General features: G+C 37.8%; 64 protein-coding genes, 1 tRNA gene and 2 pseudogenes (1 of these 67 running past the window's edge). 48 read left to right on the top strand and 19 right to left on the bottom strand.

Annotated features, from left to right (window positions below):
• Nucleotides 1-495, bottom strand: the 5' portion of a protein-coding gene (locus A5N88_RS10400) for a CYTH domain-containing protein (RefSeq protein WP_066265547.1). It extends 93 nt beyond the left edge of the window; only the first 495 of its 588 coding nucleotides appear in the window; it begins with the start codon at nt 493-495; its stop codon lies off the left edge, out of view.
• Nucleotides 496-1,150: 655 nt separating this feature from the next.
• Here A5N88_RS10400 and A5N88_RS10395 point away from each other — a divergent pair.
• From A5N88_RS10395 to A5N88_RS10380, 4 genes are all read left to right on the top strand, one after another.
• Nucleotides 1,151-1,528 (top strand): UPF0738 family protein, encoded by a 378-nt coding sequence (locus A5N88_RS10395; protein WP_066265546.1) that lies wholly within the window; start codon nt 1,151-1,153, stop codon nt 1,526-1,528.
• Between the two features lie 22 nt (nt 1,529-1,550).
• Nucleotides 1,551-2,189, top strand: a complete 639-nt coding sequence (gene yjbM / locus A5N88_RS10390) for a GTP diphosphokinase (RefSeq protein WP_066265544.1) — start codon at nt 1,551-1,553, stop codon at nt 2,187-2,189.
• An 89-nt stretch (nt 2,190-2,278) separates the two neighbouring features.
• Nucleotides 2,279-3,073 carry an NAD kinase gene (locus A5N88_RS10385; protein ID WP_066265536.1) on the top strand — a complete coding sequence of 265 codons (795 nt, stop codon included), beginning with the start codon at nt 2,279-2,281 and terminating at the stop codon, nt 3,071-3,073.
• Between the two features lie 176 nt (nt 3,074-3,249).
• On the top strand, nt 3,250-4,146 hold the full coding sequence (locus tag A5N88_RS10380; RefSeq protein ID WP_066270431.1) for an RluA family pseudouridine synthase: 897 nt from the start codon (nt 3,250-3,252) through the stop codon (nt 4,144-4,146).
• 107 nt (nt 4,147-4,253) lie between these two features.
• Here A5N88_RS10380 and prpE read toward each other — a convergent pair whose 3' ends face one another.
• Complete coding sequence (prpE, locus tag A5N88_RS10375) at nt 4,254-4,991, bottom strand: bis(5'-nucleosyl)-tetraphosphatase PrpE (protein ID WP_066265534.1); 738 nt, start codon at nt 4,989-4,991, stop codon at nt 4,254-4,256.
• Nucleotides 4,992-5,390: 399 nt separating this feature from the next.
• Between prpE and A5N88_RS10370 the strand changes: the two genes are divergently transcribed.
• Complete coding sequence (locus A5N88_RS10370) at nt 5,391-7,235, top strand: monovalent cation:proton antiporter family protein (RefSeq protein ID WP_066265531.1); 1,845 nt, start codon at nt 5,391-5,393, stop codon at nt 7,233-7,235.
• Between the two features lie 246 nt (nt 7,236-7,481).
• On the opposite strand, the gene fabI is transcribed toward A5N88_RS10370, so the two are convergent.
• Complete coding sequence (fabI, locus tag A5N88_RS10365) at nt 7,482-8,261, bottom strand: enoyl-ACP reductase FabI (RefSeq protein WP_066265528.1); 780 nt, start codon at nt 8,259-8,261, stop codon at nt 7,482-7,484.
• A 270-nt stretch (nt 8,262-8,531) separates the two neighbouring features.
• On the opposite strand from fabI, the gene A5N88_RS10360 reads away from it, so the two are divergent.
• The gene (locus A5N88_RS10360) at nt 8,532-9,104 is read left to right on the top strand and encodes a CotO family spore coat protein (protein WP_157090650.1); all 573 of its coding nucleotides are present in this window, start codon (nt 8,532-8,534) and stop codon (nt 9,102-9,104) included.
• 128 nt (nt 9,105-9,232) lie between these two features.
• On the opposite strand, the gene A5N88_RS10355 is transcribed toward A5N88_RS10360, so the two are convergent.
• Nucleotides 9,233-9,724 carry a CotY/CotZ family spore coat protein gene (locus A5N88_RS10355; protein WP_066265520.1) on the bottom strand — a complete coding sequence of 164 codons (492 nt, stop codon included), beginning with the start codon at nt 9,722-9,724 and terminating at the stop codon, nt 9,233-9,235.
• 405 nt (nt 9,725-10,129) lie between these two features.
• Between A5N88_RS10355 and A5N88_RS10350 the strand changes: the two genes are divergently transcribed.
• The 9 genes from A5N88_RS10350 to A5N88_RS10315 all read left to right on the top strand — a co-directional run bounded on the left by A5N88_RS10350 (nt 10,130) and on the right by A5N88_RS10315 (nt 14,402).
• Nucleotides 10,130-10,483, top strand: a complete 354-nt coding sequence (locus A5N88_RS10350; RefSeq protein WP_066265519.1) for a DUF1360 domain-containing protein — start codon at nt 10,130-10,132, stop codon at nt 10,481-10,483.
• 64 nt (nt 10,484-10,547) lie between these two features.
• Complete coding sequence (locus A5N88_RS24870; protein WP_157090649.1) at nt 10,548-10,685, top strand: hypothetical protein; 138 nt, start codon at nt 10,548-10,550, stop codon at nt 10,683-10,685.
• A gap of 205 nt (nt 10,686-10,890) precedes the next feature.
• Complete coding sequence (locus A5N88_RS10345; RefSeq protein WP_232317562.1) at nt 10,891-11,364, top strand: sporulation protein; 474 nt, start codon at nt 10,891-10,893, stop codon at nt 11,362-11,364.
• Nucleotides 11,365-11,382: 18 nt separating this feature from the next.
• Entirely contained in the window at nt 11,383-11,859 is a 477-nt protein-coding gene (spoVAC, locus tag A5N88_RS10340) for a stage V sporulation protein AC (protein WP_066265517.1), read from the top strand.
• Nucleotides 11,859-12,875: a stage V sporulation protein AD gene (gene spoVAD, locus A5N88_RS10335; RefSeq protein ID WP_066265514.1), complete on the top strand. Its 1,017-nt coding sequence runs from the start codon at nt 11,859-11,861 to the stop codon at nt 12,873-12,875. Before spoVAC ends, spoVAD begins: the two co-directional genes overlap by 1 nt.
• A 21-nt stretch (nt 12,876-12,896) precedes the next feature.
• The gene (gene spoVAE / locus A5N88_RS10330) at nt 12,897-13,253 is read left to right on the top strand and encodes a stage V sporulation protein AE (protein WP_066265511.1); all 357 of its coding nucleotides are present in this window, start codon (nt 12,897-12,899) and stop codon (nt 13,251-13,253) included.
• A gap of 92 nt (nt 13,254-13,345) precedes the next feature.
• Nucleotides 13,346-13,510, top strand: coding sequence for a YjcZ family sporulation protein (locus A5N88_RS10325; protein WP_066265507.1), 165 nt, complete (start codon nt 13,346-13,348; stop codon nt 13,508-13,510).
• 158 nt (nt 13,511-13,668) lie between these two features.
• The gene (gene spoVIF, locus A5N88_RS10320) at nt 13,669-13,938 is read left to right on the top strand and encodes a sporulation-specific transcription regulator SpoVIF (protein WP_066265504.1); all 270 of its coding nucleotides are present in this window, start codon (nt 13,669-13,671) and stop codon (nt 13,936-13,938) included.
• Nucleotides 13,939-14,123: 185 nt separating this feature from the next.
• Nucleotides 14,124-14,402, top strand: a complete 279-nt coding sequence (locus A5N88_RS10315; RefSeq protein ID WP_066265500.1) for a hypothetical protein — start codon at nt 14,124-14,126, stop codon at nt 14,400-14,402.
• A gap of 58 nt (nt 14,403-14,460) precedes the next feature.
• Here the strand turns inward: A5N88_RS10315 and A5N88_RS10310 are convergent, their stop codons facing one another.
• The 3 genes from A5N88_RS10310 to A5N88_RS10300 form a co-directional block, all read right to left on the bottom strand.
• Entirely contained in the window at nt 14,461-14,883 is a 423-nt protein-coding gene (locus tag A5N88_RS10310; protein WP_066265498.1) for a GNAT family N-acetyltransferase, read from the bottom strand.
• A 6-nt stretch (nt 14,884-14,889) separates the two neighbouring features.
• Complete coding sequence (locus tag A5N88_RS10305) at nt 14,890-15,402, bottom strand: YjcG family protein (RefSeq protein ID WP_066265496.1); 513 nt, start codon at nt 15,400-15,402, stop codon at nt 14,890-14,892.
• A gap of 112 nt (nt 15,403-15,514) precedes the next feature.
• Nucleotides 15,515-16,237, bottom strand: a complete 723-nt coding sequence (locus A5N88_RS10300; protein WP_066265492.1) for an alpha/beta hydrolase — start codon at nt 16,235-16,237, stop codon at nt 15,515-15,517.
• A gap of 194 nt (nt 16,238-16,431) precedes the next feature.
• Here A5N88_RS10300 and A5N88_RS10295 point away from each other — a divergent pair.
• The 4 genes and pseudogenes from A5N88_RS10295 (at nt 16,432) to A5N88_RS10285 (ending at nt 18,535) form a co-directional block, all read left to right on the top strand.
• Nucleotides 16,432-16,504, top strand: a tRNA-Val gene (locus A5N88_RS10295).
• Nucleotides 16,505-16,659: 155 nt separating this feature from the next.
• Nucleotides 16,660-17,697: a tyrosine-type recombinase/integrase gene (locus tag A5N88_RS10290; RefSeq protein ID WP_066265490.1), complete on the top strand. Its 1,038-nt coding sequence runs from the start codon at nt 16,660-16,662 to the stop codon at nt 17,695-17,697.
• Between the two features lie 154 nt (nt 17,698-17,851).
• Nucleotides 17,852-18,061: pseudogene (locus tag A5N88_RS26565) on the top strand (helix-turn-helix domain-containing protein); the annotation flags it as partial.
• Nucleotides 18,062-18,088: 27 nt separating this feature from the next.
• Nucleotides 18,089-18,535 carry a hypothetical protein gene (locus A5N88_RS10285; RefSeq protein WP_157090648.1) on the top strand — a complete coding sequence of 149 codons (447 nt, stop codon included), beginning with the start codon at nt 18,089-18,091 and terminating at the stop codon, nt 18,533-18,535.
• A 3-nt stretch (nt 18,536-18,538) separates the two neighbouring features.
• Here A5N88_RS10285 and A5N88_RS10280 read toward each other — a convergent pair whose 3' ends face one another.
• From A5N88_RS10280 to A5N88_RS10270, 3 genes are all read right to left on the bottom strand, one after another.
• Nucleotides 18,539-18,949, bottom strand: coding sequence for an endonuclease domain-containing protein (locus A5N88_RS10280; protein ID WP_066265481.1), 411 nt, complete (start codon nt 18,947-18,949; stop codon nt 18,539-18,541).
• Entirely contained in the window at nt 18,940-19,524 is a 585-nt protein-coding gene (locus tag A5N88_RS10275) for a restriction endonuclease (protein WP_083953109.1), read from the bottom strand. The genes A5N88_RS10280 and A5N88_RS10275 overlap by 10 nt, the downstream gene beginning before the upstream one ends.
• A gap of 101 nt (nt 19,525-19,625) precedes the next feature.
• Complete coding sequence (locus tag A5N88_RS10270) at nt 19,626-19,856, bottom strand: helix-turn-helix transcriptional regulator (protein ID WP_066265480.1); 231 nt, start codon at nt 19,854-19,856, stop codon at nt 19,626-19,628.
• A gap of 287 nt (nt 19,857-20,143) precedes the next feature.
• On the opposite strand from A5N88_RS10270, the gene A5N88_RS10265 reads away from it, so the two are divergent.
• The 4 genes from A5N88_RS10265 to A5N88_RS10250 all read left to right on the top strand — a co-directional run bounded on the left by A5N88_RS10265 (nt 20,144) and on the right by A5N88_RS10250 (nt 22,573).
• Nucleotides 20,144-20,533 (top strand): hypothetical protein, encoded by a 390-nt coding sequence (locus A5N88_RS10265; RefSeq protein ID WP_066265477.1) that lies wholly within the window; start codon nt 20,144-20,146, stop codon nt 20,531-20,533.
• A gap of 90 nt (nt 20,534-20,623) precedes the next feature.
• Nucleotides 20,624-20,812, top strand: a complete 189-nt coding sequence (locus tag A5N88_RS10260; RefSeq protein WP_066265474.1) for a hypothetical protein — start codon at nt 20,624-20,626, stop codon at nt 20,810-20,812.
• On the top strand, nt 20,809-21,945 hold the full coding sequence (locus tag A5N88_RS10255) for an FtsK/SpoIIIE domain-containing protein (protein ID WP_066265469.1): 1,137 nt from the start codon (nt 20,809-20,811) through the stop codon (nt 21,943-21,945). The genes A5N88_RS10260 and A5N88_RS10255 overlap by 4 nt, the downstream gene beginning before the upstream one ends.
• Nucleotides 21,935-22,573 carry a replication-relaxation family protein gene (locus A5N88_RS10250; protein WP_066265466.1) on the top strand — a complete coding sequence of 213 codons (639 nt, stop codon included), beginning with the start codon at nt 21,935-21,937 and terminating at the stop codon, nt 22,571-22,573. The genes A5N88_RS10255 and A5N88_RS10250 overlap by 11 nt, the downstream gene beginning before the upstream one ends.
• A 121-nt stretch (nt 22,574-22,694) precedes the next feature.
• Here A5N88_RS10250 and A5N88_RS10245 read toward each other — a convergent pair whose 3' ends face one another.
• A complete protein-coding gene (locus A5N88_RS10245) occupies nt 22,695-22,946 on the bottom strand; it encodes a helix-turn-helix domain-containing protein (protein WP_066265463.1) in 252 nt (83 codons plus the stop codon).
• Between the two features lie 263 nt (nt 22,947-23,209).
• On the opposite strand from A5N88_RS10245, the gene A5N88_RS24865 reads away from it, so the two are divergent.
• The 14 genes from A5N88_RS24865 to A5N88_RS10175 all read left to right on the top strand — a co-directional run bounded on the left by A5N88_RS24865 (nt 23,210) and on the right by A5N88_RS10175 (nt 35,542).
• Entirely contained in the window at nt 23,210-23,413 is a 204-nt protein-coding gene (locus tag A5N88_RS24865) for a hypothetical protein (RefSeq protein ID WP_157090647.1), read from the top strand.
• A 91-nt stretch (nt 23,414-23,504) separates the two neighbouring features.
• Nucleotides 23,505-23,768, top strand: a complete 264-nt coding sequence (locus A5N88_RS10235; protein ID WP_066265459.1) for a hypothetical protein — start codon at nt 23,505-23,507, stop codon at nt 23,766-23,768.
• A gap of 394 nt (nt 23,769-24,162) precedes the next feature.
• A complete protein-coding gene (locus A5N88_RS10230) occupies nt 24,163-24,606 on the top strand; it encodes a helix-turn-helix domain-containing protein (protein WP_066265457.1) in 444 nt (147 codons plus the stop codon).
• A 965-nt stretch (nt 24,607-25,571) separates the two neighbouring features.
• Nucleotides 25,572-26,129: a recombinase family protein gene (locus A5N88_RS10225; RefSeq protein WP_066265454.1), complete on the top strand. Its 558-nt coding sequence runs from the start codon at nt 25,572-25,574 to the stop codon at nt 26,127-26,129.
• Between the two features lie 696 nt (nt 26,130-26,825).
• A complete protein-coding gene (locus A5N88_RS10220; RefSeq protein ID WP_066265453.1) occupies nt 26,826-27,485 on the top strand; it encodes a hypothetical protein in 660 nt (219 codons plus the stop codon).
• A gap of 268 nt (nt 27,486-27,753) precedes the next feature.
• A complete protein-coding gene (locus tag A5N88_RS10215; protein ID WP_066265452.1) occupies nt 27,754-28,062 on the top strand; it encodes a hypothetical protein in 309 nt (102 codons plus the stop codon).
• Between the two features lie 206 nt (nt 28,063-28,268).
• On the top strand, nt 28,269-31,496 hold the full coding sequence (locus tag A5N88_RS10210; protein WP_066265451.1) for a phage tail tape measure protein: 3,228 nt from the start codon (nt 28,269-28,271) through the stop codon (nt 31,494-31,496).
• Between the two features lie 63 nt (nt 31,497-31,559).
• Nucleotides 31,560-31,757, top strand: a complete 198-nt coding sequence (locus tag A5N88_RS10205; protein WP_066265449.1) for a DUF4177 domain-containing protein — start codon at nt 31,560-31,562, stop codon at nt 31,755-31,757.
• Nucleotides 31,758-31,812: 55 nt separating this feature from the next.
• On the top strand, nt 31,813-32,043 hold the full coding sequence (locus A5N88_RS10200; RefSeq protein ID WP_066265444.1) for a helix-turn-helix domain-containing protein: 231 nt from the start codon (nt 31,813-31,815) through the stop codon (nt 32,041-32,043).
• A 3-nt stretch (nt 32,044-32,046) separates the two neighbouring features.
• The gene (locus tag A5N88_RS10195; protein WP_066265443.1) at nt 32,047-32,979 is read left to right on the top strand and encodes a hypothetical protein; all 933 of its coding nucleotides are present in this window, start codon (nt 32,047-32,049) and stop codon (nt 32,977-32,979) included.
• 442 nt (nt 32,980-33,421) lie between these two features.
• Complete coding sequence (locus tag A5N88_RS10190) at nt 33,422-34,156, top strand: hypothetical protein (RefSeq protein ID WP_066265442.1); 735 nt, start codon at nt 33,422-33,424, stop codon at nt 34,154-34,156.
• Nucleotides 34,153-34,467 (top strand): hypothetical protein, encoded by a 315-nt coding sequence (locus A5N88_RS10185; RefSeq protein ID WP_066265438.1) that lies wholly within the window; start codon nt 34,153-34,155, stop codon nt 34,465-34,467. Before A5N88_RS10190 ends, A5N88_RS10185 begins: the two co-directional genes overlap by 4 nt.
• Complete coding sequence (locus A5N88_RS10180; protein WP_066265436.1) at nt 34,464-35,045, top strand: hypothetical protein; 582 nt, start codon at nt 34,464-34,466, stop codon at nt 35,043-35,045. The genes A5N88_RS10185 and A5N88_RS10180 overlap by 4 nt, the downstream gene beginning before the upstream one ends.
• Nucleotides 35,046-35,203: 158 nt before the next feature.
• Nucleotides 35,204-35,542 (top strand): YolD-like family protein, encoded by a 339-nt coding sequence (locus A5N88_RS10175; RefSeq protein ID WP_157090646.1) that lies wholly within the window; start codon nt 35,204-35,206, stop codon nt 35,540-35,542.
• A gap of 310 nt (nt 35,543-35,852) precedes the next feature.
• Here the strand turns inward: A5N88_RS10175 and A5N88_RS10170 are convergent, their stop codons facing one another.
• The 5 genes from A5N88_RS10170 to A5N88_RS10155 form a co-directional block, all read right to left on the bottom strand.
• Nucleotides 35,853-36,668 carry a tyrosine-type recombinase/integrase gene (locus tag A5N88_RS10170; RefSeq protein ID WP_232317561.1) on the bottom strand — a complete coding sequence of 272 codons (816 nt, stop codon included), beginning with the start codon at nt 36,666-36,668 and terminating at the stop codon, nt 35,853-35,855.
• Complete coding sequence (locus tag A5N88_RS25830) at nt 36,643-36,990, bottom strand: tyrosine-type recombinase/integrase (protein ID WP_232317560.1); 348 nt, start codon at nt 36,988-36,990, stop codon at nt 36,643-36,645. Before A5N88_RS25830 ends, A5N88_RS10170 begins: the two co-directional genes overlap by 26 nt.
• 172 nt (nt 36,991-37,162) lie before the next feature.
• Nucleotides 37,163-38,368: a site-specific integrase gene (locus A5N88_RS10165; protein ID WP_066265430.1), complete on the bottom strand. Its 1,206-nt coding sequence runs from the start codon at nt 38,366-38,368 to the stop codon at nt 37,163-37,165.
• Between the two features lie 16 nt (nt 38,369-38,384).
• On the bottom strand, nt 38,385-38,591 hold the full coding sequence (locus A5N88_RS10160) for a helix-turn-helix transcriptional regulator (protein ID WP_066265428.1): 207 nt from the start codon (nt 38,589-38,591) through the stop codon (nt 38,385-38,387).
• 495 nt (nt 38,592-39,086) lie between these two features.
• The gene (locus A5N88_RS10155; RefSeq protein WP_066265426.1) at nt 39,087-39,314 is read right to left on the bottom strand and encodes a hypothetical protein; all 228 of its coding nucleotides are present in this window, start codon (nt 39,312-39,314) and stop codon (nt 39,087-39,089) included.
• A gap of 2,349 nt (nt 39,315-41,663) precedes the next feature.
• Here A5N88_RS10155 and A5N88_RS10150 point away from each other — a divergent pair.
• The 4 genes from A5N88_RS10150 (at nt 41,664) to A5N88_RS10135 (ending at nt 43,660) form a co-directional block, all read left to right on the top strand.
• Entirely contained in the window at nt 41,664-41,861 is a 198-nt protein-coding gene (locus tag A5N88_RS10150; RefSeq protein WP_066265424.1) for a hypothetical protein, read from the top strand.
• Between the two features lie 223 nt (nt 41,862-42,084).
• Entirely contained in the window at nt 42,085-42,264 is a 180-nt protein-coding gene (locus A5N88_RS10145; protein WP_066265421.1) for a hypothetical protein, read from the top strand.
• Between the two features lie 295 nt (nt 42,265-42,559).
• Nucleotides 42,560-42,829, top strand: coding sequence for a restriction endonuclease (locus A5N88_RS10140; RefSeq protein WP_066265418.1), 270 nt, complete (start codon nt 42,560-42,562; stop codon nt 42,827-42,829).
• Nucleotides 42,830-43,105: 276 nt separating this feature from the next.
• Nucleotides 43,106-43,660 (top strand): hypothetical protein, encoded by a 555-nt coding sequence (locus A5N88_RS10135; RefSeq protein WP_066265414.1) that lies wholly within the window; start codon nt 43,106-43,108, stop codon nt 43,658-43,660.
• Nucleotides 43,661-43,887: 227 nt separating this feature from the next.
• On the opposite strand, the gene A5N88_RS10130 is transcribed toward A5N88_RS10135, so the two are convergent.
• The gene (locus A5N88_RS10130; protein ID WP_066265411.1) at nt 43,888-44,280 is read right to left on the bottom strand and encodes a helix-turn-helix domain-containing protein; all 393 of its coding nucleotides are present in this window, start codon (nt 44,278-44,280) and stop codon (nt 43,888-43,890) included.
• Nucleotides 44,281-44,442: 162 nt separating this feature from the next.
• On the opposite strand from A5N88_RS10130, the gene A5N88_RS10125 reads away from it, so the two are divergent.
• From A5N88_RS10125 to A5N88_RS10105, 4 genes are all read left to right on the top strand, one after another.
• Nucleotides 44,443-45,669: an MFS transporter gene (locus A5N88_RS10125; protein ID WP_066265408.1), complete on the top strand. Its 1,227-nt coding sequence runs from the start codon at nt 44,443-44,445 to the stop codon at nt 45,667-45,669.
• A gap of 180 nt (nt 45,670-45,849) precedes the next feature.
• Nucleotides 45,850-47,520, top strand: a complete 1,671-nt coding sequence (locus A5N88_RS10120; protein WP_066265406.1) for a M3 family metallopeptidase — start codon at nt 45,850-45,852, stop codon at nt 47,518-47,520.
• Nucleotides 47,521-48,405: 885 nt separating this feature from the next.
• Entirely contained in the window at nt 48,406-48,957 is a 552-nt protein-coding gene (locus A5N88_RS10110) for an NADPH-dependent FMN reductase (RefSeq protein ID WP_066265401.1), read from the top strand.
• 242 nt (nt 48,958-49,199) lie between these two features.
• Nucleotides 49,200-49,880 carry a VOC family protein gene (locus tag A5N88_RS10105; RefSeq protein WP_066265400.1) on the top strand — a complete coding sequence of 227 codons (681 nt, stop codon included), beginning with the start codon at nt 49,200-49,202 and terminating at the stop codon, nt 49,878-49,880.
• 214 nt (nt 49,881-50,094) lie between these two features.
• Here the strand turns inward: A5N88_RS10105 and A5N88_RS10100 are convergent.
• Nucleotides 50,095-51,333, bottom strand: a pseudogene (locus A5N88_RS10100) (IS110 family RNA-guided transposase).
• A 435-nt stretch (nt 51,334-51,768) separates the two neighbouring features.
• On the opposite strand from A5N88_RS10100, the gene A5N88_RS10095 reads away from it, so the two are divergent.
• Together A5N88_RS10095 and A5N88_RS10090 are read left to right on the top strand one after the other, a co-directional pair.
• A complete protein-coding gene (locus A5N88_RS10095; protein ID WP_066265399.1) occupies nt 51,769-52,620 on the top strand; it encodes a CPBP family intramembrane glutamic endopeptidase in 852 nt (283 codons plus the stop codon).
• A 745-nt stretch (nt 52,621-53,365) separates the two neighbouring features.
• Complete coding sequence (locus tag A5N88_RS10090) at nt 53,366-54,772, top strand: hypothetical protein (protein WP_066265396.1); 1,407 nt, start codon at nt 53,366-53,368, stop codon at nt 54,770-54,772.
• Between the two features lie 953 nt (nt 54,773-55,725).
• Here A5N88_RS10090 and A5N88_RS26385 read toward each other — a convergent pair.
• The gene (locus tag A5N88_RS26385) at nt 55,726-55,923 is read right to left on the bottom strand and encodes a transposase (RefSeq protein WP_437177132.1); all 198 of its coding nucleotides are present in this window, start codon (nt 55,921-55,923) and stop codon (nt 55,726-55,728) included.
• 501 nt (nt 55,924-56,424) lie between these two features.
• Here A5N88_RS26385 and A5N88_RS10085 point away from each other — a divergent pair.
• A complete protein-coding gene (locus tag A5N88_RS10085) occupies nt 56,425-56,673 on the top strand; it encodes a hypothetical protein (RefSeq protein WP_066265393.1) in 249 nt (82 codons plus the stop codon).
• Nucleotides 56,674-57,529 lie beyond the last annotated feature (856 nt).

Genomic DNA, 57,529 nt, shown 5'->3' with positions numbered 1-57,529 from the left:
ATCAAATATTTTTTTGCCTTCTGCAAAATTTGTTACTTCATATTCTATCTCATAATCCTCTTTTTGGAAATAGGAACTATGATCAAAAACTAAAAGCCCATTTTGATAGATTATTTCTGCCCGTTTGGTTGAAAGGCTTCCAAAGCAAGCGAGATCTTTAAGAGAGATACCCATTTGTTCTATTGCCGTTTTTACTTCTCCTGCAGGCAATACTCCGCTTTCCAATAGATCAGCTGCGGTCTTGGTATCCAGTTTTTCGTTTGTTTCTAAGAGCCCCTCGTTTGCAGGCTGTTTAAGAGTCAGGGTATACTGACTATTTTTTTCTCTAATTCTAAGGGCAGCATGGTGATTTTTTAATTGAAAGTCAGGTGTATCAAAGTAATGGTTTATTTGACTTGAGAAATCTTCAGAATTAATGGAGAAATTTTTTAATAATTGAGTGAATTCTTCTCTAGTAACCATATTTTTAAACTCAATTTCTATTTCACTTGACATAGGGTGCACCTCTTATTTCTTTTTTTTACTTTGTAAAAGCTTTATATTATTGACTTAATGGTAATTGAACAGAACGTGATACTCCTGCTTATAAAAGCGGGTTAAGGGACACGCAGGCTTTTAAGCGTCGAGAAGGCTTCCCAATCATCTGAAAGTGAGTGCCTGTCACGACAATCAAACGGCAGGATGATCAGTACCTTACTATTAGACCGGCTAAATCCCTCTATAAAAGCTCTTTCTATGTTGATTGAAGCGAAAGGCGCAGGACTCCTGCGGAAAATCGAACGCCTATCGTCTGGCGGATTTCTGCGTCCCCTCACTAAGATAAGTCAACATCTAGTTTCCTTTATCTCAGTCGGAGACTACGGAATCCGTACGCCGATGAACAAGGCGCTTCTGCTTTTCTATATGTCTAGCTCCAGCGCCTATCGGCTAGTGGACTACTGCGTCGCCTCCCTGCGATACGTCGACATCAGCTCGTTCCTCGCTGTGTTTCCTTTATCTCAGTCGGAGACTACGGAATCCGTACGCCGATGAACAAGGCGCTTCTGCTTTTCTTATTATCTCTTTGAAAAAGAGAAACTTCAATGCTTAGTCTATGGCGGGGCTTTATGGTAAAATAAACTGGTAGTACATGCACGGAAGGGGATTATAAATGAGAAAAAAGATCTATTTAACAAAAGCAACTGAGACGAAAAACGCCCTTGAGCTTTCTGCAGAGAATGCAGTTTCTCTCCAGAATATAAAGGGAACAGGCAGGGTGATTGTTGACTCTGATTCTCTTGCGTTTGTTTACTTAGCAGAAGATGACCAAGACTATACATATATATATTTACCCGAAGCGGTTTGGCCTGAAGTTCATGCGGCTATAGAAAATCAAAAGACAATTGAAGCCATTTTTAAAGATGGACGAATGGAGCTTGTTCAGCTTAAGGAAGAATTACAATACTTAATTGAAAATATTGAAGGGAATAGCAATTATGGGGAAGAAATGGTTTCAAAGGTTGAAGCCATTTTCGGCTCGAATAGCTGATTTCAGTTTTGAGGTGAAATAAATGAATCACTGGGATCAATTTTTAGCTCCTTACAAACAAGCGGTAGATGAATTGAAAGTAAAGCTAAAAGGGATGAGAGGGCAGTTTGAACAGGATCACACGCATTCTCCCATAGAATTCGTAACTGGGAGAGTAAAGCCGATAGCAAGCATTTTGGATAAGGCTGCCCACAAGCGTATCCCGCTCGACCGGCTGGAAACAGAAATGCAGGATATTGCTGGTGTGCGAATGATGTGCCAATTTGTTGATGACATTAAAACGGTGGTGAAAATGCTGCGTGGCAGAAATGACTTTACCATTGTAGAAGAACGGGATTATATATCTCATAAGAAACTGAGCGGCTACCGATCTTATCATGTCGTGATTGAATATCCAGTTCAAACGATACATGGTGAAAAGAAAATTCTTGCAGAGATTCAAATCAGGACACTTGCCATGAATTTTTGGGCTACCATTGAGCATTCTTTAAACTATAAATATAAAGGATTATTTCCTGAAGAAATTAAGAGGCGACTGCAAGGGGCTGCAGAAGCGGCCTTTCGCTTAGATGAAGAAATGTCTCAGATTCGGGAAGAGGTTCAAGAGGCCCAGGCTTATTTTACAAAAAATAAAGAGCAAAATAAGAATAAGAAAAAATAGGTTATAGGGGAGGGTGCAGGCATTCTGCAAAATACAGAACAGTGCACTCCTTTAACGGCTTGGAATGAAAGGGAGAGAAGGTGGCATAAATGAAATTTTCCGTAACCTCTAAAGGAAACGCAAAATCAAATGCATTAATGCATAAAATCCGGACGTATTTACAGGACTTTGGGCTTCAGTATGATGAAGCTGAACCAGATATCGTCATCTCTGTGGGAGGAGATGGAACGCTGCTTTATGCGTTTCATCGATATAGTTCAAGGCTAGATAAAACAGCGTTTGTAGGAGTTCATACGGGCCACCTTGGTTTTTATGCAGATTGGGTGCCGGAGGAAATAGAGAAATTAGTTATTGCAATTGCAAAAACGCCCTATCAGGTTGTGGAATATCCATTGGTAGAAGTTATTATCCGCTATCAGCATGGAGGAAAAGAAACAAGATACCTGGCATTAAATGAATCGACAGTTAAATGTGTAGAGGGTACTCTCGTAATGGATATTGAGGTTCGCGGCCAGCAATTTGAACGCTTCCGCGGCGACGGGCTTTGCATCTCCACACCGTCTGGCAGTACGGCCTATAATAAAGCATTGGGCGGAGCCATTATCCACCCTTCACTGCAGGCGATTCAGCTGACTGAAATGGCCTCAATCAATAACAGGGTATTTCGGACAGTCGGGTCTCCTTTGATCTTTCCAAGCCATCATACATGTGTACTGAAGCCTGTGCGGGAGCAGGATTTTATGGTTACGATTGATCATCTGACCTTGCTTCATAAAGACGTTAAATCCATCCAATACAGGGTAGCTGATGAAAAAATTCGATTTGCGCGTTTCCGTCCATTACCTTTTTGGAAAAGGGTGCATGATTCCTTCATATCCGATTAAGGGCACCTTGGCTTTATAAAATCAATACTGAACAAAAACGATAGGAAAGGCTGTTATCCAATAAATAGTTGTTAGCTGCTTGTATAAGATTTTTGCTTTACTGATCTTTTGGCGCGCAGATAATAATATAGCTGTGGCGATATGAGCCATTGGAAGAACCCTTTTTTCGAGAAAGGATGCAAGCTGTGGCTGCATTTAAATTGAGCTGGATAATTGATGAAGAGCATATCCATCTGTCCATTAAAGAATTTTTAGCCATTCAGGAAATTTCCCGAAGAGCCTTGACAGATATTAAGTTTAGCGGCGGTGCTATTTATATTAACGGATCAGAGCAGAATGTCCGCTACCGTTTAAAGGAAAAGGATGTTCTAACCGTTGAATTTCCTCCCGAGATCCCAAGCAGGACTTTATTAATTGAAGATATCGAGCTAACGGTCGTGTATGAAGATGAACATGTTTTGGTTCTAGATAAACCAGCGTATATGCCTACAATCCCTTCCAGGGAGCATCCAAGCGGGAGTTTAGCAAATGCCATCTTAGGGTATTACCAAAAACGGCAAATTCAAGCAGCGGTTCATGTAGTGACCAGACTTGACCGTAATACTTCCGGCCTAGTCCTGATTGCTAAGCATCGCTATATGCATCATCTACTCAGCAAATATCAGCAAAAAGGGTGGGTGAAAAGGACCTACGAAGCCTTAGTGGAAGGCTGGATGAAAGAGGCTGAGGGGACCATCATCGCACCCATTGGCAGAAAAGATTCAAGTATTATTGAAAGGGAAGTAAGGGAGGATGGGCAATATGCCTGTACTCACTTTCAGGTGCTGGAACAATTCGCTGGCTACTCCCATGTGAAAATCTGGCTGGAAACAGGCAGGACCCATCAAATTCGCGTCCATTTTTCACATTTAGGCCACCCTTTATTAGGCGATGATCTTTATGGAGGGTGTATGGATAAATTTTCGCGTCAGGCACTCCACTGCAGCGGACTTACATTTAATCACCCATTGACCAAACAAAGTCTGTCATTCCATAGCCCGCCACCATTTGGAAAACTTTTGAAGAAAGACTGACAAATATCCTTGTCAGTCTTAGCTATTTCTTTTAAAATGCTGATCCGCGGTTTTCATATAAATATTTTTTCTTTTATATCTAGAAACAATTAAGGCCATCAAATAGCTTAATCAAATGATCTGAATTTCTCCGGTACATAGGGCATGGAAGATGGGACCGAACGGGTTTCCATTTCTGGATACCGCAATGCAGTCAGCCTGCCGCCAAAAACAGCCCCTGTATCAAGATTAACGGTCTTGCCTATAAATCTTGGTTCTAATACCGGTGTATGGCCGTATACTATCCAAGCATCTCCCTTGTAATGCTTTGCCCAATCGCGCCTGACAGGTGTTCCATCAGGGTTTTTTTCACCTGTAATATCTCCATATAAAACAAAGGTTTTGACTTTTGGGCTCATTTTTCCGATATCCTCTGCTCGAATCCCTGCATGGGCAATGACCAGCTTTTTTTCATCCAGCACTTGATAAAGGGGGGATTGCTCATACAGCTCCATAAACATGGACTTATAACGGTTTCTTTCTTTGGGAGGGAGAACAGAAAGCTCCGCAGCGGTAGTTTCAAGCCCATGAAGGAGCTTGACCTTGTTCCCGAGGAAGTAACGATATAGCTTATTACAATGATTTCCCGGTACGTAAATCCCCAATTTCTTTTTCCATAGCTTCCAAACCGTCTCAATGACCAATAAGGAATGAGGCCCGCGGTCGGTTAAATCTCCAACAAAACCAAGAATTCGTTTCTTTGGATGAAGGGGCAAACCATTTTTCCATTCATATCCTAATTCACACGTCAGTTGTTTAAATTCTTTAAAGCAGCCATGAATATCGCCGACAATGTCAATTTTCATTTCATTCTCCTTATCAAATCGATGTCATTCTGATATTATCTAACAAAGGATTTTTTCCATACAAGAAGCAAACAATGATTGTATAGCCATTCTTAAATTTTGATCTATGCATTTGGAAAATGCAAGGGCTGGACCTTTTGTCTGTATAGTGTACTTTATAAACAATCAGTAACAAATGGACATTGAGTTTTGTTAGAATGTATAAATGTTGATATTATTGTTTTTTTATTCCTCGTTGATTGCAGTGTAAAATACGGGACTCCTGCAGGACGAGCATGCAATGGAAGACCTGGGATTTGTAAAGAATTCCCTTGTCTGTTCTGTGGGTTCAAAGCCGGTTTATAAGGAAAATCTAGTTTAATATTGTATTTAAAATACAGCATCAAAAGGAGTGAACTAATGGAGAAGGTATCCATTTTATCTGTTGTAATTGTCATTCTTGCCGCCTTTTTTACCCCTATCCTGCTGCACCGTTTTAAACTGGGAGTGATTCCTGTTGTAATTGGTGAAATTATTATGGGGCTGATTATCGGGAAAAGCGGCTTTAATCTTATTCATAAAGATATGTGGTTAAACACCCTATCCACTCTTGGATTTATATTTTTAATGTTTTTAAGCGGACTGGAAATTGACTTCAGCGCTTTTTCAGGAAATAAAAAAGAGGTAATCCTTCCGAACGGAAAAAAGGAACCAAACCGTTTAAAAGTTGCTCTTCTTATTTTTTTGGGAATCCTAATTCTGTCCATTGCTCTTTCCTATATTTTTGTTTTTGCAGACTTAATTCGAAATGCTTTTTTAATGACTCTAATCATTTCAACCATCTCCCTTGGAGTAGTAGTGCCTACATTAAAGGACGCACGGCTGACAAAAACAGGTATTGGGCAAATCATATTATTGACAGCTGTAATTGCCGACTTGGCTACAATGATTCTTATGGCAGTTTTTGTTTCTTTATCTGGAAAAGGAGGAGGCAATACCTGGCTGTTGCTTATTTTGTTTGCTGCCGGAGTCATCCTCTACTTCATTGCCAGAAGGCTTAAAAACAGACCATTATTTCAAAAACTTTCAAAAGGAACCGTTCAAATTGGAACAAGAGCCATTTTTACGTTAATTATTATTCTAGTTGCCTTATCAGAGTCTATAGGTGCTGAAAATATACTTGGAGCATTTTTGGCGGGGACTCTCGTTTCCCTTCTGTCACCTAATCAGGAAATGGTTCGTCAGCTTGATTCTTTTGGGTATGGGTTTTTAATTCCCATTTTCTTTGTCATGGTGGGGGTAGACCTAAACATTGGCAAACTTTTTGGGAATGAAAAGCTGCTAGTGCTTATCCCGTTGCTTTTATTAGCGTTTTTTGTCTCTAAATTTTTCCCTATTTTAATCCTTAGGAAATGGTATGATGCGAAAACCGTTACAGCTTCTTCCTTTTTATTGACATCGACTCTCTCACTCGTGATTGCAGCGGCGAAAATTGCCGAACAGCTGGGCATTATTTCTTCAGACATAAGCGGAGCGTTTATCTTAGCGGCTGTAATTACCTGTATCATTACCCCTATCGTATTTCGTAAACTGCTTCCAACGGAGCATGTTCAGGAAGTTAAGCAAAAGGTTGCTATCGTTGGAGCGAACCAATATACCTTATCTTTAACCAATTCTATGTCTCCTTCTTATGAACCGATATTGTTTCATACACCTGTGGAGAAAGTCGACTATCAAATTGCAGAGCCTGTTTTTCAAGTAGAGGAAGTTGAAAATTACGATCCAGAACTGCTAAAAAAACACAGCATACTTTCGGATGATATTCTTGTTTTCATGACGGGAGATGAAGAGAGAAATACTGACTTAGCGATTTGGGCCAAGGAAAATGGGGCTGAAAGAGTTATTGCCCGCGCGGAGACTCCAAAGCTTGAAAAAAGGCTTAGGGAGCAAGGGGTAGAGGTCTTTTCCACCCTATTGTCTACACAGGCATTATTAAGAGCGTCAATTGAATCGCCCAGCGTAATGAAGATTATGACCAATCAAGAGTCAGCGCTTTTTGAAATAAAAATGCAAAATCGCGCATTTGAAGGGATGACCTTAAGAAAATTTCCGTTTACAGGCGATGTCATTTTTGTCCGGATATTCAGGGGGAAGGATTCCATTATTCCACATGGGGACACAGAGCTTCATGTAAACGACCGTTTAATTGTGACCGGCTCAAAAGAGTATGTGACAGAATTAAAGAGAGAGCTTGAGTTTACATGACGAGGAAGAGGATAACGAAAAAAGACCGTTACGGTCTTTTTTTGTCGTTTACAAGGAAATAATAAAATGCTAAACCATGGATATCTTTCTTTTCCAGCTCCAGCGCCTATCGGCTAGCGAATTTCTCCGTCTCCTCCCTACGATAAGTCAACATCCGCTCGAGAATGACCTCGCTGTGTATCCTTTATCTCAGTCGAAGACTATGAAATTCGTACGCCGATGAGCAAGGCGCTTTCGCTTTTCTTATTATCCAACAATGTTATATCCAGAGTCCACATACACTACTTCACCTGTTACACCGCGGGATAAATGGCTTAGCATAACAAGGGTCATATCACCGACTTCTTCTTGATTGACGTTTCTTTTTAAAGGAGACTTTTCTTCAATTAATTTCAGGATGTCATTGAATCCGGATACGCCTTTTGCGGCAAGTGTACGAATAGGGCCTGCAGAAATGGCATTGATTCGAATATTTTCTTTTCCAAGATCAAACGTTAAATAGCGCACACTGGCTTCAAGAGCTGCTTTTGCCACTCCCATTACATTATAGCCTGGAACTGCACGCTCTGCTCCAATATAACTCATTGTTACAATGGATCCGCCTTCTGTCATGTAAGGCTTGGCTGCTTTGGAAACAGCAACAAGAGAATAAGAGCTTGTATCCTGTGCGAACGCGTAGCCTTCTCTTGAAGTATCAATGAAATCACCTTTTAAATCCTCCGCGTTTGCAAAGGCAACGGAGTGGACGATGCCATGGATCACGCCAGCTTTTTCACCAATTTCAGTAAAAGCTCTTTGGATGCTTTCATCATCGTTTACATCGCATTGTACAATTAAGTCCGCAGGATACTCGTATTTTTCCAGCAGTTGTTTAAGCTTTCCAAGGGAACGCTCTAATCTGTATGTATATATCAGGTTTGCGCCTGCTTTTTGAAGAGACTGTGCTGCTCCCCAAGCGATGCTCCGTTCATTTGCAACACCCATCACGACAATATTCTTACCTTTTAATTTTAGTAAATCCTCCATTTTATCCTCCATTGTATATTGTATATTTTTTATCTCGCTTTTTATTATACCTGGTTTTAGTATCAGTTACTATATCCACATATTGAAATGGGATATTTTAACCTTGCAGCTTACTTTTATTATCATATCAAATATTTTGTGAGAATAAAAAGGGTCAGTGTATTCCACTTTGAGAAAGGCTGTTAAGTTGTCTTCATGTCCTATAGGCACATTCCTATGGAGGCGCGCATACATATAAATTGAATAATTAAAGAGATTGGATTGATTGCAATGAGTACAAGGAAAACTCAATTCGAAAGGAATACTCCACTTTTATATATTGCACAGCCTGTCTCAGGGTACACATTAGTGAATATGCAAAACACGTTTACTTCAAGTAAAGAGCATATCGTTCCTGCAAACATTCCTGTAGAAAAGAAAACCTTTCAAGTGGAAAAGCTGGACGAAGAACATGAAGGACAGTTTGAAGACAAATCCATAAAACTGCACACCGAAACCCACAAAGCTGAAGAAGCCGACGTTGAGAAGCCAGTAATTGAACTAGCGGTAAAGGAACAAAAAATAAAAACTGAAATTCATGAAGAGGATGATCGCGTCCCTGCGTTTCGGAAGCCGTTTAAATTAATGGATAATAGAGAGAAAGTTCAGTTTCTAATCAACAAGCCAAAATACATTCCTAAAGTGATCTGTGAAATTTTGACAGAGGATGAGACGATTATCGGTGTGATTAATCACTTTAGAGAGGAAACGGTGCTGGTAGATCCTATTAATAAAAATATGGAGCCAGTTCATATTCCGATTGGAAGTATTCTGGAAATCAAAATGAAGCAAGAATTCCTTTAAATCCTAAAGGAGGGTGAACGTTACGGTGCACTCTCCTCAAGGATTTGTGTCATGCAGCTCTATGCTGTTCATTTTGCGTTATACATAGAAAAGTCGATAAGCTGGAACTTATCGACTTCTACTTGTTATTAAGCTTCTGGAAGAAAGATGTCTTCAAGGCATTGGATAGCGCAGAAACATCTTAAATCAACCGTTAAGCAAGAACTGGAGGCTCTTAAGTTGTTTTGAGGTGAATCTACTTGCGGGCAGGTGCTGGATACATATCTTGGTTCTAATACGCGAAGCACTGCGCAGCAGCCATCTACATTCTCTACTCTAAAGAATTTAGATTTGCAAATTTGGTCCCCTTTACCATAATCCGAATCAATGAGGGAATCATCGGATCCATCGCAATCTGCTGATTTGAAAAATGCTTCAAAAGGTTTTCCATCCTCAGTAAAAAGGATGAAAGGACGTGTGTTTGGTTTCATCATATTTGTATTTGCACCCAGAACTGGATTTAAGCAGTTAGTTGGGCATTGGGGATCGTTATTGACAGCATCTTGAAGATCATTAATGAAGTTAACTACATCGCATACACAGTTAGTTTTAACGTGACTGTTACTGTTATGACAACCCATGAATATTTCAACTCCTTAATTTTTTTATTGTTAATTTACATTAATAGAATATTGAAGTTGGCCCCATTTTGTTACGAATGTCCCCCTGATTTTTGTAAAATAGGCAAACGAACTAACCGTAAAGAGAATGTACAAGCAATAAGATAGGGGCGATGATGCTTTTTTGAGTTGAAGTTTTGGCATATACAGAAAGAGCAGCTGAATATATATATAGTAATTGGTTTTATAACTAGGCTCTTTTCGCAAATAACATAAAAAATAATGCAATTCACAGGCTCTGTAGTAAATCTGTGCCGTGCAGACTCACATCACTCGAATGTAACACTTTTGCGAAAAACAACATTCTATTCGAAAACAGCCTTTAAATACTAATTATTAAAGAACAGATGCAGGGAGGAAAGCTGTTTGGTTCAAACATGGTATGCACTATTTCTTTTGTCCATTGCCTCTTTTCGTTTAACCCGTTTAATTGTTTATGATCAAATTACCTCTTTTATAAGACGTCCATTCCATGAAGAAATTGAAGAAACCGGGCCTGATGGGACTGTGGAGACATATATCCAGATAAAAGGAAAAGGACTTAGACACTGGATTGGTGAGCTTCTGAGCTGTTATTGGTGTACAGGAATCTGGTGTGCTGCTTTATTGTATCTCTTATGGTGTTTGGCTCCCCGGATTGCAGAACCGGCAGTTTTGATCTTAGCCATTGCCGGTATCGGCTCAGTAATTGAAACAGTAGTGCGAAGGATATTGGACTAGAGCCTGAACAAGATGTATTTTTTTTCATAAGATAGTGATAGACAAACACGAAAGGATGGTATGAATGAAAAACTTTAATGATAAAATTCCAGTTTATCCTCCCCAGGCACAAATGGTTCCTCCTCCAAATACATTCCAAATGAACGGGAAAAAAATAAAAAAAGGCGGCTGTGGCTGCAATAAAACCAAGAAAATCAAATAGCTTTAAACCCATGTATCATCCGAACAAAAGCTTTGCCATTTGGCAAAGCTTTTTAATTTAACGCATTAACGCACAAAAGGGGTCTGACCCCTTTAGTTTGTTAAAGAGTGTCTTGTTTAGACCTTTTCCTTCATTTTCCTAATCATAAATAAAAGAGATTAGCTAAAAATATACTGTAAACATTTGATGCAAAGGGGATTTTAAGGTGAAAACAAGACTTTCATCGATTTTGATTTGCTTCTTGATTGCCATAGCTGGAGCGGGATGCAATCATAACCAGGAGAGCAAAATGGCATTAATCAAAAAAACACAGCCAACTCCTGTCAAGCTATCAGCTAACTCCACTCAGAATACCTGGTCGGTCTCCGACAAGCTGAGAAAAGACATACTTAATTTTGACAGCATTTATGATACGGCTATTATTGAAGGGAAAAAAAAGGCGATTGTCGCCTACAAGGTTCGTCATTTACACCGATTTCAAATGGAAAAAACGGAAAAACAACTGACGGAGCATCTGGACAAAAACTATCCAGGCCATACCTTTATTGTTTCAAGTGATTATAAAATATTCTTAGAGGTTGTCCGGCTGAAGGAAAAAATGGAATCAGGCAAAATATCCAAAAAAGCAGCGCAAAAACGTTTTAATCAGATTATTGCCCTGCAGAAGGAAACTACGTAGAAAGAAGGTGCAGTGACGGTGTCCAGTAAAGATAAAAATAAAACACCACAGCAATTGAAATATGACAAGCTCCAAAAAAAGCATGAACTAAAGAGGCCAGTGTTAATGAACTGTATCCGGGCTTTTTTTATAGGCGGTGCCTTTTGCCTGGTAGGACAGGCCATCACTTATTTTTATATTTATTTTTTTGATTTCACAGAGAAAACAGCAGGGAATCCAACTGTCGCGACCATGGTGTTTATTGCCATGCTGCTGACGGGCTTTGGCGTATATGATCGAATTGGACAATTTGGCGGAGCTGGAAGCGCAGTGCCTGTCACAGGGTTTGGAAATGCAGTCATTTCAGCTGCCATCGAACATAAGACAGAGGGGCTTGTGCTTGGGGTAGGAGGAAATATCTTCAAACTGGCGGGCTCTGTCATTGTGTTTGGTGTATTTGCTGCATTTGTAGTCGCCCTGATTCGGACGGTATTAAAGATCTGGGGGGGATTTTAATGCTGCAGGGATCACAAACATGGACTTTTAACACGAAGCCCGCCATACTCTCCACGGGGGTTATTGGAGGGCCATTCGAAGCAAATGGAAATTTGGCTGGGGATTTTGACAAGCTTTACGATGATTTATGGATGGGGCAGGACACTTATGAAAAGGCCCAGCGTGTGCTGATTGAAGACGCTGTTCAAGTGGCACTTCAAAAGCTGAATATAAAAGAAGAGAAGATACAGTTCTTTTTATCAGGAGATCTTATTAACCAAATTACCCCTTCAAGCTTTGCTGCAAGGACTACGCAAATTCCTTATTTTGGTCTTTTTAGTGCATGCGCAACTTCCATGGAAGGCTTAGCGCTGGCTGCGCTGATTCTTGATTCCAATGGAGCAGAAAAAATTGTCACTGGCGCATCAAGCCATAATGCAGCTGCTGAAAAACAATTTCGATATCCAACTGAGTACGGAGGCCAAAAGCCGCCTACAGCACAGTGGACCGTGACAGGGGCAGGCTTTGCCGTTTTAGGGAAGGGAGAACAAGAAAAGGTGCCCCATCCACGTGTAACCTCTGCAACAATCGGGAAAGTAATGGACCTTGGAATATCTGATCCATTTAATATGGGGGGAGCTATGGCACCCGCAGCAGTTGATACAATTGAGCGGCATTTGCAGGATTTGAATCTCGATCCCGACTATTATGACTGCATTTTTACAGGGGACTTAGCCACCATAGGGAGAAATGTTGCTCTTGAGCTTTTTCAGCAAAAAGGAATTAATATTCAGAGCCCAAAATTTAAAGATTGCGGATTGTTAATTTATAAAGACAAGCAGCCTGTTCAATCGGGTGCAAGCGGCCCTGGCTGTTCAGCCAGTGTTTTATATGGGCATTTACTGAACCAAATGAAGAAAGGCGCATTGAAGCGTATTTTGGTGGTAGCTACAGGAGCTTTGCTTTCCCCGCTTTCATTTCAGCAAAAGGAAACCATCCCGTGTATTGCCCACGCGGTATCCATTGAATATTTATAATATGTAAGGAGGAATTAGGCTATGTTAGCGATGTTTTTTTGGGCCTTTATTATTGGCGGCATCATATGTGTCATAGGCCAATTGCTGTTTGATGTGGCCAAATTGACACCTGCCCATACATTGAGCTTGTTAGTTTGCATTGGGGCAGTGCTTGCAGGCTTTGGTTTATACGAACCGCTGATTGATTTTGCAGGTGCTGGAGCTACCATTCCAATTACCAGCTTCGGGAATTCACTTGTGGCAGGAGCCATGCAGGAAGCAGGTAAGCATGGGATTGTAGGCGTTTTGACCGGAATGTTTGAAGTAACCTCATCCGGTATCTCTGCAGCCATTATCTTTGGTTTCATAGGGGCCTTAATATTCAAGCCAAAAGGGTAATTGATAAATTTTTCAGCTTCTGGGAGAATGTCTATACTTACGGCCTAGCCTCGCATAGGATAGTGTAAACAAACAAAGCGAGGTGAAAAGGTATGTTCGGATACGGTGGATATAATTATGGCTATGGTGGTTACACCCCTTATGGCGGTTATGGTGGGTACGGTTATGGAGGTTATAGCGGAGGCGGCGGCAGCACTTTCGTTTTAATCGTTGTATTATTTATTTTGCTTATCATTGTCGGAACATGTTGGTTCTAATAAATGGAACAAAGGGGCAAACACATTCAGTTTGCTCCTTTATACTGCAAAAGTTATACATAGGAAAAAACTCGAGATAAAATCCCTACGCCTGTTTCTTTCACCTTTTTACTCTCCCTTCATACACTATTGTAATGAAAGGGAGGGCGAAATTTCTTATGGATAACCCACTATTTAAGAATATTGAAAAGAAAACCGGCGTCAACATGAAAGATATACTTGAATTAGCGAACTCCTTACAAAATGCCAACTTTAAAGATGAAAAAACAGTTCGGGGAATCATAAAAAGGGTTTCTCAAATTGCAAACAGGCCGGTGCCTAAAGAATTAGAAGATAAATTAGTCCAATCTATAACACAGGATGGCAAAAAATTGGACTTTGGAACAATCTCAAAAATGATGAACAACACCAATAATAACGGAAAATAAAGGAGAAGGGGCTTGCAGCAGGTGCAAGCTCTTTTTTTTGGCATCTTTTCAAGATATTACGGGCTAATTCTGTGAAGTTTTAGATCAGGGAATGAAAAAGGATAAGCCTACATATTTATCTAGTAGTTTCCTTTACTTTATAGCGGGTAATATACAAATAGAACAGGATGGAGGAGAGTGAAAAAATGGGATATGTATTGCCGGTATCGATGCTGCAAAGCCAATATTACAGCAATTACGACAGACTGAGTGAAACAAAACAAGACCCTTTTCATATTCAGCCAGTTCGAAAGACCTTTAATTCTCTGTTAAAAAAGGAAATTGAAACTCCAGAACAAACGTATCAAGAAAGCATTCGAACTTTTAAGCACAGTAGCACTCCCAATAGGAATGCTCTAGGATCCATTAAACAAAACACTGTTGCTATGGAAATGGCAGGTCAATACATTAACGAGTATATCTAAAAAATCCTGATTTCACGCTGAAATCAGGATTGGGTTTTGACTTAAATTTTTTAAATGATTAAATCGATTTTTCCATCGTTTTATGCGGAATCCCGGCATCGAGGAATTCATCAGAAACGACTGAATACCCCAGTATTTCATAAAAAGGAATGGCATGTGTTTGCGCATTCAATTTCAATGTATGGATATCCTGGCTATGAGCATAATCCTCAATCGCCTGCATGATCAATTGGCCGGCACCCTTTTTCCTGGAGGAAGAAAGGACACAAATCCTTTCCACTTTCCCTTTTCCTTCCACGATGCGGAATCTGCCTGCACCAACTGGAATATTGCCATCATACAGGACAAAATGGGCTGCTTCTTCTTCATGTTGATCTATTTCTTCTTCTAAAGGCACCTTCTGTTCTACGACAAAAACTTCCTTTCGAACAGAATATGCATCCATTAATTCATTTTCATTTGTGACTTTGATAACGTTCAATGCAAATTAGTCCCTTCCCAGATGAAATGTTTCGCATACGGTCCATGAGCCATTGTCCAGCTGATAAAGCAGGGCGAAACGGTCAACAACTTCTTCATGGTCAATTCCAAGCATATCCAGCTGGCCTAATACATCGGAATGTTCATCATTTGACAATTTCTGGCCAACCGTAATATGCGGAACAAATGGATATTCCGGCTTTTCACCTGGTACATCTGTGTATAAATCCTCATATAAGCCTTCAAGCTCAGCAGTTGGCTCAACCTTAAAGTAAATAGTATTATTCACAGGCTGGAATGATTTAACTTTTGTTACCTGAATGCTGAAAGGATTGTATTTTTTGGAAATAAGGTTTAAAGTGCGTGTAATGTCCTTAATTTCCGAATCTGATGCTTCGAATGAATGCTTCAAAGTAAGATGTGGTGGAATAAGCGCGTAATGGGGATCATACCGCTTACGATATGAATTCGCAAGATCTTGGAGTTTTTTTGATGGAAAAATTGCAACACCATATTTCATTAAAAAGACCTCCTCAGGATAATAGTATCTATATACTCCTTTTCAGGCATATAATGATTATAACATTTTTCAAAAAATTTTATATAGCTTGAGATAAAATGACGCTAACGGCCTAAAAAGCATGCGTTAAAGCTCTTTTTAAATCAGGCTGCCAGTATTTCCACGTATGGTTGCCTTCAAATTCTTCGTAGAAATAAGGGAATCCTTTCTCCTTAAATATAGAATGTAATGCCCGGTTAGGCGTAAGGAAATCCTGAATACTTCCATCGGTCGTAGAGACCTCGGTTTCCCCTGTTCCGATAATATGATACACATTCAGTAAATGTGGATTTAAGTGGGATTGGACAGCCTCCATAACCGCATCATTGACCAGCGGGGACTGAAGAATCACTTTCCCAAATATATTCGGATATTTGATTGCTGTCATCAAGGAAACAGTCGCTGCAAGTGAATCGCCTATAAGGGCCCGTCCCATTCCAATATGGTAAGTAGGATATTCCTTATCCAGATAAGGTACAAGCTCATGCGCAAGAAAACGAATATACGCTGCATTTTGCTCGCCATCCGGATGGTATTTCTTTCGGCGGTCCTGCACGTTTTTATAGGGAATTCCTACAATGATAAGGTTTTCAATTTCCTGTTTTTCTAAAAGCTCATCTGCCGTACGGGCAATGCGCCCTAATTGAAAATAATCCTTTCCGTCCTGTGCAATTAATAAAGAATATTTATATAAAGGAGAAAAGGTTGCCGGCAAATAGACCAAGATACTTAATGTTTCCCCTAATTCTCTGCTCTCAAACATAACTTCCTTTATTGTTCCCTTCGTGCCTGCCATAACAATTCCCCCAATCTAGCTCAATTATCACTATTGTACCATACCTTTTGTAAGGGCTCTATTCTATAAGATTTTATCATGTAAAGTAATAAAGTTAGAAATCTTTTGTCTTTGAAGAAATATTTTCATAAAAAGCATTGACTTAGACAGCTCTCTATAATATATTATTAATTGTCCAGCAAAACTATTATTGTGATTCTGTAGCTCAGCTGGGAGAGCACCACCTTGACAGGGTGGGGGTCGCTGGTTCGAGCCCAGTCAGAATCATACCTCGCTATAAACGTTGTTATACCGGCGTTTATAGCGTTTTTTATTTCCGTTGACATAGCGGTGACTTAGACGCAGGGTAGCGCTCCTGTTTTCAACAGGGTGGCGATATAAACGATATGTTACACGTTTCCGATAAGGAGGCGTGTTTTTTTATGCGTAAAGGTCGAAAACATAAGGCGCTAAAATCTGGAGTTAGAGAGACGGCGTCTAATCTCGATGACTTGTTCCGTACATTTATCGAGATAAAGAAAGCGGAAGGGCGTGCACCTAGAACGCTAGGTCAATACGAAGATAATTACGGTTATTTTACTACTTATCTGGATGTAAAAGGTATCAAACGTTATGTATCGGAAATCACAAAGGAAGTTATCCGGAATTATATTACATATATGCGGGATGAGCTTGTGAAATTCGAGGGTCACCGGTTTAAAACGAAGGAATCGATGACGAAAGGACTGGCCCCTAGCTCTATTAATACTCGCTTGAAAACGCTTAGGGTAATTTTTAAATGCTTACTAGAAGAGGATCTAATAGATTACGATCCAACGCAGGGTGTAAAAAACGTTAGTGAGCCACAAGAAAATATAGAAATTTTATCTGCAGAAGAGTTGAAAAAACTTTTAAAGGTTCCTAATACTCGGTATTATCCGGATTTTAGGGATTACGTTTTAATGCACCTTCTAATAGACGGAATGATGCGTATAAGTGAGGCGCTTGGACTAACAGTAAATGATTTTGATTTCCACAATAGAACCGTCATTATTCCGGCAGGTATAGCAAAAAACAGAAAGAGTAGGGTAGTACCACTGGAACAAAGGACAATGCGGCTAGTTAAAGAATTATACGAAGAAAATCGGGTGGATTTTGATAATGAATATCTGTTCTTAACTAATTATGGAGAACCAATGGGCCGTGATAGGTTTGGCAAAAGACTAAAAGACTTTGCTATTCAGGCGGGGATTACAAAAAATGTCCATCCGCACTTATTTAGACACACTTCCGCTACACTGTTTTTGGAAGCGGGAGGGGATTTGAGGCATTTGCAAATGATACTAGGACACTCTGATTTGCGTGTAATAATCCGGTACACACACTTGTCCTCTCAAGCATTAAAAAATCAACACGATCTCTATTCGCCAATAAAAGAAGTAAGTGAAAAACTTAATAGACCTAGAAAAATTAAAAGATAAGAAGACAAATAAAAAAGAGCGCAACGACTGCAATCGTTAACGCCCCGTAGTTAAGGTAACTATATTTTATCGAAAAAAAGCGGAATAGTCAACGCTTATTTAAGTATGCCTTCATTTCGATAATAGGGCCGCGCTCTCCTAAGGAGACGGAGAAATGTTCGATACAATAGATGAACTAAACGAAGCCGTGCGTCAGCATCGCCAGGCTCTTTCATTATCTAAAACAGAGCTCGCAGTGTTGGACGTATTAGCGCAGTATAGCTGCGTCGAAATTGGCCGTTCATATCTGCGTAAAAGTAAGGTCGCCCAGATAATAGCTAAATCCAGGCGCACTGTTATACGTACATGTAATCGCCTGGAATCGTTAGGTATTATACGTCAGACAACTCGTATGAGGGAGACGGGAGATCGGCGGCAAACGAGCAACCTCATAGAAATACTGCCGTATGAAACGGTTGTCACACCGGAATGTCACACCGAAGAATCTCCTTCCATAAACCCAAATAAACAAACAGTGAACAGTAACGGCGCCTTGCAGCGTGCAGTCCATGCGCCACTCTATGAAGCTTTAATGCCTTATTTTAACGACGATGAACTGTACCGTACGATCGGTATTCTTTACCGTGCGAAGGCGTCTGTAGACCGTTCTATCGCCGTAGAAGAATATGCTGCTGAATACATAGCGGCGTTTAAGTCTGTTGTTTACTCGTATAAACGTGGCAATGTGCGATCATTATTCGGCTGCTTATTTAACGCTTGGAGAGTGGTAACAACGGAGATTAAGAGGCGAACCGCTATCCGGAATAGTCCGCTCTTTTACGATTGGCTAGCATGTTAGTTGTTACTTACTCATGTTTCCAATTCGAGTTAAAATTTTAGGCATGTCACGGTTTATTTGTCGTCCGGTAAATCGGATAACTTTCCATCCGTGCTTTCGTAAATATGCGTCTTTTTTTCTATCGTGGAGTTTTTGTTCAGGTGAACTGTGGAATTCTTTACCGTCGCACTCAATTGCTAAATTAAGACCTGGAATCGTTATATCAATGCGATAGGGTCCGCATTTTACTTGTGTTTGTACATAATAACCGTTAAATACCAAAGAATTATATAGTCGTGTCTCTATCGGACTTTCGCACTTAAGACGCTGGACTTGTACTTCACTATAAACCGCGGGGGATTTCTTTATTTTAAAACTAAAGATAATGCCTAAAAGTAAGATACCGAAAAATACAAAATACTCTATTACCGCCATTTGTTTAATCCGCCTTGATATTTTTTAATCATGAATGAAAGCTCATCGCGATCAATAAGCCGAATTCGGTTATGTTTCGCTAACTCCTCTGCTGCTGGTGTAAAGTATTGATTTGTCACTACCATACCACCGTTTGCTTTATAATACCCAATTGCCCCGACGACCTGCTGTATTGCTGATACTCCAATACTGCTGCTATATCGTTTAGCTTGTACCACGTATTTTTTTCGTTTCTTTTTGATAATTAAATCAGCGCCATAATCACCGGAGCCTTTAGTAACTTCAGCGTTGTAACCAATGCATTCAAAAAGTGGGACGAGGTATCTTTCGAACTCAAGCCCGTCCATTGTGTCGACTTCCTTTAAATCGACGATATGGGTAAAGCGTTTCTTGCGGAGAAAAAATCGGTAGTAACCGTAGCCTAGAATACCAATCAATAAGATGTTAAATAGCCAGGTAAGTATATGTTGACCTTCCTCAGTTTCAGTTAAAAAGATAAAAATAACTAATCCTATTGCTGCGTATGTAGTATATTGTTTCTTTGCTACTTTTTTTCTCGTTCTAACTCTTGTCATTATGAATACACCCTTTGAAGTTTTTTATTATTTTCTCCATTGGTATGTATTGATAAACAAGGATAAAGTCAAATTAGATTCTATTCCTTTCTACTCCTACCCTATATATCAAAGAAATCCTCTGTTTTAGCTTTTGGATCAACTTCTCGCAACGCATTCATAACTTTTTTAATCGTACTAAGGTTTGGTGAGTAGCCATTATCAGAAGCAATTTTACTAATAGTATTGCGACTAATCTTTGTCTTTTTTGCTAGCCACTCCTGAGTAATTCCCCATTTATCTAAAAATTTACCGACTGGTGTCCGCGGCTTTCCTCCAAATAAACCAAACATCGTAAAAACACTCTCCTTAATAGTATCTAGTTCCGTTATGGACAAATTCTAGGGGAATTATGCAAGTCTACTTTGAAAACTTTCAAAGAAAAGTTGTAAATAGGTACAAACAGTAAGAATAAGCTATTAACATGAAATCGAAACAGTCATTAAACGGTTATTAAACATTATTTACTTATTAACGCTGCCGTGTTTGTACGAGATAGACAATAGACTTATGAACAAAACAAAAATTTGTTAGGAGAGAGGAAGCGAGAGACGATGGAAGGGGAGCGCGAGGGGAAACCATGAAAGTAAAAATTAACAATCAAGACTTTACTACCGTCAATACTGAGGAGCTTATCCCTTATATTCAACAACATTCAGGATGGAGCGTTATCGGCAAGAAAATTCACTGCGCGTACGAAAATCAAGCATGGCAACACATGCACCCCGATAAGGACTTATTTACGAATTTTAACGGAGTGGTGAACGAATGTATCGACGGAAATCCTTTTCATGAAGCGGTGTGCGTGGCTGACTATTCCATATGGACAGAAATGAAACAATTTAAACTAACTGAGGACTTATACCAATTTATAGACTACGGAATGCAGACGTTAAAAACTGGTATCCATCGGGATATTCTACACCCGATTGCTGACGTGTTATTTACCGTAGTAACAAATTTATTTTAGAGGGATTTCTTGTTCCGCAGGCTATTCGAAAAACGCAAAGCTACCCATTACATCCGAATGGGCACTACGTGAAAAATGGGAGGACACATCATGTTATTTACACCGGTATTTTTTATTGGAGCTGGAAGCATTATGACAATCGCAATGTTGGATAAACTGGCGGAGGCTCACGGCTGGGAATCTTTAAGTTTTGCTCTGAAATTGGCACTACCGATAGCCGGAATTGTAGCTGCGGCCTTATTCCTCGATTCTTCGGCCGTTATGAGGTTCCTGCGATGAGCTTATGGCTAAAGTTAAAGGCGCGACGGCAACTAATTACTGCATTTAGGCTGGCTGGCATTTACCGCAAAATTACCGATGATCGATTTATTTATCCGAGAATCCGCAACTTATCTATCACCGAATCCTCAACGAAAATTACCTTCACTCTACCTACCGGAATAGACCCGAAGTTACTTCAAAAACATTTCTACGTATTTGAGCAATCTTTTGGCAAAGCGGAGCTCTCCGGCGAGGTTAAAACGTTCACACTGACCGTCAGTAAGCAATCGTTACCTAAGAAGCTGACCTACAATAAGGAGGAAATATTACCGGAGCTTTCCGGATTTGAAATACCGATTGTTTGCGGCAAAGGAAAAGAAGGCTGGCAGGCTTATGACGCTCTGACGGAGCCAAATTGCTTGATTTCAGGCGAGCCAGGTGGTGGGAAGAGCACGCAACTTCGAAGCATTCTATCGACGTTAATTCAAACGAAAACGCCCGACGAGCTGCATCTGTTTCTTGGCGACTTGAAAATGAGCGAATTCTTCCTTTTTAGAGGAGTAAAGCATGTTAAAAGCGTTTGTATTTATCCAGAAGAAATAGCACACACGCTAAGGCACCTAGAAGGCGAAATGAGGCGTCGTAGTGAGTTGCTTAACCAATATGGGGTAACGCACGTCAACAAGCTTCCAGAGGCAGTCAGAGTGCCTGCAATCATGCTTTGTATCGACGAATTCGTAATGATAATGGACGACAAAGAAATGAAGCGTATCCTCATTCAACTAGCGTCATTAGGCCGTGCGTTGCAAATATACTGCGTTTTTAGCCTTCAACGTCCTTCCCACGACATTCTCGATACTAAAATTCGCGGTCTATTAACCGTTAGAATGGGATTTCGCACAACGGATTTTCAGAATGCGAAGATAATCGGAACTCCTGGGAGTGAGCGGATTAGCAAATCGACTCCTGGGCGCTTTTTAATCAAACGTGATGAGCTGACGGAGCTGCAAGCGCCTTACTTAACGGAAGAAAAGGCCGAGAAACTGCTCGCAGCCTACAAGGATCAAAACTGGCAGAATCATAGCTTTATCGAAAAGGCGGCTGATCCGATCCGATTAACGGAAGGAGACGTGTTCGAAGATGTTAACTAAACGTGATGTGGTGATTGTTAAGGCGTTGAACAAATTTAAGGTGATGGACCGTGACTCTATCGCCGAAATTTTCTTCTCCAACCTCAAGAATCCGGAAAAAGCCGCCAATAACGTTTTGCTTCGGTTGATGCGTGATGGTCAGATTCAACGGTCCACGGCGTTCGTTCCTTACGTTTATTTCGGGCCAGACTCCACCGTTAAGAAAAACAGCGCTAAGATTGGTCATTGGCTCGCAATTCTCGAAGTATTTAAAGAGGTCAGACGTCTAGGGTCTGTTGATACTTTCCTAGTTGAACCGAAATACGGGAGCAAAGGGACGGTTGAACCTGACGCTTATACGAACTATCGTAAAACTGGATTTTTCGTAGAATGTCAAAGAACGCTTTACTCAGATAAACAATTAAAGCAAAAACTCGACAGATACGTCGATTTCTTTAACTCAGGGGTCATGGCGAAATTTCCGCACGTACTCATTATTTCCGATCACCGTTATGCCATAGACGGTACCTACCCGTTTCGTGTGTTTCAGGCGGAATCATTTACACAATTCGTTGAGTCATTGAAGCCGGAGCCTCGAAAGATAAAGCAGCCGCCGAACAGTGGGGTTTTAAAGGTGCGATTGTCATGAAATAAAAAAAGAAGTTACTTCGAAAAGCAACTTCAACAAAGAGGTAATGTAAACTCCGCACGAGCTTACAATGGTAATTATATACTATTTTGTCGCAAAATGTAGCATAAAAATAACCGACTTAATTTGAGTCGGCTTCTTTGTTTTCCTCAATTATAAATAAATCATCAATCTTAACGTTCAATGCTTTAGCAACAGATGCTAAAACGTTTATATCATAGCGCGTCTGACTGTCGAAACGGCTGATTGTCGGCTCTGTTACGTTTGCAAGTTGCGCTAACTCTTTACTTGTCTCTATGCCTTTTTCTTTCCTGATTTCGTGCATTCTTGGCACTGCCTTGTATCTTGGATTAGATTTTGTTCTGCTAACCATTTGCTAACCTCCATCCTATTACTAATTACATATTACATATCTGAAATTTTTTCGTCAATAAGGGTTGACTTTCTAATTACTAATAAGTAATATTAGGACAAGGGATAATTACACATTAGTAATAAGAAAGGGGTAAGATTATGTGCCACATCACGCGGCTCTATCACAATCACGACCCGCATTCATTTAATGACGAAGAATATTGGACCGACATAAACAAAGCAATCTACATCGGTAATAAAACAATCGTCTGGAAGGACAACATGGCGGTCACTTTCGAGCATGTTCCGTATATGGATGAAACCGCCGATTCCGTTGAAATCAACTACGACGACACTTCCGTTAAGGTATTCCATCTCGATATGTTTCCTGAGCTTATGAGCATCGAACTAGAAGATTTACTCAATATGACAGTCGTAGGAATGGCCGAAGCAATATTCGCCAGAATGGAGGACAAACAATGTTAATTACAGTTAGTTTTATGGCTATCGGATGCTTTACGGTGGGATTATTCGTAGGTATGAACAAATCAGGTCAACTAAACGGAGGTAATGAGCGATGAGAAAAGTTAACGTTATTTTTGTACTTGAAGGCAAGGCGGACCAACCGCAAGAAGCTCTTTTATTAACTGGCGATAAAGTACTCGTTTCAGACGACGAGGGCATCGGTGTTTATCGTATAACTACAGAAACAACCGAACCTAATACTTATATCGTAAACTTGGACGAGAATAATACCGATATTATCGCTAAGAGCCCGAAGTCTCTATACGATTTAATACTAAAGGGAGCCAATTCAACTTTTCGGTGGATAAGCGCATGAGTCGGGACCCTGGCGGTAAATGAATGAGATGGCAATCTCAGCAGAGTGGCTTGCGGGCAACTTATATAAGGCGTTGGCGGCAAACAACGCTTTTACATAACGAAGAACGATCGGAGGCATTAGGCGGGCCTGCTGATCGTTTTTTATTTTCGGAAGAGTCTGAGTTGAAACGCTTATACAGTTAAAAGGGATTTTTTCTTTGCGCGGCTTAGTTACTAAATTCTTATGATTTCGCAGAGCGTGCACGGAATAAACAACTTTTTTTGAAAATTAATGAGAAGAGATTCGTGCGCGAAAAAGAATTTCCGTGCGTCATATCAAGTATAAGTTACGCGACACTATATATTCACTTTGTATTATATTTCGAGGGATATTTTTTAAGGAGGTTATCGATATGGAAGGAAGAAAGGTCTACGACAAAACTAATCCTGGAGTGGGTGGCAAGTATTGGGTTCCACTTCCGTCCGATGTAAGGCACTATATTCACCACGATAAAATGAACGCAGATAAAATCTTCTTATACGCGCTTATTATCGATTACTATAACACGGCGGAAGGCTACGCTTTTCCCAGCGTAGAGACATTATCGGTTAAATACGGAAAGGTGCCCGACACAACGAGCCGACATTTGAAGGACTTGAAGGAAGTCGGACTAATCGATTTTCCGGAAATGGGTTATTATGTTCCGTTAATACCGCTGGATGAAACAACATTCTTCAACAAGTTTCCGGATGCGCATGCTAATTATAAGCAGGCAATAAAAAGATCCGATAGTAGGCGAGAAGGTGCAGCAGATAGGATGCGAGATTGGAGGCGAAAACATGGTTACACGGAATAAATCGTTAAGTTACACCTGATTGCCGGGTGTAACGGAATGTTTGTTTAGGTGTTAACTAGATATATATAACGAGAATTAATAACGAGACTTAAAGACATTGCGTCAAAGGTAAAAAACACCTTTAACGCTGTGGTTAAAAAATTTATTGTGTCGAAGTATTTTACTAAGTAAAACAATATAAGAAAAAGGGCAACGGTGCGGATACTTTACTACACTAAAGCGATACCTCCCTTTTCGGGAACAAAAACGGCTAAATACCTCCCTTTTCGGGAACAAGATCGAAGTGGCACAGACCTTACAGCGCCAAAGGTTACAGCGGTTTTTGACCAGTTTGGGATATCTTAATCAGTTATATATGTCTTTGAAAAAAAGACCAGCGATAAACGGGCAAAAAGTACCTTATAAAACATTGCAGACCGTCGCAAGCTCCGCCTGCTGTGACGTTTATATTTATATCGATAGTATTTATTAACGTTAGAAGAGAAAGGGCGGATGGTAGCGGTGAACGAGGCCCGGTTTTTGGGCCGAAGATCGACGCAATGTTTTAATGTATTAAGGGCGAAATGACGACGGAATTCTATCGGCCTTCGTAGCGTTAAGACTAGCAACCTTCACCGCGTTAAAGCGTCATAATATGTCGCATATATTAACTTCGGGCCCATTTCGTCTAGTTTTGGACGGACACGGACGCCTACGTCAAAAACCTCGGGGTATCGCGGTTAATTTGCTGTTTATCGTTATATTAACTATTTAATTAACGCAAAAAGGCCGACCGTCAATATGACACGTTGTTTGGTGTAACAAAAACGACCGTTTAAGTTACAATAATTCAAAGCAGTCGCCGGAATTAATTTAACGCGGTTTACTTTGTAACAAAAATATGTAACAAAATTAGTTTGTAACTATTTACATCGAAAACCCTTTTTGTTACAATTAAAGTACCAAAACAAAGGGAGCGGATTAATATGATTTTCGGGTATATGCGGGTATCTACGTTGGACCAAAACCTTGATCGTCAAGAGCAACAACTTAAAGAAGCAGGCTGCGAAAAAGTATTCTTTGAGAAGGTAACTGGAACAAAGCGAGAGCGTCCGGAGCTTAACCATTTGCTCGATCAACTTCGCGCAGGCGATGAGGTTATCATTACCGATCTTACTCGTTTATCGCGTTCTACGAAGGACCTTATCGAAATCGTAGAGCTAATTGGAAGTAAAGGCGCTAATTTACGCAGCCTGAAAGAGTCCTGGTTGGATACAACAACAGCACACGGAAAGCTGATGTTTACAATGTTCGCCGGTTTAGCGCAGTTTGAACGTGATTTAATATCCGAACGGACGAAAGAAGGATTGCAAGCTGCGGCAGCTAACGGACGTCATGCCGGCCGTCCATCCGTCCAAGACGATAAACTTGAATACGCGTTTTATCTTTATGATAAGGGTGGAATGACTATGCAGGAGATAGCAGAAAAGGCGAAGATATCACGTATGACGTTACACCGAAAATTAAAGGAACGGAATAAATAGGGCGGCAGAGATGCGGCTCTTTTTTATGGGGCCGTCGGGGTACCAGAAGCTAACGAACGATAAATTATCGAAACGCAAAACGGCTGCTTTTTAGACGTGCATCTTATAAACACTGGGGCCGCCGATTAAATAGCGCGGTACATGGCTCGTTACCTGAACACGCAGCGGAACTATTTATTGGCCTATTTGCGTTGATACATACCGATTATTGACGTTAAAACGTGGGGAATTATAGCGACGAATAGCAAAGGAATAGAACCGGCTAACAGTTCCATCTAAGACGTTAGAATACGCTGTTTATAGGGGTCAAACGAGGGACTAACACGGCAGGTATGCGATAAGGGGCTATGCAGTCGCTAAATAGTCGATTTGCTCGAAACAAAAGATCGATAGCAATTGAACGAGCTGTTAACGATTAACGGCTGGCCAATACGGGCAGCGACGCAGGGTACAACGAATTCATTCGCGCAGATTAATAGAATACTATCGAACGCTATCATTATGGATTAAGCATTTGGTGAGTGACAGACAAGGATTGACCCCCCAGCCACCCCTTCGCAAGAGGCGCCGTGGGTCTTTTAGAGGTATACGCCTTGTGATGGACGAAAGTATGCGCAGAATTCACAAAACTCAAACTATTTGCTTGTAAAAATGGTATAATTCGGTAGTATCATGCTCAAATAGGAGGAATTATCGATGAAACAACGGAAAATCGGTATCACAATCGCTTCAATCGCCTGCGCAGCACTCATCACGACCTCTCCCGCACTAGCCGCAACTGCAAAGCCAACCATTGCAAGTCTGGAACGGACCATCGCTTCATTAAAGGCTACGATTACACAGCGTGACAAAACAATCGCCAGTTTGAAGACGCAAGTGGCGAAATTAAGTCCACCAGCACCGACCGCCATCGGCAAGTCACATAGTAATCCGGCGCCCCTCGGCACGAAAGTAACCGTTCAGGCTGACGACGTAAATGGATTCCGTAATTACAACGTTACTCTTACGAATGTGATTGACGGCGATGCAGCGTGGCAAATCATTCACGCAGCGAATCCGTATAATCAAGCGCCACAGTCCGGAATGAAGTACATACTGGCTTCGTTTAAGGTCCACGCTAATAAGTTAAACCCGGATTCACTGTCGTTAAGCAGTACGAACTTTAAGGCGGTTAGTAAGTCGGGTTTTACGTATGATCCCGGATTCTTGTCGCTTGATATACCGAATGATATACGCACGGTTCTTTACCAAAACGGCGATGTAGAAGGCTATGCGTACTTCGAAGTGAACGCAAACGACACTCCAATGTTCGTAATGAACCAGGGATTTGCGGATCAAGCATGGTTTCATCAGTAAAGGGGTAGGCACCCCCTTTCCGTAAAAAAGATAACTTGTATCATACGACTTTAAAAAAATTTCGCGAAAAATTTTTTAGAATTCCAAGGGGCGAAAACTTGTAATGAAATTGTAATATATTTTTAGTTGTATTTTGCCCTTTTCGTTGTAATTACTAGTGAGGAGTAATTTTTATTACATCCTCTTACCGTACATAACAAGGGTGCTTTCGTTAATCCGAGGGCGCCCTTTTTGCGTGTTCGGAAACTAACTAATCGGAGGTTTTATTATGAGAATCGATTTTAACGGACTGGGCGAAGGACAATACGTGGAACTGAAAAGCTTCAACCGGCTAAAATGGGCGGAACAAAAAGCTATTAGCGAAGAAATTAAAGAAGGCGATGTCTCTTCGCAGCTGGCCGTAGCTGAAAAAATCGCAATCTATCTTATTAAAGGTGGTTATTTACTAGACGACGATAACAAACAGATCGTATTCCCGTTAACGGAGGAAACAGTCGGCGAGGTCCCTGCGGAGGTAATTGAGGCTGTTGTACGAGACTTCAGCGAAAGCAAGGCTGCGGCAAAAGCAAAAAACTAATCGACGGCGTAGATAAGGCGCTGCGAGGCTACGGAGACGCGCCGATCGAATACGCCGAGTTCATGCTATGCCGAGAAATGAAATGGTCATTTGAAGAATTAGAACAGCAGCCTGCCTGGCGTATTGAGCAGGCTTTTTTGTTTTTAAACCGAGAAGCGGCCTACAGGAAGACATTGCAAAATGATTAGCAAAGGAAGGTGAATAAATTGGCAGGAAATAAAGAAGCAAAATTAAACCTCGTCATATCTGCGCAGGACGAAGCCAAATCAGTCATCGAGTCGCTGGCCAACAGCTTAAAGGAGAGTTTCGACGAAATAAAGGCGGCCATGACGGAAGCTTTTTCCGGTAAAGAGCTCGAAAGTTTCAAAACGGCGCTTACAGAAGTAAGGGAGACAGTAGCTGGCCTCGGATCACAAACGATGGAAGAAAAGGCTGTCATGGAAGAAGCTTTCGGAACGATGGCGAGGGCAGTATCCACAGATTCGGATGATATGTTAAAAAGCATTAAAAGCGTAACCAGCGATATGAAATCGATGGGAGAGGACATGAGCGCGCTAGGCCGGGACGCGGAGGAGCAAGCAGGGAATTCAGCGAAAGCATTCGTAAACATGTCATCCACTTTTTCTGATACATCTCAGAATATTAATGATGCGATTAGGACGATTACGGGCGGTATGAACGACCTGGAATCTAGCACGCGGTCATTAAGCAGCGGCATGGATGAATCAACAAATAGCTCTTCGCGTGCATTCGACGAATTGGCGTCAACTATCTCGGATGATGTTCAAACGATAGCAAGTAGTATCCAAACGATGGGAGACGGCTTACAGACAGTTAGAAGCGAATTGAACGACCTAAAAACCACCGCGGAAGAAACGGGGCAAGGGATCAAAGAATCGCTCGATTTTATGAATCTTCAACTTGCCGGTCAAATGATTGAGGGTGTAGGCCAAAAGATAACAGGATTCTTCGGCGAAGCGATTTCCAGTGCGGTTAATTTCGACCAAGAAATCACGAATACAGCAGCGTCGCTTAACTCGAATTTGCCAGAAGGAATAAAACTTTCTACGAAGCAGATTCAAGCGATGACAGACGAAGCCCTTAAGCTTGGTAATACCGGTTTCTTTAGCGCCAATCAGATTTCCGAAGCTATGAACGTAATGGCTAAACAGGGTATCGATTACACGCATATTATGAGCGGCGGTATTCAAACCGTTTCCTCGGTAGCCGCAGCAAATCAGCAGGATCTTGGCGAGACAGCAAACGTCGTGTCGGATATCATTCACGAGATGGGTGATTCACTGACGAAGGAATTTGGGCCAAGCACGCAAAAACAACTCGGAGCTGTCGGCGACGCAATGACGGCTGCACTTCACCACGCTAGGATTTCGATGGAGGATTTCTTAAATACGATGAAATACGTCGGTCCGCAGGCATCAGCCGCCGGTATTTCCTTCCGTGATGTAGCTGCAGGAATAGCTTTACTCGGTCAGCATGGTATCAAATCATCACAGGCTGGTACTACGTTACGCCGGATGCTTACAAACTTAACGCCGGCTTCGAAAGCAGCTGCGGATATGATGAACCAACTCGGTATGACTACAAAGAATGGCGGCAACATCTTCTACGATGCAACTGGCCATATGAAACCACTCGTGCAGGTACAGCAACTCCTACACGATAAAATCGCAGGTCTTACGCCACAAATGCAGCAACTTGCGCTTAAAACGATATTCGGTCAATACGCATTATCAGGTATGACGATCGTAGCAGAGACAGCACCGGCGAAGTTTGCGGCATTGGAAAAATCGATGGGAAAAATCGGAGTAACGGCGGAAATCGTAAAGGAGAAGTCCCAAGGTTGGGGCATGCAGGTACAGGCCCTTAATTCCCATTTCGGAACGTTTATGAAGGAAATCGGTGAATCATTAAAGCCGGTAATGCTTCCGTTAATTCAAATATTGAACCACCTAATGGATTTGTGGGAGAAACTTGGTAAACACTTTCATCAAATCGTGGCGGTTATCGGTTTGGCTGCCGGAGCATTTTTAATGCTCGGGGGTGCGTTATTATCGATTATCGGAACGGTAGGGATATTCGCCACATCCTTTGCTGCTGGATTAGAGGTGCTCGGCGCTATTGCCACGCCAGCAGGCATAGTAATAGGAGCAATCGCAGCAATTACCGCGGCCGTAATAGGATTTAAGATGCTATGGGATCATGATATTGGCGGCATTCAAGAAAAGACTACAGCTGTTTGGGATGCGGTAAAAACTGCGTTTGATGTATCGCTAGACTTTATCGGCAAGACAGTGCAGTCGGCTGTGAAAGTCGTAACAGAGTGGTGGGGTAAAATTTCACCGGACTTTCAGAAAGCGATGGATAATATAAAGAGCATCATGAAGTTCTTTGCTCCTCTTTGGAAAGCGGACTGGGACAATATTAAAACAATCACACAATTCGCTTGGACGGCAATAAAGACGGATATTACAACGATCCTCAACGTTATTAAGGCGATAATTCAAGGGGTTTGGACAACAATTACGGAGATATTCAAAGGCACTTTCGAAGTCATAACCGGAATCTTTCAAGCGTTTGTTCATCTCATTTCGTTCCAATGGGGTAGCTTCGGGAAAGATTTGGAGCGGATATTTACTGGTGTTGGGACGATTCTCGGAAGTATAGCGAAGGGGATGGACGTTGCCTTACGTGGGATATTTCAAGCACTATGGAGCGGTACAAAGAGTATTTTTAGTGCGGGAATGTCCGCTGTTACGACGATATGGAAAAACGGCTGGAATGGCGTTAAATCGTTTTTTGATCCGATTATATCCGCTATCAAGCAGGCGGCAGAAACGTTATGGAACGATGTCAAAAACGCCTTTAGTCAAGGGACGGCCGCGGCCATAAGTACCGTTAAAAATCTTGCGAGTTCCATAGAGTCTACACTTGCGGCCTTACCTGGCGAAGCGTTGCAATGGGGCGAAAACATGATAAACATGTTCATTCAGGGCATTGAAAGCAAAATTTCCGCCGTAGGTAATGCAATTAAAGGCGTTGCTAACACGGTTAAATCTTTCTTGGGATTTCACTCGCCGACAGAAAAAGGCCCGGCTAGCGACTCCGACCAATGGATGCCAAATATGATGAAGATGTTTACGAGCGGAGTCGAGGACCATACGCCAACTTTACAAGCGGCTATCGGCAAAGTAGCGCTAGGCCTACAAACCTCGTTTACACAAACGCATCAAAACGTTCAAAACATCGTTGCTAACCCGCATGTTAATATCCCAGCTTCGCCTTCCTCGAACGGATTCCATATCCAAAACCTTAATATTAGCGTTGACGGCCGATCCTCTAAGACAACCGACGAGCTCGCCGAAAAAATCGCAACTAAATTCCGCCAACAAATGCCGATGGTTTTATCCCGATAAAAAACTCTTTTGTATTTCTTTCTATTGTTTTACAATAATGGAAAAAAGAGAGCGGTGGTTATAATGCTAAAATGGGAGTACCGAACAATTATAATCAGTGGATCGGCTAAAACCTTATTGAGGGCTAAAGGCTTAAATATGGATGACCAGCTTAATGAACTCGGTCAAGAAGGATGGGAATTAGTGAATATGCTTGGATTGGGTACAGGCGGAAGCACCCAACTCGGTGTTCAAGCGGTATTCAAAAGACCAATAGAATGATAGTCCGACCTTAATAGGTCGGGCTTTTTATTTTACAAAAAGGAGCGATGAAAAGATGAAGATTACGGCTGATGTCCTTTATAAAATTCGGAAAGTATACCGTCTTACACAGGTAGCGATGGGTAATTTAATTAATTTGTCTGGCGCCCAAGTAAATCGAATTGAAAAAAAGAAGAGTAATTTAACCGATGCAGTGGTTGAACGTCTAATTAGCACCTTTAAACTAACACCACAACGATTATCGGAATTGTTGGCAGACTTCGATAAATACGGAAAGGGGTTTTAATAGGTGGCGGCTAATCATCTCGAAGAACATCAATTATGGAAGGATTTACCGAAGAAAACAAAACGAGGCGTCCTGGCGTTAACGGAGAATTTAACGGTCAGAGACGGTGTAGCTTTTTCGCAGGAAGGGGCCGACGTTTCGCATATAGTTGATATTAGGCTTAAAACAACTGAAGCGCAAGTTTACGGGCTGAATATGGTCGGCTCCCTCGCTCAACACGAAGAGGAGAACGGCGGCTTTGTATTCGCCTTTTTTAATGCACGCAAAACGATGGACTGCGCCTTTCCAACGCTCAGCCCGTCGGAGTTAGGCCGCCTTATGTTTATTGCGACATATACCGGTTGGAAAACCGGCGTGCTTAAGTACGATAACGGCGTGTCTATTACGAAAAAGGGACTACAAGAATTGTTGAAAATGAGCCGCAGTCGTTTTACGGAGTTTTATAAACGCCTTATCGATGCCGAAATCATCCGGGAATCTAACGACAGCCTATGTATAAATCCGAATTATTTTTACCGTGGGGAAAAGAAAGAGCTCAGCAGTGTGTTTAAGTCTCGCAGCCATACTCGTCTATTTCGAGATACTGTTCGTGACCTGTACAGCCGTTACAATGGGCGTAATATTAAGCATTTAGCGCTTATTTACTCCGTTCTCCCCTTCGTTAATTTCCACTTTAATATTCTCGCCTACAATCCCGAAGAAGCAACCGCAGACTATGTTGAACCCATTACACTCGATAAATTATCGGCATTACTAGGGTATCAGAAAGCCTCTACCTTATCGACGGCAATGAACGCTGTTAAATTGGACGGGAAGCCCGTATTCGGTTTCTTTCAAACGGACGATCGCAGAGCGAAGAAGGTCGTTTTGAATCCTCGCGTCGTTTATTCAGGTAACGGTAATCACCTCGAAGCAATTAAAGCATTGTTTAACTAGAAAGGGCGAGGCGAATTGGATAAGGTAAAAATCCGGCATAGTACTTCGGTAAGAAGGGAGCCGTGCAAAAGGGAGTTCATCCGGAATCGGAATTTAAACAAGCACAGAAAAAAAGGCACAGAGCTGTTATGGAGGGATTAGTCAGTTGGGGCGGCTTTAGATAAGATGTCTGCCCTAATTATGGTTGGAAAAGAAGGTAATGATGATTAAATGCAAGTTTTTTTGTTTATTAATTGTGAATTTTTTCTAGAAAGAATATTATAATATTAATAAAACCTTTGACTGTAGCATGAAAATGAGATATTTTAGTAAAGTTTGCAGGAAATTAATTTTATTTATAGAAAAAATATTATAAACTGTGCTAGGTTTGAAGTATCATTAATATGTATATCATATTAATAATTAATTATGTTAGTTAATTCAGATGGATTAGGTGATTTAGATGAAAATACAAACAACCTCTTTTAATACATTCTTCCCCAAATTTGAAAATCTAAGATATAAATTATTTGATTTTGAAGAGAAACTTCAAAATTATTTTATTAAACCGTTTAATACTATTCCGGTTCCCGATCAAGCACCAGCCGAAATTCCCAGAATTCATGCAAATTCACATCACGGTCATAGTGAATTAAATGTCAGTTTGGATAGATTATCATTTGTAACTAATTATGATGAACGCTTTTCTGAATGGAAGCAACATCACACTTATTTAAGTGAAAGAATCTTTCCAATGACATCAATTATTAAGGATTTAGTTAATAACCAATTTTTGTATTCAGGCCTTACAACGGATATTCTAGTAGAAGAAGTGGCAGAAGAGCCTATAAAGCATATATTTAACAAGTTCCTTAATTTTCAAACTAACTCAAATCCCTATGATTGTAACCTAAAGCTAACTTATGTTTTAAAGGATAAGTACTATTTAAACTTAACCATTTCAAACATAAGATGGTATTCTGGTAGCGGCAACCCTGAGCTGGCTCTTCCAGCTTATCTCGAAGAAGCAGGTCGTGGAATTATTTTGAATTTAGATATTAATGATAGATACGCTTATAATTATAAAAAAGGGTATACATCCAAAAGTGAAGAAGTCGATGAAATACTTGATATTACAAGTGACATTATTGAAAATAAAGTTAATGATATAGTTCTAAATGGGGTGATTGATTTATGAGGAAATTTTTAACTTTCGGAACGAGCGCTTTAGCGATCACTATGCTTTCACCCACTTCATCTTCACCTCCCAACTATGAATACTTACAATCAAGTAATCAAAAAGCAATGATAAATGTCATAGAAAAGACAAGTAGTGTTGTTAGAAATAATGCTTTGAACAATAATATTAAAACGAGTGTTTTTAATTGGAATAAAATGTCCAGTGAATTGTTTAGTGAGGCTAGAGAATTTACAAAAGAAGAGGCTGAAGCACATTATAATGCATTAAACAAGGTATCAACAATTAGAGGTAAGAGGTTTAATCTATGAAGGAATTTATAACTTTTGTTCAAGAACTCTTCCCATCTATAAATCCATATACTGCAGAACAGGCAATGAAGTCATTGCATCAATTGATTAAAGGGAAAGAAAAATTAGAGATATTTACTAATTATTCATTTGATTATTTAGTTCAAGGAGATATTGTATCAGAATTACCTTTTATTTATGTTGATGAGGATGGACAAGACAGGGAATTAAATAAAAAAGGTATCTTACTATCTAATACTTGTGATTCAGAAAGAGAAAAATTTTTATTATTTGCTCCGGTATTTCATATAAATACTTACTTAGAAGAAGGTCTAAGCGAAGCTAATATAAGAAACAATAAATATACAAAATTATTATATTTGCCTTCACTAATATTTCAAGACCACGTAGTAGATCTTAATATAATTAATAGTTTTCCTCGTTTATTGATTGAGAAACTAATAGATAAAAAGCAGTTAACAAAAATTAAGACGTTCAATCTTTTTGGCTATTATTTGTTATTAGCTAAACTAACTGTGCACTTAATGAGGCCGGAAGATACTGATGTAAATCAGAGTCGAGAGTCACTAGGGGCATAACACCTAGTTAATGGGTATGAAAGAATAATGATGTAAGGCTGAGTTACTGCGTCTGTCGTCATTCATGGGGTTCGTCAATTAATGGCGGACTCTTTTTATGTATAGAAACATATGTTCGTGTTATAATATCGTTATACAAGCGAAGGGAATGACCGAACTTGACTATTCGAGATCGTGGAACGAAGAAGTGGGTATCGTTAATGCTTCCGGAACATATGACGATGCTCCGACAGCTATGGGGAGAGTTTGATTTCGAAGCAAAACCGTTCTTAGACGAGTTTCAAAAAGAAGAATTTGACCAGCGCATATCCTACGCAATAGAGTACAACCTTCCTGTTAAAGTAACGACGTGGACTAATGGGGGTACATACGAGTTTATAGGGCGAACACATTACGTCGATCCGTTAACGAAGGAACTTCGTGTGAAATCCGAAGAAGATGGCCGCCTTGCGTACATAAGATTCAGCGATATAATTGCGATAGAAGTTATCGACTAAATAATTTCGAAATGTATTGCAAGGTAACGTTCCTATCGGTTATACTATGTAAAAATACGTGTGACATACCGTTGACTTATCGTTGATATAATAACGTTTGACATAGCGCTGACTTTCCGTTGACTTAGCGAACACCTTGACAGGGTGGGGGTCGCTGGTTCGAGCCCAGTCAGAATCATACCTGAGAGAAAGCCTGTAGTCCTTGTGTATCAAGGGTTGCGGGCTTTTTTGTTTTTAAAATTTAAATCTCCTTACCACCTTTGAAAATTTAATCTGCACAAAATCTGCACAAAAGGTGTGGAAAATAATATTAGCTATTATTTCGATTGAAAAGTGTCTGTTCAAATTTAGTTGCAGCTTTCTCTTGCAAATCATCACTAACATGAGAATAGAGATCTAAAGTAACAGCAACTCTTGAATGTCCTAGGCGTTCACTAACCACTTTTGGATTTTCTCCTTGTTCCATCATAATGGTTGCATGTGTATGCCTTAAATCGTGGAAACTAATTCTCGGAACTTGGGCTTTTTCCATCATCTCATAAAATTGGCGTAACAAATTTCTCGGATTAATAGGCTTTCCATTTTCGGTAGTAATCACAAAGTCATTATCCTCATATTTATAACCCATATTATCTTTTGTAAAAAGTTGCTTTTCTTTATGGGTTTTTAGCTGATTAATCACATGCTCCGAAATAGATATTTGCCGTTTGGATTTACTTGTTTTTGGTTCTTTAACCAGCAACCCTTTATTTTGCACATAGGATACACTTCGTTTAATGTGAATTTTCTTATTCCCAAAAGTTATATCCTCCCACTTTAGTCCTAGAATCTCCCCACGTCTCATTCCGGTAAAAATGGCAAGAATATATGCAATTCCATAGGATTTATTTTTAACAGTGGTAAGAAACCTATTTACTTCCTCTATATTCCATGTCGTTTTCTCAGGATTTTTTACTTTTGGTGGTTTTGCATTTACAACAGGGTTGGATTTTATTAATTCCCACTTCACCGCTTGTTCAAAAGCTTGCCGCAACAAGTTATGCATATGACGAATATATGCGGCAGAATAACCCTCATCGATTTTATCATCATAAAAATGGTCAATATCCATTGCTTTTAATCTCATTAATCTTCCTATGTTCAAAAGAATGGATTATGTGATTCTTAATTAGATTTTCTCTGCTTTTTGCTGTAGTTTCTTCTACACTTCTTTTATAGACGGTCTCAAACCATTTATTAATAAATGCAGGGAACTCCTCTGTGCTTTCTTGCAAATAATCACCTGATACAATTTCACTTTTAACTTTTAATAGTTCTTTTTTTGCTTCAGCCTTGGATTTATACGGACCAAAACTCGCTTGTTTCCGTTTTCCCTTTCGGTCCTTCCCAACATCAACGCGGAAAAAATAGCCTTTTTTCTTTTTCTTTATGATTTTGTCAAAGTCCAAAGTGTTTACACTCCATCCTAATTTTGGAATAGTGTGTAGTATGCGGTGTCTTTATTTTAACAGAAATTGATAAACCATATGTTGAAAAATTGTGCTTTTTTTTCCTAGATTCATTATTGGGAAAATAAAAATGGAACGTAAACTAAAAAAGTTTACGTTCCATTCTTCTATATTATGAAGCGATAAAATCCCCAAGATCTCCCACAGCTTCTCTCATTATTTCTAGATTCACATGTGAATAGAAGTCCATGGTCACTTGAACTTTAGAATGACCTAAAATATCACTAATTACTCTGGGGTTTTTATTAAGTTTCATAAGAAGTGTAGCTGTTGTATGCCTTAAACCGTGTAACGTTGTTTGTTTTATATTTAAAGATCCAATTATTTTTCTGAATTCTTTCGTTAAATAGTCAGGTGCAATTGGAGTTCCGTCATATTTAATAAATACATAATTCTCTTTATTAAAATCATTTCCATATTCTTTTTTCATTTCATCTTGTAATTGTTTTTCTTTTCGAAGTAAATTAAGAATGATTTCTGGAATTGGTATTGTTCTATTCAGAGACTTTTCAGATTTAGCTTTTTTTGTGTATATCAAGCCTTTACCCTTAACTCTATTTAATGTTCCACTTATTTGGATAGTATGGTTAATGAAATCCACATAATCCCATTTAAGACCTAGAAGTTCACTGCGACGAATTCCAGTATATGCATCTAGTACAAAAGGTAAGTACACATGTTTCTTTGCTACTGCTTCTAAGAATATTTTTAATTCTTCTTTTGAGAATGCTTTATCTGCCTTATTTTTATTATCTTTTACTTTTGGTTTATTACTAATGTCTATCATTGGATTTTCTTTTACTAATTTCCATTTTATAGCAGTAGCAAACGCTTGATTAAGAAGAGAGTAAATAATTTTTAGATATGAATCTGATAACGGTTTTTTTGTATTTTCATTTGTATTACCTGATCCATCTTTTTTATATTTAATAATTCGGCCATTGTTTCTCAAAACATTAAAAAATTGATCTAATTGACGCGCGTCAATATTTTCTAATGGGGTTTTCTTGAAGTATGGAATTAGTTGACTACCAATAATGTATCTCCTTCTTTCTATAGTAGTCTCGACTTTTCCAGAGCAATATACCGTATCAAACCATTCATTAATAAAATCATCAAATGCTTTATAAGATGGTTTGAAAAAAGTTCCATTTCTCACTTGATATCTAATATTAATTAAATCAGCTTCAGCCTCTCTTTTTGTGTTAAATGGTCCAAAATTCTTTTGTAATCTTCGTCCTGTAATTGGATCCTTACCAATATCAGTTCGAAAGTAATATCCTTTTTTGCCCTTTTTAACTATTTTTTTAGTATCCAATTTGAAGTATCCTTCCTTATTTCAAATTTCCTTTTACACTATTGAGCCATTCAAAAAAGTCATCACGTTTTACCCTCATGGATCGGCAACCAACAAATTTTATTAACGGAAATCCTTCTTGTTTCATAATTTTATAAGATGTTGGTTCAGATACACTTAACAGATTTGAAATATCATGAGCTGTTAAAAATAATGGCAATTCTTCTTGAGTTTTATAAGTCATGTTTAATCCTCCTATAGGTAGTGAATAATCTTAGCTTCTTCAATCTACAGATATGAGCTAGTGGTAATATAAAACTTAATATTGTCCTAGTTAACTGGAATTTTTAAATCGAATGTATCAACTTCTTTTCATGAACAGATAAACTTGAAGACAAAAAACCCCCAATGACTAAATCTATATCAATTGATATAAATCTTCATTGGGGGTTTCCCTTGTTAATATTAAGTTATTAACATAATAAATTAACAAAATAATTTTGGCAAGCGAAAAGTATCTAAATTTTTTAAAAAGAGGCATTTGTGATATGAATTAATGTGATTAAAATAAAATGCTATTTTTATTTTGTTTATAACCCATGTATTAATAATCAAAGGTTTTTTATGAGTTTGTCAGGTTGTAAAAAAAATTTATTTACAAGTAAACTATTGGTATTGTCAAAACTTCAAAGTATTGAACATGAAATAGAAGTACTGAACATTAGGCTGTTTGGCTAAATCAAAACTTATATTTATAAATTAAAGCGACAAACAGATGGTCTGTTACTTTAAGAATATTTCTATTGTACTTTTTAAAAGTAAGTAGATAGAAATATGCTCCAACTAATAATGCTCCAGGTACAATGAAATACAGCGTGTTGGGATGTTCAAAAATAATTATTACTAAAGCATAAATGACTGCGATAATAACTTTACCTTTTGTGTATTTAAATTTTCTTCTACCCATTGGAATTTCCTTTCAACTGTTTTTTTGTTATTTTTTAACATTATGGACAAAGATTATTCCATTTATTTTTAAAAGGGATATATATCCAAGTAGAATTTTTCAAAATGTTATTATTCCGTTAGTTTAATTTTTTATATGCACTTAAATTTGAAGAAATAAGGTAAACACTACTACATCTGTTTTCAAAAAAGTGTCTGCGACTTAATGTCAAGACATTTGAGGGTAGGAACAAAAGAAGCTGATGAAAAACTATTCACTGCATCATACATTAAATTATTTTACAGAAATTTTACATATCAATAGTTTAAAAGCTTGTAATATCTATGCTTACTATTCCTTTTCTACTTTGACCACCAGTGTTATTCTGAGGGAATGTATTAATCCTAAAATGGATTTTAGAGGAAGTAGTTCACATCATAAAATAACTATTTAATGTAGTAAGATTTTAACTCTCAGCTAAAAGTTTGTTTGTAAAAGCTCGCAGTCAAAATTGGCTAAAATAAAGACTGCAAAAATATTTGGCTTTATTAAGCATCTTGAAGGATGTTTTTTTGGGTAGTGGGTGAGGAAAAAGGAGACAGTAATTAATAATATTGGCGTTTAAAGTAGAAGTTTGAAGGAGTTCCTCTGGGACTTTATCCCCTTAGCTAATTTAATTATTTTATAAAATATCACAGTTTATAAGGGTGGAAGGAACGACAATTTGGGGAATAGATAGCAATAAAGTGCTTTTCTTTTTTGGAACTGTATTTTAATACGTCCAACTGCATATTTTGCAACTTTTAAAATTTAAAAACAGACATGTTTTTTGTAAGGAAAATGATAAAAAAACAAGACGAAAAGTTAGCGCTTCACAGTATATTAGTCCCGAAAAAGGAATCATTTTCTGTTTCTAAAACTCTTGCTACAACTAGATTTAAGATTGTTAGGTCTATGAACGGGTTCATAGGGACAATTGGGTACACTTTAAGTGCACCCAATTGTTCTAAGAACCGATAGTCCTTTCAAAACAAAGGTGGAAATAATTATACAAAATATAATTGATGTACCAAGATCAATCATTAGATGTTTGGTTGTTAATAATAAGGTTTGGAAGACAACTGGAAAAGTGCGAGGATGTTAATATTCCGAAATCTTAGGAGAGAGGAGCTCCGAAAAAATGCTTGAACTGAATTTCTAAGGAAGAATTAGAGCACATATAACTGGCCGATTCTATAATGTGAAAATATAAATAAATTAACTTTGCATTAACGGACAATAGTGAACAACTAGTAGTGAAACAAAAATTTTGCCAGTTTCCTTTATTGGAACACTTTGATGGGGCTCGTTTTAATTTTACCGGTTAAATTAATTTACTTCCGATAAACTTCTATTTTCGGAGGAATAGAAGCCCTTTGAATATCAATTAAAATTAGCGTTTTAAATATAATCTTGAAACTTTCCTATCGCATATATATATTCATATTGGAGCTAATGACGAAAACTCTGAAAAAACCAGGGCTTCCCTCATTAGTGGATTACTGGTACCCTCTTTTTGCTATATATTATCTTAAAACAATTTACTGGTAACTAATAATAGTTACCAATATGACGACCGTTATTTTTTTAGATATTAAAGAAAGGCTCAATTATTACTTATCCATTGGTACATCAAGCTTAGGAATAGTAACTAATATTGGTTTCCAATAATACGTTCGCTAATTAGGGACCATTTTAATTTTTTGTCTCTGTAAAAGAATATTGTTAATATTAATAAACGACAACGGACTTCATGCTATACTGTCTCAATAACCTTTGTTATACTTTTCCATTCTAAACCGCGTTTATTTAAAGCACCTGTTCTATCTTAAACATGTTTTATAATTTTTTTGTATTTGTACCAAATTTATCAATAAGACTCTTTAGTAGTCTGGCCTGCTCTTCTTTTACTGCGGGTATATCTTTCCGCAGCTCTTTTAACTTTTGTTAAGAATTTGCTTTAAAATTCCATCCATTACCCGCTCATCCATGTTCTGTAATTTATTCTTTCACTTGTGTAAAAACAACAAGGAACTTTAACAAAGCACAATTATACCAATATATAGGTTGGATACATTACATAGATTCAGTAAAGCAAGAGCTGAGACTGAAGTCAGGAACAGATGGGCTAGATTACATAAAGTTAAGTGAAATTGTTGATGTAAAAATTATCGATAATAAGCATATATAAATACTTTACACATACGCATAGTTTGTACTAGTGGTTTATATAATTAGAATAGGTGAATTTTTCAAGGGTATAATAATAGAGGCGTTTAAAAGAATTCACAATCATTTTGATTAGCTAATTATCTCTGGAGGTGTATCTACTTGAATCGAGAAGAAAAGACATCACAACATGGCAGGGGGAAATCATCTTATAAAATCGGTGAAGCTGTTGAAGGTGAAAGAGCGGTTTTTACCTCCAAAACTGGTAAGGAAGAATGGGGAAGAGTGGTTTACAAACGAAAACCAGATTATAGATATGATCCGTATAAGAAGTTAGTTGGCAAAGAGAGAGATATATAATCCTTCCCTTTTATCCGTATAAACTTTGCACTTTAACTCTACAAAACGCTTGTTTAAGACTTATTTGATATGCTCTCCTATCCTATAAGTAACAAATTGGTAATAACAGTAACGATTTTTCCGGGACAACTATTATAATAAATGATGAAGAAATGAGCTCACAGTTTCTTGTTAATTATGATTTGATGAGAACTATCAATTATCCATTTGGAGGTGCTCTTTAATGGCCAGAATAATAAATCCAGCACAAAAAAGGGTTCTGCCAATAAAAGACTTATACAAAGTTGGTGAGCCTGTTGTTGGTGTTAAGGCTATCGCACCGATAAAGGGAAAAGAACAAACCGGCCAAGTGGTTTATAGGCGAAAAGCGCAATATAAAGATTTATTTGAAAATCACGTATAAAATTAATTAGACAAACAATTTAATCAGAGATTAAATTGTTTTTTATTTTCATTTATAAGAGCAAACTTCTTCATTTTATTAATAAGAAAATAAAAGGATCAACGATATCATGTTTATAGTTGAAAGAGAAGTGAAGATGCTTGATGGATAGATTTGCTCTCTATTTGATTATTGTTATTTTATTAATAGCATGTCAGTTTATCGCAAAACGGTGTTCCACCTAAACTTTATGCGCTTCCTAACAATGGTGGGAAACCATATTTAGCCCAATCCTCAAGATGGATGGGGAAATGAATTGGGTTATTTAACCCCAAATGGTATCCAGTTTGAACGTTATTTATTAGTCTTATTTAAGCAATTGGGCTATAAGGTTCAGACTACTCCTTCAACGAATGACTATGGAGCAGATCTGGTACTGGATGGAAGAGATGGTCGGATTGTTGTACAAGCCAAAAGATATAAAAACAACGTTGGGATTAAAGCAGTACAGGAAATTGTCTCCGCTAAGATTTATTATTCTGCGAATCGGGCATGGGTTGTCACAAATAGTCATTTTATAAAATAGGCTGTTAATTTGGCTCAATCTACTGATGTTAAGTTAATAAGTCGTGATGAATTAATAGAAATGATGTTGGTAGTAAAAGATGCATTAAAATATAAACAATAGAAAGAAATTACTATACATACAGCAACTGTAGACACTTTGTAATTTTAATACCCCTTTTTCAAACCAATCAAGTAAGCTATTACCATTATCAGCAAAACTTTCCAAAATAATATAGAATAGTAGATAGAAAAACAGGGTAAAAAAACAAGTCTTCTAATTTAAAGGAGGTTCAATATGAAAAAAACACTCGGATTACTTTTGCCAGCTCTTTTGATATTTGCCGGATGTAGTCACTCCACTAGCAGCTCGGGGCCAGCCCCTACTTCATCACAGAGAAAGGGAGAAAATTCAAACCAAGGACAAAACAACAAGTCTAATTCATCTTCTACAAACGATGGTAACTCTTCCAATCAGAATCCTTCAATAATAGGCAGCAACTCTAATTCTAAACAAAGTAATTCTTCAACCAATACTTCTCCAGCAACTCAAAATAGTTCTAATAACTCAACTAGTCAACAGTCTAGAACTAACAATAAGATTCAATTAAAGAAAAAAAGTGTCAAGATTACAAGTGGGGTAGCAGCTGCAAAGTACTTGAGACAAAAATTAAATAAGGAAAATGATACTGATACTTTATTTGATGATTTAGGTGGGGCAGTGGATAAGGATAATAAAGGAACTTACTATACTATTAAACTTGTTTCTAAATCGATGCTAAAAAATGGTGGTAGCGGTACTCTCGATATATATAAGGTCTATGAAGATGGAACTTATCAGGCAAGATATTAATACAAATTAATATGATTAATAGGAGAGTTATTTTGGTAACTCTCCTTTCTCTTTGTCAATTATTAATATTACTTTATATATAAACTATATAATATATTCATCAATTACTAATGCTAGTTGGTTCACATCACGACCTTCGAGAGGTAACTTAACTTTTGAATCCTTTTAATGAAATATTTGATAATATTTCTCACAAGTGTACACCTAGAAACGTGATAAAGTATGTTCTAGTAAACATTATTATTGTATTGCCGAGATACGGTTTGATATGTTCCTCCGATTGGATTAACTTGCCCACCGGGTTGTACTGAATTCACTTGACTAGATGGAACGGTAGCAGCCGGAACATCTTGCTGGTTTAAATTCAGGGATACTTTTACTTCACCCCCCAGAGCGTCCGCAATCTTTTCAAGCAAACCTATAGAGATGTTTTGTTCACCTTTTTCGATTCTTGATATAGCACTTTGTCTTGTATTTAACTTTTCAGCCAATTCCTTTTGTGACAAACCTAAAGATTTCCTTAAGGAAATAATTTGTTGAGCCACCTCATATTCCAATTTAGTCTCTTCCTCTTGGCTTTTCATTAAAGTATCTTCCTTAACATCATTAACTTCACTCATTAAATTACACCATCCTTACTTTTAATATCCATCTACCAACTTTTTAAAAGCTGAAACATTTTATATTTTTATAAATAAATTTAATTGTTCGATAATATATCACATATATGTTATATTGATTAATATAACATATATGTGATATGAAGTGGAGGGAAAATTAAAATGAATACTCAAGTATTAATAAAAAAACAAGCTCTAATAGCAAACAAAAAGTTTATATTCTTAATGTTAGTAAGAACACTAACAGGTTTATCTTTTGGAATTTACCTGTTAGGTGAGAGTTGGTATGTAGTTAACGAACTCAATATGAAAACTTATTTGGGAATTATTCTTATGCTCACCAGTATACCACGATTGTTTTTAATGTTTTTTGGAGGAATTCTTTCTGATAAATATAGTAAAACAAATATTATGTTTGTGTCACTAATTACAAGAGGATTATTGGTGTTTACATTGGTTGGTTTAATTACTACTAAAAACGCAAACATCCCAGTTTTGCTTTTATATGCGTTTTTATTCGGTAATTTAGATGCTCTATTTTATCCAGCGAACTCGTCTATTGTTTCAGAAGTTGTTGATAAAGAAGAACTGACAAGAGCTAATTCATTTCTACAATCAACAAACTTATTTTCCACAATGGTAAGTCCAATTTTAGCCGGTATACTATTATCAATCGGTTCTTTCACTATTCTTTTTTCTGTAACCGGACTACTTTTATTGTTAAGTGGGATAAGTGTATTTTTTATTAATACTTCATCTCCAATTCATCAAAAAAATGAAGAATCTGTAATTGAAAACTTAAAATCTGGATATAGATTCGTAAGAAAGGATACCTTGCTAACTAGCTTAATGGCAATTATTCTAATTGTGAACCTTTTTATAGTTGGTCCAGTTAATATTGCTCTTCCGCTTATTGTTGATGAAAGGTTAGGTGCGAGTGCCCTTAACTTGAGTTTTATGCAATGTTCCTTGTTTTTAGGGATGTTGGGAGCAACCATTGTCTTTTCAATAATAAATGTGCGAAAAAAACGAGGGATGATTATATTAAGCGCAATGATTTTATCCGGTTTTTGTATCTTAACTCTAGGGTTGATTCACAATTTATTTCAAGGATTATTTTCTCTTGCAGTTTATGGTGTTTGTATCTCAGTTAGTTCTTTAATCATTGCAATCATTCAAGAAAATACTCCAAGTGAAAAAATGGGCAGAGTAATGGGGCTTACTTCTACTGCTTCACTCGGACTAACACCACTATCCTATGGACTAACTTCATTGGCGTTATTTTTGAAAATCCCGATGTCACACATTCTCATTGCTTGTGGATGTCTTGTAGTTATTATATCAAGTTACATAATGTGGAGAATTAATGTTGTTCGTGTGGCTGACTAATACATATTGATGCTAAACGTATAATTCATTCGAGTCAGGGTAACTCAGGCAGCCCTTTCCTTGTTGCACTAACCGGGCAGTTTAGTTCAACAAGAAGGTGAAGTTTATCCTTATGGAGAATATTCACAAGACAGATTAGGTTCTTAAAAGATCAATGGAAGAAGGAATGGAGGAGGTCTTTTGAATTCAACCAAAAAACCTACACGATGGAATCTGGAGAGACTTTATCAAGAAGAAGGTATTACCTCATTCATAAACCACTTAGACTTTTTATCGAAAAGGCTTGATAAATTAGAAAAAAATAATGGGCATTTTGATGAAAATGGAACAGAAGAGCAATATACAGAATTGAATATAATTGGTGACATTGAAAAAGCTGAGTCATATTATTATTGCCTGACTACTGAAGAAGTAGATCCTTCTATTTTAACATCGATAAACTTAACCATAACTGCATTAAAGTTAAAAATGCGATCCCTTTTAGATTTAAAAATTGAAATGATGAAATCAAAAGAATTACATACAGCGTCAAGGTTAACTATACAGGCCTTAAAAGGGTACGAAGATATCTATAATCAGGTTAAAAATAATCTAAGAGTGAGAGTTAATTATGAAGGGGAAGAAAGAAATTTAACCTTTACTAATGCAAATTATATTGCAATGACACATTCTGACCAAAAAACAAGAGAAAAAGTATTTAATGCTCTAAACAATACTTTAGAAGCACATTCTAATATTTTTTCAACCATTTATAATCAAATGATAGGATTACGATTAAATCTTAATAAAGCTGAAGGTAAAAATAACTACTTAGATGAATCATTTATCTTTAACGGCTTATCTCATAACATAATTCAAACAATGTGGAATGCAGTTGATCACTATTTGCCGGAATTAAATCGATACATAGAGGCGAAAGCAAATGAAATAAATAAAGGCGTTGGAATTTCGTGGTATCAGTTGATGTCCAGTTCACAGGAAATTGCATATAAAATTGACTTCTTCAAGGCTGTAGATGTGCTAACTGCTGCATTAGGAAAAATTGATTCGAAAATGGGTGAATTTGTTAAAAATGCTGTTGAAAATGGGTGGGTAGATGCAGAGAAAAGAAGTACCAAACAGATTGGAGGCTTTTGTGTGCCTTTTATTCGTGAAGGTGAATCAAGAATATCTTTAAATTATGATGAAACCTTCAATAGTGCAAGAATATTGGCGCACGAGTTAGGCCACGCTTGGCATTATTATCAAATAAAAGAAAGTCCATTTGCGGGGTTTTTAGAGGATCGCTTGGAGATGACTATTGCAGAAACAGCTTCCATCTTCTTTGAATCGTCATTTATAGATTCAATAATTCAAGAGATAAAAATACCGCTACTTAAAAAGGCTTTACTTGGATGGAAAATTGAACGAAGTTTAAATTACTTAATGAACATAAGAGGGGCTTACCTATTTGAGAAACAAGTTTACGAATTAAGGTTACAAGGGCCAATAAACCCATCTCAATTGGAAGGGGTTTCAATAAAATCACAAAGCACTGCCTACGGTGAGGCCCTTACTCAATATGAGCCTTTTGTCTGGATTAAATATGGTCAATTTTTTCAGACAGAAGTTCCTTTTTATAATTATCCATACTCATTCGGTTTCCTCTTTAGCAATGGTTTGTTAGAACTATCAAAAAAAGAAGGGGATAGATTCTCACAAAGTTTTAGTGACTTCTTGAGTATGACCGGAAGTATATCAGCTGAAAAATTAGTCAAAGAATACTTTAAAATAGACCTTGCTGAACCGGAGTTTTGGAAACAATCAGTTAAAAGAATTGTAAATGATGTAGATTTATATCTTAAGCTCTAGCTAGCAGGTATTGTTAAAATGGGATGGTTGAAGAACTGGTTTATAGTAGTAATCAAAAAGACAAGATATGGCTGCCATTGTGGCAGCTTTTATCTTGTGTAACTAACGAAGCAGGTGTGCGGCCGAGCCTAGGTCGGATCATATAACGGGTGGGATTCCCGTCGAGCAAGAACTAGCCATTCACTCGTAGCGAGTCTTGGAGGGCTAAAGGTAACTTTAGTCTTTAAGCGTAGACAGTTAGGTAACGGGCCGAAAGCCAAATGGTTGAAGGGATTGAGCCCCATAATGTTAGTAATTTGAGAGGGCTGATGCTTTACCTGCAGCAGAAAGCAACATTTCATTCTTCGTAATGGCAAGAAGTATGAAACCTCTCTGGGGTCAGAGACCTTGGCACGTTACACATTGATATGATACGGCAACTCGGGAGATCCTACCGGTCTTTTCTTTTAGAAGAGTATGGTTTACAAGCGATAAAAAGTAAGGAAACCAAATGCCAGGTAGGGAGTCGGATAGCAGCGTAGTACCAATGAAGTTGGGTAATGCCGATGGAGGAAAGGCTAGCTACCAGTTATCACCCTTGCTAGGGACACATTTACTACACACAGAGGTAGGGATGATAAATGGAAACAAGACTAGTAAGGATAGCAGAAATAGCAAAATCAAATATTAAAAGATTAACTATATTTGTGAATGGTAACTAGGAGGAGCCGTGTGCGTTAATTGCGCAAGCACGGTTCTGGGAGGGGGGAGAACACAATTTACCGAGAGGTAGAGAGGTTCTCTTCTACTCGACTAGCTTAAGAAGGATTCTAGAATATCAACGTGGAATACACTGATACATATTAAAAACCCAACATTGTTAAAATTTATTTAAGAGGTGTTGAAATGAATACTGATATTCCTGTTAGTATTTTGACTATTTCAGGTAGTTTAAGGGAGAAATCCTTGAATTCAGCATTATTGCGTGCTGTTAATTCGATGATTTCTTCACAGGGAACCGTTATTAATTATAATGAAATGTCACAACTTCCGCATTTTAATCCCGACTTAGATGTAGATAATGTTGATACTGCTGTTGCCAATTGGCGAAGGCTATTAAAAGAAGCGAATGGTGTTCTAATATGCACACCGGAATACGCCAAAGGAGTCCCAGGGTCATTAAAGAACGCACTTGATTGGGTGGTATCTTCGGGGGAACTCGTAAACAAACCCGTAGCAGTTATTAGTGCCTCCCCACACCCAGATGGGGGTGCAACAGCTAACAACTCTCTTGTGGGGACACTCTCAATGATGAGTGCATTGGTAGTTAAAGGATTGTCGGTTCCTTTAATCAACAAAAAGTTAGATAGTAACGAAGAAATAATTGATTCAGAATTGAGGCTTAACATTCAAAATCTATTGAATGTCTTTTTTCAAGAAATCAATAATGTACATTGAGCCTTAAGTATTGGGCGGAAGAGGCTTAGTTACGGCTGTCATTTTTGGCAGCTTTTTATCTTTCGTCACTAACTAAGCATTATAGTGACATAAGAAAAAACTTTTCCAGATAAATATACTAAAGGGACGGAATTTAAAAGCATTTTCTATTTACCTTAACATTTCAAAAAAAAATTATACGATGTACCTATATTTCCAAACCTAGAATGAGTATTTAAAATTCACTTATAGAGGTGGATATTATGCAGATAAAAGAGATAAGACTATATACCAATAAGCTAAATGAATTAAAGAACTTCTATTCTGACTTGCTAGGGTTTTCGTTAATTTATTTTGACCAGAATGTGATTTCATTTAAAGTAGGAAATTCTATTTTATCATTCGTTCAAACAAAAGAAATAACAAACCCATATTATCACTTTGCCTTTAATATTACCGAAAGTAAAAAAGATGAAGGTATTGCTTGGCTAAAGCAAAAGGGAATTAATATTAATTTAATTAATGGGAGCGAAGATATCTTTTCAAAATCGTGGAATTCCCACTCAATATATTTTTACGACCCGTCTGGAAATATTCTTGAGTTGATAGCACGACACGATTTAAAATCCGATGACCATAAAGAGTTTAAAGCTACCGATATTATTAATATTAGTGAGATAGGTTTTCCTGTAAATGATGTGAAACTTGCTTCAGATGAATTAATTCAAAGATATAATGTTGAAGTTTACAAGGAGAGTAATAATGAATTTGCACCAATAGGAAATGAAGACGGATTATTTATCCTCTCTGGATTAAATCGTAATTGGCTTGGTTCAAACAAGAAGGTTGAGATATTTCCACTCGAATTAACTATTCTAAGTTGTAAAGAAAGTGAGGAGAGATTTCTTTCATTTCCATATATAATACAAGAAAAACTAAATTAACAGATTTAAACGTTGAACGGAATAAGGAAAAACGTTTGTTCAATTAAGGAGCAGGTTGTGAAGAATTACACTTAAACTAAACCAGCTAATAGTTTGTCAACATTTTTCAATAAAAAGATTTATAACCTCATGATATACTAAAAATGTCCATGCCAAATAACCTTCCTAAATTCTCTTATTGGAAGGTTTTGTTGTATTTAGTTAGATATAGGTTCTATGCTATATCTCGGAAAGTGATTCTGCTTTTTAGTAAGGCGTAAATCCAATGTAAGAGTTTGTTTACACATGCAATTATCGCTACTCTGAAGGGTTTTCCTTCTTCTCGTTTTTTATCGTAAAACTCTCGTAGTCTTCTATTGCGTGGAATGATTTCATCTGTCGTTTTCTATTTACGTGAATCCCGAATTCCACTTTGAACAGCCATATACAAGGCGTGACGAAGCCTACATGAGCCACGTTTGGTTATTCGGTTTACCGATGCAGTAAACTTTCCTGAAGAGTACACACTAGGATCTATTCCAGCGAATGCAACTAACTTCTTGGCATCATTAAACCGATCTATCTCTCCGATTTCAGAAATAATCGTTGCAGCGATTTTTTCTCCGACTCCAGGGATAGATTGAAGGATCTCATATTCTTCAATTTCACTAGCGAGGGCATCTATTTCATCCGCAATATTGGATAGATGCTCTTGGTATTGAAGAACAATTTTAACCAAGATTTCAAGGTTAAAAATATGACTATCGTAGAGATTGTTTTGAAAGGGATCACGAAGGGCTGCTGCTCTTAACTTCTGTGCCTTTTCCTTTGCCCATAACTCTGAGCGACTCTTACATACTGAAGCTATCTTATCAGTTAATTCTTTTTCACTTACACTTAATACTGCCTTAGAAGTAGGGAATTCTAGTAAAGTAAGTAAAGATACCTTTGAATAGAGGCTTCCAAAAACCCCTCGATACTCAGGAAAGACCTGATCAATTAAGGAATGTAGCTGTATCTTTGTTTTCGCTGATATTTCTGCAATACTCTCTTGTTGCCTTGTTAGATTACGAAGGTTTAAGAGCTGAACTCCACGCTTCTTGTAAGGCTCTAGCTCCTCTTTATAAAACAGTTCACAAAGATGATAAGCATCAATTGCATCTGTTTTTACCTTTCGGAGGCTTGAGCTCTTGGCTCTATGTGAAATAAGAGGATTGACGATAATATAAACATATTTTTGTTCCTCTAGAAACTGAATAACGGGAATATGATAATGCCCAGTTGACTCTAATACAACCGAAGGTTGATGACCACCAGCTGCTTTTTCCACTTCTTGAAGGAACTCTAATAAACATCCTAAACCTTGAAGATTGTGTGTAATACTAAAACTCTTACGATATGGTTTACCTTTATCTAAAAACGCTTGAACTTGACTTTCCCCTTTTGATACATCCAGACCAATCACTGGATTCATATAAATTTCTCCTCCTCCTAGAATACATATTAGTCGGTAACCCCTAAAGCTCCTTGTAATGTCATAGGTTCGCTTGTTAAACGGGATCATGGTCCCAACCAGCCTGAAACATGTTTATACAAGTAGGGGGTGAACAGTTTAGCTGACGGAATCGAGTCCCACGGGTGCGACGTTCTACCCCGACTACCGTAATAATAAGACCATAAGCAAAAAGGTCAACCAGAAAAATCTGGCTAACCTTATATTACGAACGGGTGGAAGAGCTAAAAACCGGCTGTTGTCTTATTGGCAGCTTTTTCTTATTGTGCTAACGAAGCAGTATAGCGGAAGAAGGAGTACAGATAGTCCTAGTGGAATATTAAAGTATGTAGATTTATGGAGAGGTTTATATGATTAAAAGTGTTCATTGAGATGATGTGAAGGAAGGGGTAATTTTTGACAGGTATTTCTTCAAAATTTAAAAAGAGACAGTGGCAATCACTCGAATTGCCAACAAGAGCATTATTGATTACTGTAGTGTTCTACCTTATTGCCGTAGTCGGCTGGAATGTTACGTACTTAAAATTAATATTTCCCTTCATCGAACAATTCATTTTAACCCATGCGGGTACGACATGGAGCAACCTCCTCAGTTCTTTAATCGGAACATGGATAGGGGAATCCTTTTTCCCTATTGTTTTATACATCTTTGTAGTTCGTCCTTATCAATTGCGAACAATTTTACTCACTAGTTATCGACTCAACTTGCTTAGAACACTTTTGCTCATTTTATTTACAGTTGGAGTATATCTTATTTTTGCACCATTACAGATGTCAACGAATTTAATTGTTCTCCTTACTTTTATTGGCACTGGATTTGCAGAAGAGTACTCCTTCCGTGGAGTTCTTACTAGAGTCTTTCGAGACAGGCTAGGCATTGTATGGGCAACTGTACTTGTCAGTATTCTTTTTAGTTCTGCACATTGGTCAGAATGGTTCAATGTAGAACATGTTCCTATGAACCAAGTATGTTTATATTTTCTTACAATTTTCGTTATGGGTGTCTTATATACAGTTATAGCTTGGAGGAGTGAATCGCTCTTCTGGGCAGCTTGTATACATGTTCTCAATGATTTTAATGCACACATTGAACCTTCATATGAAGATTCATTGAAGTTTGTAATTACATTGATGGTCTGCGGTGTAATTGGGGCAGAATTACTTCGTTTTGTCTCCAAACCTAAATCGATCGTATCCGAATCAGGTAAAACTAGTTCAGAAGATAAAAATGAAAACGTGAAAGCTTAAGATGGCACATAGTTTTTGTCAGGTTCTTTTCAATTGTAAACCTAGCTTTTTGTGTATTCCTAATTTACTAGTGGTAATGGGGTGGTAGAAATAATTGAATTATGATATTCAATTAACGGGAGCTTTAACACAATAAGAAATAAAATTTAAAGAGCCCATAATATGCAAGTTTTTATGCACTTCTTGCGTATTTTGGCTCTTTTTACATACAAAAAAGATACTGCCATTTATAACATTTTTTAATTGCCAAATACACTTATAAAATCAAAGTGGTTGAGCAATGAATAGAGATGAAATTAAGAAACTAGGTAATTGCAACTAAATTTAACTTTATAAGCGTCTGTCCACGATTTTTATTCTGTAATCGAATAAAATGTCCCCCAAAACTCCCCCCAATTAAGTGGGGGAGAATACATTATTCTACAAAGCAAATAAAAGTAAAAAACCCTAGAATTGTTGTTAAATCAACACTTCTAGGGTTTTTTACAATTGCTATTTAATAAGCAATTTAATTAACGAGAGTAGAAATCGATAGTCTAAATTTTTAAAGTTGATGAAACTCCATCAAAATGTGGAATAATTAAATTTTCAATTGAATAGCTACTTCCTTTGTAATAAGTACTAGATTGTGTTATTATATATAAATAAATTAATAATTAAAAAGGGAAAACCCCAAAACTATTAGTCTTTTTACAAAGGCCTAATTTTGTTTTGGGGTTTTTGCGTTCATAAAGGAGTAAATTAAATGCTAGATAAACACAAACTTCAACAACAGGATAAATTGAATCTTTTAAATACAACATCTCTACGTATCATTCCTATTCTTGCAGAGCATACAGATCTAGATGGTATGATTAATATTTCAGTGAACGAAATTAAAAAATTAGGATTCATGACACCAAAGTTGGTGCCAACTGCTTTAGACAGATTAGTCAAGGTAGGCTGGATCCGTAAGACCAGTGATGGAAAGATGTTTGCCTTATACACATGCAATACCACACATGAAAATAAAGATTTTTATTACATTAATACATATAAAGTTTTTAAGGAAGATGCTTTCAAGAAAATGTATAAACGTGCTATTAGCTTCTTTTATTATCTTCTAGCTGCTAAAGTTCCCGGAAGATGGCATACTATTGCCGTCGAACGCTTATATAAAAATAAAACATTTGCTGGGAATTTGGCGATAGAATACTTTGAGGATTTTGATGACCTCATGGAGAAGAACTTTATTCCTTTAATCAAAGCAGGATTCATTGAAGTCAAATTAGGACCAAATGGCACAACTCTTACCTCTCAAACAGCACATATTAAAGAACAAATTTATGCGTATTGCGGAAAAGAGAATCTTTCCATGCGAAAAAAACGTATGAAGGATACTCACATTCTCCATATTCGTATAGCAAAGGAAGTAATAGATAGAAAATCAACTATTTTTGATCCCGATCGTCGCTCAACTTTGAGGGATTTGGCTAAGATTGCTTATGAATATGGTTACAGCATAGATTTATTCCCCCAAGAGGCTCTAGAAGAAGTTCATATGACAAAGCATAAGATTTTTAAAGAATTTGGTCAATTAGGGATAAAAATTTACCGGGAATCACTCTGTGCTTTTTTTGAAAACAGTGAACATTCATTTGCACCTTTAATGGACAAGAAACAGTTTGGACGAGCGATTAAGAATCATTATGTGATTCCCCGCATCACAATGGAATTGACCGCTGCGATACAATCCAGTGAAAAGAATAACTTGTCTAAAACAGAAGCTTTCTTACAGTACATGACTACCGAAGCATATGCTGATGAACTAGTTTTGTTCGATAAATATATGAATGAATCTCATGCTGAATTTTATAAAGATGCAGTAAAAACTAGTCCTATTTGGAAAGACTTTTCAAACAAGGTAAATCATATTTTTACAGAAGAAAAGGCGGCTGGAAATGGGAAAGATAAAGTGGTGAAACTCGCTCAACAAAAAGTCCTATCCAGTAATAATCGACCTGAAGAGAAAGAGCAGGTATACACTTATAAAGAAAGAACGAAAGACAAGGCTCCAGATGATAAGGTTAATAGGCACGAAGCATATCGTAATAGGATGAAAGCAAAGGGATTACTAGGACAAGGAATACTACCAGAAGACTATGATTTTTAATAGCTAATATATCATTTTTTTAAAAAGGAATATTGGAAAATACTGGCGTTCAAAATCACTAACGAACGTCTATTTGTCATGTTCTCTTTTTTTATCCTCATTTTTCTTTATTAAAACCCTCTTTCCATTTTTTTATTAATTGTATATATACATATACCTAGTAGTTGATATAGGTCTTTTGGTCTATGAATTTTATCTGTTATCTATATCACACTTGAAATTATCCTCTACACACTTTACATTTTTTAAGAACGATTGCCGTATAGACAGATAGAAATATAGTATTAGAAAAATTGGTATTTAGAAGAAATATGGATAAAACAATTTGGCCTAGTCATAAGAAGGGATGAAGGCCCTCACTTTTTTTAATTTGAAACCTTAATGGATCTTAATATGTATTTGCATTAGGGATTTTTAATATGAGTTTTTAATATGAATAAGATTAAAAGAAGAGCTTCTCCTCTCACCCAAAATAAAAATGATTTATACACACCCTATTTTTTGGGGAGATTCCTTTAACTCATAAGTTTGGTAAATCGGTTTTAGATATTACGAAAAATCCGAACTTAGCTAATCAATTTTACTCGGATCATACTATTAATAAAATCCTGCAATTTAGTACTTAAAAAAGTATAGTAAGGTTTACATTATGAACGTATATTCTTTTTATCCTACCCTGACGGTGTCCATTAAGTTCTACTCTGGCTACTGCCATAATTAGATCATATAAAAATTGGTTAACCAGAAATAACTGGTGACATTATAATACGAACGGGCTAGATAAAAAAAGGAGGTTTAAACTTCTTTGGAATCAAGCAGGGAGACTAATCAATAATAGGCGTTTAACTTTTTAATCAATATTTGTATCTTTTCTCTTGTAGCTCTGTCCCTTCTAATCCAGTATTAATAGATAGAGGAAGTATGTTTTCTTTAAATCTCCCTTTAATGCAGGTTTATGCTGATAACTCCAAGCTGCTTCTACAAGTAGATTCCGAACGTGAACAGTTGCCTGTTTTTGTAATATTACCTAGCCTTCTGATTTCACCACTTGCACTTTCACTAGAACTTAACCCAACGTATGACATCAATTTTTTATGAGAAGAAAATCTTTTAAATGAACCAATCTCAGCCACAAGGCTGGTAGCTGTTATAGTGGCTATACCTCTTTAAAGATTGGAGTGCTTGAATCATTGACGTATGATACCCTTCCGTTGATTGTAATTTAATTTCGTCCTCTAATCGTTTTACCCTTTGCTCAACTTCTTGTAGATGATGTAGATACCCTCGGAAAACTATTATGGATGCAGAACGTTCAAACTTTTACCCAATTTCGATATCTACGAGTCCATTTCTTTTCCTTGAAATACGGGTGAATATCATTTCGTATTAGGAATTTGGTTAATGGGTTTTGCTCTTAATTCATCCTCTTTGGCATCTTCTCGGACTAGAAGATATTGGGAAATGATTCCTAACATGGTAGAATCATGCGTATTTTTTTGGATTTTTTTCATAAAACATATTGTCATAAGCAGCTTTTTTTGATTGCCAAATACAAGAACTTTATAATAGAAGAAACTCGATCAAACTTTAATTCCTGTTTATACTGATGCATGAATAAAAAATTAGTAGTTACAACAATAGGAGGAATATAAATGCTTATTCGTCACCCTGACTTGGACTTCAAACAAACTCATGCTTATTATTTTAGAGATACTAAAGGAAAAGAATGTACCATGACAAGCGAAGAAAAATTAGAGGTCGGATCTGTGGTTATTGCTGATTCATTTCCCGGTACGTATTCTATGCGTATTACAAAATTATGGAGAGAAGCAGAACGGACCTTTTTTGAGTGGGAATCTTTTAAGGTCACATTAGGTCATGTTAAACTTGATTTGATATAAAAATTTGTGCACCTTATTTAAGGTGTCTTTTTTTATGGATGTATGAATTTACATAAAATCGAACATTCATTTTCATGTCCTATTTGTCCTCACTCAATTTTCAATAAAATAAAAAAGAATAAATAAATCGTACAATCATTATTTGATTTAAAAGGGGAGAGAGATATGGTCAATCTGGTTAAGGATGTTCAACCTATCTGTGATAAGCAGCAGCTGGAGGATATGAAATGGGCTTTACTCCTACATTGTTCAAAAAAAGATTATCTTCTGTATCGGCTACACTTAACTGGGCAATAAAATTAAGGTCTAGTAGACTTTCCACCAATTTTGGGCATACTGCCTGATTATCATAGGAGATCAGGTATGCTAGCCTTGTCGGTGGAGCCAGGTGTATTGGTTAGCTGGCTTTCTGGGCGGGAAAGCTTCCACGTAGAGTTTCCATGTCAAGTGTTGGTATTACCCCACTATTTTGATTTAGTGTTGCCATACCAGTATTATCTTTTGTAGCAAAGAAAACAGAGGAGGAGCTTAAAGAATTTTATATATATTCAAGTGCTAATCTTAAAAACTTCCTACAGCGTTATACATGGCATTTCGAGGTGAAGACATAGTAATGGATACCCTTTACAAAGTTTACCGGGTGTTCTTTTATCCTCCTAGGATATGTCTACTTAAAGGGGGTAATTGCCTTTTATCAGCATAGATATGTCTATTTAAAGGGGGCAATTGCCTTTTATCAGCATAGATATGTCTACTTAAAGGGGGTAATTGCCTTTTATCAGCATAGATATGTTTGCTTAAAGGGGGTAATTGCCTTTTATCAGCATAGATATGTCTACTTAAAGGGGGTAATTGC

The sequence above is a fragment of the Heyndrickxia acidicola genome (assembly GCF_001636425.1).
Classification (GTDB): domain Bacteria; phylum Bacillota; class Bacilli; order Bacillales; family Bacillaceae_C; genus Bacillus_AE; species Bacillus_AE acidicola.
The sequence above is the reverse complement of the archived record's forward strand: the minus strand, read 5'-3'. Positions and strand labels throughout refer to the sequence as shown.

Bases quoted from the DNA above. Each gene is read 5' to 3' on its own strand.
- A5N88_RS10200 (WP_066265444.1), top strand. From the start codon at position 31,813: ATGAAGATTACGGCTGATGTCCTTTATAAAATTCGGAAAGTATACCGT.
- prpE (WP_066265534.1), bottom strand. From the start codon at position 4,991: ATGAAAATTGACATTGTCGGCGATATTCATGGCTGCTTTAAAGAATTT.
- A5N88_RS10255 (WP_066265469.1), top strand. From the start codon at position 20,809: ATGAGCTTATGGCTAAAGTTAAAGGCGCGACGGCAACTAATTACTGCA.
- A5N88_RS10380 (WP_066270431.1), top strand. From the start codon at position 3,250: ATGCAAGCTGTGGCTGCATTTAAATTGAGCTGGATAATTGATGAAGAG.
- A5N88_RS10155 (WP_066265426.1), bottom strand. From the start codon at position 39,314: ATGGGTAGAAGAAAATTTAAATACACAAAAGGTAAAGTTATTATCGCA.
- A5N88_RS10110 (WP_066265401.1), top strand. From the start codon at position 48,406: ATGAATACTGATATTCCTGTTAGTATTTTGACTATTTCAGGTAGTTTA.
- A5N88_RS10160 (WP_066265428.1), bottom strand. From the start codon at position 38,591: ATGACTTATAAAACTCAAGAAGAATTGCCATTATTTTTAACAGCTCAT.
- A5N88_RS10090 (WP_066265396.1), top strand. From the start codon at position 53,366: ATGCTAGATAAACACAAACTTCAACAACAGGATAAATTGAATCTTTTA.
- A5N88_RS10265 (WP_066265477.1), top strand. From the start codon at position 20,144: ATGAAAGTAAAAATTAACAATCAAGACTTTACTACCGTCAATACTGAG.
- A5N88_RS10145 (WP_066265421.1), top strand. From the start codon at position 42,085: ATGGCCAGAATAATAAATCCAGCACAAAAAAGGGTTCTGCCAATAAAA.
- A5N88_RS10185 (WP_066265438.1), top strand. From the start codon at position 34,153: ATGAGGAAATTTTTAACTTTCGGAACGAGCGCTTTAGCGATCACTATG.
- A5N88_RS10225 (WP_066265454.1), top strand. From the start codon at position 25,572: ATGATTTTCGGGTATATGCGGGTATCTACGTTGGACCAAAACCTTGAT.
- A5N88_RS10395 (WP_066265546.1), top strand. From the start codon at position 1,151: ATGAGAAAAAAGATCTATTTAACAAAAGCAACTGAGACGAAAAACGCC.
- A5N88_RS10285 (WP_157090648.1), top strand. From the start codon at position 18,089: ATGAGGGAGACGGGAGATCGGCGGCAAACGAGCAACCTCATAGAAATA.
- A5N88_RS10290 (WP_066265490.1), top strand. From the start codon at position 16,660: ATGCGTAAAGGTCGAAAACATAAGGCGCTAAAATCTGGAGTTAGAGAG.
- A5N88_RS10385 (WP_066265536.1), top strand. From the start codon at position 2,279: ATGAAATTTTCCGTAACCTCTAAAGGAAACGCAAAATCAAATGCATTA.
- A5N88_RS10105 (WP_066265400.1), top strand. From the start codon at position 49,200: ATGCAGATAAAAGAGATAAGACTATATACCAATAAGCTAAATGAATTA.
- A5N88_RS10205 (WP_066265449.1), top strand. From the start codon at position 31,560: ATGCTAAAATGGGAGTACCGAACAATTATAATCAGTGGATCGGCTAAA.
- A5N88_RS10250 (WP_066265466.1), top strand. From the start codon at position 21,935: ATGTTAACTAAACGTGATGTGGTGATTGTTAAGGCGTTGAACAAATTT.
- A5N88_RS10260 (WP_066265474.1), top strand. From the start codon at position 20,624: ATGTTATTTACACCGGTATTTTTTATTGGAGCTGGAAGCATTATGACA.
- A5N88_RS10235 (WP_066265459.1), top strand. From the start codon at position 23,505: ATGAGAAAAGTTAACGTTATTTTTGTACTTGAAGGCAAGGCGGACCAA.
- A5N88_RS10130 (WP_066265411.1), bottom strand. From the start codon at position 44,280: ATGAGTGAAGTTAATGATGTTAAGGAAGATACTTTAATGAAAAGCCAA.
- A5N88_RS10300 (WP_066265492.1), bottom strand. From the start codon at position 16,237: ATGGCAGGCACGAAGGGAACAATAAAGGAAGTTATGTTTGAGAGCAGA.
- A5N88_RS10270 (WP_066265480.1), bottom strand. From the start codon at position 19,856: ATGTTTGGTTTATTTGGAGGAAAGCCGCGGACACCAGTCGGTAAATTT.
- A5N88_RS10245 (WP_066265463.1), bottom strand. From the start codon at position 22,946: ATGGTTAGCAGAACAAAATCTAATCCAAGATACAAGGCAGTGCCAAGA.
- A5N88_RS24870 (WP_157090649.1), top strand. From the start codon at position 10,548: ATGAAAAACTTTAATGATAAAATTCCAGTTTATCCTCCCCAGGCACAA.
- A5N88_RS10275 (WP_083953109.1), bottom strand. From the start codon at position 19,524: ATGACAAGAGTTAGAACGAGAAAAAAAGTAGCAAAGAAACAATATACT.
- spoVAE (WP_066265511.1), top strand. From the start codon at position 12,897: ATGTTAGCGATGTTTTTTTGGGCCTTTATTATTGGCGGCATCATATGT.
- yjbM (WP_066265544.1), top strand. From the start codon at position 1,551: ATGAATCACTGGGATCAATTTTTAGCTCCTTACAAACAAGCGGTAGAT.
- A5N88_RS24865 (WP_157090647.1), top strand. From the start codon at position 23,210: ATGGCGGTCACTTTCGAGCATGTTCCGTATATGGATGAAACCGCCGAT.
- A5N88_RS10125 (WP_066265408.1), top strand. From the start codon at position 44,443: ATGAATACTCAAGTATTAATAAAAAAACAAGCTCTAATAGCAAACAAA.
- A5N88_RS10215 (WP_066265452.1), top strand. From the start codon at position 27,754: ATGAGAATCGATTTTAACGGACTGGGCGAAGGACAATACGTGGAACTG.
- spoVAD (WP_066265514.1), top strand. From the start codon at position 11,859: ATGCTGCAGGGATCACAAACATGGACTTTTAACACGAAGCCCGCCATA.
- A5N88_RS10370 (WP_066265531.1), top strand. From the start codon at position 5,391: ATGGAGAAGGTATCCATTTTATCTGTTGTAATTGTCATTCTTGCCGCC.
- A5N88_RS10085 (WP_066265393.1), top strand. From the start codon at position 56,425: ATGCTTATTCGTCACCCTGACTTGGACTTCAAACAAACTCATGCTTAT.
- A5N88_RS10305 (WP_066265496.1), bottom strand. From the start codon at position 15,402: ATGAAATATGGTGTTGCAATTTTTCCATCAAAAAAACTCCAAGATCTT.
- fabI (WP_066265528.1), bottom strand. From the start codon at position 8,261: ATGGAGGATTTACTAAAATTAAAAGGTAAGAATATTGTCGTGATGGGT.
- A5N88_RS10170 (WP_232317561.1), bottom strand. From the start codon at position 36,668: ATGAGATTAAAAGCAATGGATATTGACCATTTTTATGATGATAAAATC.
- A5N88_RS10135 (WP_066265414.1), top strand. From the start codon at position 43,106: ATGAAAAAAACACTCGGATTACTTTTGCCAGCTCTTTTGATATTTGCC.
- A5N88_RS10360 (WP_157090650.1), top strand. From the start codon at position 8,532: ATGAGTACAAGGAAAACTCAATTCGAAAGGAATACTCCACTTTTATAT.
- A5N88_RS10355 (WP_066265520.1), bottom strand. From the start codon at position 9,724: ATGGGTTGTCATAACAGTAACAGTCACGTTAAAACTAACTGTGTATGC.
- A5N88_RS10230 (WP_066265457.1), top strand. From the start codon at position 24,163: ATGGAAGGAAGAAAGGTCTACGACAAAACTAATCCTGGAGTGGGTGGC.
- A5N88_RS10280 (WP_066265481.1), bottom strand. From the start codon at position 18,949: ATGGCGGTAATAGAGTATTTTGTATTTTTCGGTATCTTACTTTTAGGC.
- A5N88_RS10315 (WP_066265500.1), top strand. From the start codon at position 14,124: ATGGGATATGTATTGCCGGTATCGATGCTGCAAAGCCAATATTACAGC.
- A5N88_RS10180 (WP_066265436.1), top strand. From the start codon at position 34,464: ATGAAGGAATTTATAACTTTTGTTCAAGAACTCTTCCCATCTATAAAT.
- A5N88_RS10325 (WP_066265507.1), top strand. From the start codon at position 13,346: ATGTTCGGATACGGTGGATATAATTATGGCTATGGTGGTTACACCCCT.
- A5N88_RS10220 (WP_066265453.1), top strand. From the start codon at position 26,826: ATGAAACAACGGAAAATCGGTATCACAATCGCTTCAATCGCCTGCGCA.
- A5N88_RS10190 (WP_066265442.1), top strand. From the start codon at position 33,422: ATGAAAATACAAACAACCTCTTTTAATACATTCTTCCCCAAATTTGAA.
- spoVIF (WP_066265504.1), top strand. From the start codon at position 13,669: ATGGATAACCCACTATTTAAGAATATTGAAAAGAAAACCGGCGTCAAC.